Source organism: Virgibacillus salexigens (genome assembly GCF_014905415.1).
In the GTDB taxonomy this organism is placed as follows: Bacteria; Bacillota; Bacilli; order Bacillales; family Amphibacillaceae; genus Virgibacillus; species Virgibacillus salexigens.
On record NZ_BNEO01000002.1, the window covers coordinates 57,672 to 115,342 of the forward strand.

At 36.6% G+C, this 57,671-nt stretch carries 59 protein-coding genes, 1 pseudogene and 2 riboswitches (2 of these 62 cut by a window edge); of the genes and pseudogenes, 35 read left to right on the forward strand and 25 right to left on the reverse strand.

Translation table 11 applies throughout. The features are described from left to right. A protein-coding gene (gene ectB, locus JKP73_RS07805) for a diaminobutyrate--2-oxoglutarate transaminase (RefSeq protein WP_101953569.1) crosses the window boundary here: on the forward strand, positions 1–447 show its end. 798 nt of this gene lie to the left of the window's left edge; only the last 447 of its 1,245 coding nucleotides appear in the window; its start codon lies beyond the left edge, outside the window; it ends in the stop codon at positions 445–447. Between the two features lie 36 nt (positions 448–483). Next, positions 484–870, forward strand: a complete 387-nt coding sequence (locus tag JKP73_RS07810) for an ectoine synthase (RefSeq protein ID WP_021291908.1) — start codon at positions 484–486, stop codon at positions 868–870. Positions 871–980: 110 nt separating this feature from the next. Here JKP73_RS07810 and JKP73_RS07815 read toward each other — a convergent pair whose 3' ends face one another. Genes JKP73_RS07815 through JKP73_RS07825 form a run of 3 tightly spaced genes read right to left on the reverse strand, consistent with a single transcriptional unit; the run spans position 981 to position 2,331 of the window. Next, on the reverse strand, positions 981–1,328 hold the full coding sequence (locus tag JKP73_RS07815) for a DMT family transporter (RefSeq protein WP_021291907.1): 348 nt from the start codon (positions 1,326–1,328) through the stop codon (positions 981–983). A gap of 22 nt (positions 1,329–1,350) precedes the next feature. Further along, positions 1,351–1,674: a DMT family transporter gene (locus tag JKP73_RS07820; protein ID WP_031335669.1), complete on the reverse strand. Its 324-nt coding sequence runs from the start codon at positions 1,672–1,674 to the stop codon at positions 1,351–1,353. A gap of 15 nt (positions 1,675–1,689) precedes the next feature. Next, positions 1,690–2,331 carry a TetR/AcrR family transcriptional regulator gene (locus JKP73_RS07825; protein ID WP_306465033.1) on the reverse strand — a complete coding sequence of 214 codons (642 nt, stop codon included), beginning with the start codon at positions 2,329–2,331 and terminating at the stop codon, positions 1,690–1,692. A gap of 75 nt (positions 2,332–2,406) precedes the next feature. On the opposite strand from JKP73_RS07825, the gene JKP73_RS07830 reads away from it, so the two are divergent. From JKP73_RS07830 to splB, 5 genes are all read left to right on the forward strand, one after another. Next, complete coding sequence (locus tag JKP73_RS07830) at positions 2,407–3,243, forward strand: metallophosphoesterase (RefSeq protein WP_038245503.1); 837 nt, start codon at positions 2,407–2,409, stop codon at positions 3,241–3,243. A 194-nt stretch (positions 3,244–3,437) separates the two neighbouring features. After that, the gene (locus JKP73_RS07835; RefSeq protein ID WP_038245498.1) at positions 3,438–4,253 is read left to right on the forward strand and encodes a lipid II flippase Amj family protein; all 816 of its coding nucleotides are present in this window, start codon (positions 3,438–3,440) and stop codon (positions 4,251–4,253) included. A gap of 76 nt (positions 4,254–4,329) precedes the next feature. Continuing rightward, a complete protein-coding gene (locus JKP73_RS07840) occupies positions 4,330–5,541 on the forward strand; it encodes a DUF819 family protein (protein ID WP_021291902.1) in 1,212 nt (403 codons plus the stop codon). Positions 5,542–5,655: 114 nt separating this feature from the next. Continuing rightward, on the forward strand, positions 5,656–5,913 hold the full coding sequence (locus JKP73_RS07845) for a transcriptional regulator SplA domain-containing protein (protein WP_021291901.1): 258 nt from the start codon (positions 5,656–5,658) through the stop codon (positions 5,911–5,913). After that, entirely contained in the window at positions 5,906–6,934 is a 1,029-nt protein-coding gene (splB, locus tag JKP73_RS07850; RefSeq protein WP_188944134.1) for a spore photoproduct lyase, read from the forward strand. The genes JKP73_RS07845 and splB overlap by 8 nt, the downstream gene beginning before the upstream one ends. Before the next feature lie 37 nt (positions 6,935–6,971). Here the strand turns inward: splB and JKP73_RS07855 are convergent, their stop codons facing one another. After that, positions 6,972–7,367: a TIGR02328 family protein gene (locus JKP73_RS07855; RefSeq protein WP_021291900.1), complete on the reverse strand. Its 396-nt coding sequence runs from the start codon at positions 7,365–7,367 to the stop codon at positions 6,972–6,974. 86 nt (positions 7,368–7,453) lie between these two features. Between JKP73_RS07855 and JKP73_RS07860 the strand changes: the two genes are divergently transcribed. The 10 genes from JKP73_RS07860 (at position 7,454) to JKP73_RS07905 (ending at position 13,060) form a co-directional block, all read left to right on the forward strand. Then, positions 7,454–8,080: a DUF1361 domain-containing protein gene (locus JKP73_RS07860; RefSeq protein ID WP_021291899.1), complete on the forward strand. Its 627-nt coding sequence runs from the start codon at positions 7,454–7,456 to the stop codon at positions 8,078–8,080. Further along, positions 8,070–8,372 (forward strand): hypothetical protein, encoded by a 303-nt coding sequence (locus JKP73_RS07865; RefSeq protein WP_021291898.1) that lies wholly within the window; start codon positions 8,070–8,072, stop codon positions 8,370–8,372. Before JKP73_RS07860 ends, JKP73_RS07865 begins: the two co-directional genes overlap by 11 nt. Positions 8,373–8,455: 83 nt before the next feature. Continuing rightward, positions 8,456–8,788, forward strand: coding sequence for a hypothetical protein (locus JKP73_RS07870; protein ID WP_021291897.1), 333 nt, complete (start codon positions 8,456–8,458; stop codon positions 8,786–8,788). Positions 8,789–8,804: 16 nt separating this feature from the next. After that, a complete protein-coding gene (locus tag JKP73_RS07875) occupies positions 8,805–9,065 on the forward strand; it encodes a metal-sensitive transcriptional regulator (RefSeq protein ID WP_038245492.1) in 261 nt (86 codons plus the stop codon). 100 nt (positions 9,066–9,165) lie between these two features. Then, positions 9,166–9,645 (forward strand): DsrE/DsrF/DrsH-like family protein, encoded by a 480-nt coding sequence (locus tag JKP73_RS07880; RefSeq protein ID WP_021291896.1) that lies wholly within the window; start codon positions 9,166–9,168, stop codon positions 9,643–9,645. A gap of 60 nt (positions 9,646–9,705) precedes the next feature. Further along, the gene (locus tag JKP73_RS07885) at positions 9,706–10,005 is read left to right on the forward strand and encodes a rhodanese-like domain-containing protein (RefSeq protein ID WP_021291895.1); all 300 of its coding nucleotides are present in this window, start codon (positions 9,706–9,708) and stop codon (positions 10,003–10,005) included. 10 nt (positions 10,006–10,015) lie between these two features. Continuing rightward, entirely contained in the window at positions 10,016–10,588 is a 573-nt protein-coding gene (locus tag JKP73_RS07890; protein WP_021291894.1) for a sulfurtransferase TusA family protein, read from the forward strand. A gap of 154 nt (positions 10,589–10,742) precedes the next feature. Further along, positions 10,743–11,873, forward strand: coding sequence for an MBL fold metallo-hydrolase (locus JKP73_RS07895; RefSeq protein ID WP_021291892.1), 1,131 nt, complete (start codon positions 10,743–10,745; stop codon positions 11,871–11,873). 124 nt (positions 11,874–11,997) lie between these two features. After that, entirely contained in the window at positions 11,998–12,225 is a 228-nt protein-coding gene (locus JKP73_RS07900; protein ID WP_038245489.1) for a sulfurtransferase TusA family protein, read from the forward strand. A 49-nt stretch (positions 12,226–12,274) separates the two neighbouring features. Further along, positions 12,275–13,060 (forward strand): sulfite exporter TauE/SafE family protein, encoded by a 786-nt coding sequence (locus tag JKP73_RS07905; RefSeq protein WP_021291890.1) that lies wholly within the window; start codon positions 12,275–12,277, stop codon positions 13,058–13,060. A 33-nt stretch (positions 13,061–13,093) separates the two neighbouring features. Here the strand turns inward: JKP73_RS07905 and JKP73_RS07910 are convergent, their stop codons facing one another. After that, positions 13,094–14,674 (reverse strand): catalase, encoded by a 1,581-nt coding sequence (locus tag JKP73_RS07910; protein WP_021291889.1) that lies wholly within the window; start codon positions 14,672–14,674, stop codon positions 13,094–13,096. 245 nt (positions 14,675–14,919) lie between these two features. Between JKP73_RS07910 and JKP73_RS07915 the strand changes: the two genes are divergently transcribed. Then, positions 14,920–15,738: a ZIP family metal transporter gene (locus JKP73_RS07915; protein ID WP_021291888.1), complete on the forward strand. Its 819-nt coding sequence runs from the start codon at positions 14,920–14,922 to the stop codon at positions 15,736–15,738. Positions 15,739–16,006: 268 nt separating this feature from the next. On the opposite strand, the gene pabB is transcribed toward JKP73_RS07915, so the two are convergent. From pabB to JKP73_RS07930, 3 genes are read right to left on the reverse strand one after another with little or no spacing between them, the layout of a single operon-like run. Further along, on the reverse strand, positions 16,007–17,758 hold the full coding sequence (pabB, locus tag JKP73_RS07920; protein WP_021291887.1) for an aminodeoxychorismate synthase component I: 1,752 nt from the start codon (positions 17,756–17,758) through the stop codon (positions 16,007–16,009). Between the two features lie 35 nt (positions 17,759–17,793). Beyond that, positions 17,794–18,414 (reverse strand): anthranilate synthase component II, encoded by a 621-nt coding sequence (locus JKP73_RS07925; protein ID WP_188944138.1) that lies wholly within the window; start codon positions 18,412–18,414, stop codon positions 17,794–17,796. A gap of 56 nt (positions 18,415–18,470) precedes the next feature. After that, complete coding sequence (locus JKP73_RS07930) at positions 18,471–19,583, reverse strand: methionine biosynthesis PLP-dependent protein (RefSeq protein ID WP_021291885.1); 1,113 nt, start codon at positions 19,581–19,583, stop codon at positions 18,471–18,473. A gap of 86 nt (positions 19,584–19,669) precedes the next feature. Further along, a riboswitch (SAM riboswitch) is annotated at positions 19,670–19,769 on the reverse strand. 141 nt (positions 19,770–19,910) lie between these two features. On the opposite strand from JKP73_RS07930, the gene JKP73_RS07935 reads away from it, so the two are divergent. Continuing rightward, positions 19,911–20,633, forward strand: coding sequence for a copper homeostasis protein CutC (locus tag JKP73_RS07935; protein WP_234447080.1), 723 nt, complete (start codon positions 19,911–19,913; stop codon positions 20,631–20,633). Between the two features lie 200 nt (positions 20,634–20,833). On the opposite strand, the gene JKP73_RS07940 is transcribed toward JKP73_RS07935, so the two are convergent. The 3 genes from JKP73_RS07940 to JKP73_RS07950 all read right to left on the reverse strand — a co-directional run bounded on the left by JKP73_RS07940 (position 20,834) and on the right by JKP73_RS07950 (position 22,858). Then, entirely contained in the window at positions 20,834–21,361 is a 528-nt protein-coding gene (locus tag JKP73_RS07940) for a hypothetical protein (protein WP_021291883.1), read from the reverse strand. A gap of 82 nt (positions 21,362–21,443) precedes the next feature. Then, on the reverse strand, positions 21,444–22,493 hold the full coding sequence (locus JKP73_RS07945) for a C45 family autoproteolytic acyltransferase/hydrolase (RefSeq protein ID WP_038245474.1): 1,050 nt from the start codon (positions 22,491–22,493) through the stop codon (positions 21,444–21,446). A 221-nt stretch (positions 22,494–22,714) separates the two neighbouring features. After that, the gene (locus JKP73_RS07950) at positions 22,715–22,858 is read right to left on the reverse strand and encodes a hypothetical protein (RefSeq protein ID WP_200411104.1); all 144 of its coding nucleotides are present in this window, start codon (positions 22,856–22,858) and stop codon (positions 22,715–22,717) included. 154 nt (positions 22,859–23,012) lie between these two features. Between JKP73_RS07950 and JKP73_RS07955 the strand changes: the two genes are divergently transcribed. The 3 genes from JKP73_RS07955 (at position 23,013) to JKP73_RS07965 (ending at position 26,608) form a co-directional block, all read left to right on the forward strand. Further along, a complete protein-coding gene (locus JKP73_RS07955) occupies positions 23,013–24,266 on the forward strand; it encodes a YeeE/YedE family protein (RefSeq protein ID WP_038245471.1) in 1,254 nt (417 codons plus the stop codon). A 248-nt stretch (positions 24,267–24,514) separates the two neighbouring features. After that, positions 24,515–25,849, forward strand: coding sequence for an alkaline phosphatase (locus tag JKP73_RS07960; protein ID WP_051170075.1), 1,335 nt, complete (start codon positions 24,515–24,517; stop codon positions 25,847–25,849). 72 nt (positions 25,850–25,921) lie between these two features. After that, positions 25,922–26,608, forward strand: coding sequence for a hypothetical protein (locus JKP73_RS07965; RefSeq protein WP_021291878.1), 687 nt, complete (start codon positions 25,922–25,924; stop codon positions 26,606–26,608). A 19-nt stretch (positions 26,609–26,627) separates the two neighbouring features. Here the strand turns inward: JKP73_RS07965 and JKP73_RS07970 are convergent, their stop codons facing one another. Continuing rightward, on the reverse strand, positions 26,628–28,139 hold the full coding sequence (locus JKP73_RS07970) for a multicopper oxidase family protein (protein WP_200411105.1): 1,512 nt from the start codon (positions 28,137–28,139) through the stop codon (positions 26,628–26,630). A 158-nt stretch (positions 28,140–28,297) separates the two neighbouring features. Further along, positions 28,298–28,401: riboswitch (SAM riboswitch) on the forward strand. 81 nt (positions 28,402–28,482) lie between these two features. On the opposite strand from JKP73_RS07970, the gene ssuE reads away from it, so the two are divergent. Together ssuE and JKP73_RS07980 are read left to right on the forward strand one after the other, a co-directional pair. Beyond that, complete coding sequence (gene ssuE, locus JKP73_RS07975; protein WP_021291876.1) at positions 28,483–29,034, forward strand: NADPH-dependent FMN reductase; 552 nt, start codon at positions 28,483–28,485, stop codon at positions 29,032–29,034. Between the two features lie 105 nt (positions 29,035–29,139). Next, positions 29,140–29,916, forward strand: coding sequence for a class I SAM-dependent methyltransferase (locus JKP73_RS07980; RefSeq protein WP_021291875.1), 777 nt, complete (start codon positions 29,140–29,142; stop codon positions 29,914–29,916). A gap of 15 nt (positions 29,917–29,931) precedes the next feature. On the opposite strand, the gene JKP73_RS07985 is transcribed toward JKP73_RS07980, so the two are convergent. From JKP73_RS07985 to JKP73_RS08000, 4 genes are all read right to left on the reverse strand, one after another. Beyond that, positions 29,932–30,999, reverse strand: coding sequence for a glycosyltransferase family 2 protein (locus JKP73_RS07985; protein WP_200411106.1), 1,068 nt, complete (start codon positions 30,997–30,999; stop codon positions 29,932–29,934). Between the two features lie 94 nt (positions 31,000–31,093). Then, positions 31,094–31,621, reverse strand: coding sequence for an NTTRR-F1 domain (locus JKP73_RS07990; protein ID WP_200411107.1), 528 nt, complete (start codon positions 31,619–31,621; stop codon positions 31,094–31,096). A 107-nt stretch (positions 31,622–31,728) separates the two neighbouring features. Next, positions 31,729–32,721: a glycosyltransferase family protein gene (locus JKP73_RS07995; RefSeq protein ID WP_200411108.1), complete on the reverse strand. Its 993-nt coding sequence runs from the start codon at positions 32,719–32,721 to the stop codon at positions 31,729–31,731. 28 nt (positions 32,722–32,749) lie between these two features. Beyond that, a complete protein-coding gene (locus tag JKP73_RS08000) occupies positions 32,750–34,411 on the reverse strand; it encodes a nucleotide sugar dehydrogenase (RefSeq protein WP_234447081.1) in 1,662 nt (553 codons plus the stop codon). A gap of 255 nt (positions 34,412–34,666) precedes the next feature. Here JKP73_RS08000 and JKP73_RS08005 point away from each other — a divergent pair, with 255 nt between their 5' ends. Both JKP73_RS08005 and JKP73_RS08010 read left to right on the forward strand, forming a co-directional pair. Continuing rightward, positions 34,667–35,779 (forward strand): DegT/DnrJ/EryC1/StrS family aminotransferase, encoded by a 1,113-nt coding sequence (locus tag JKP73_RS08005; protein ID WP_200411109.1) that lies wholly within the window; start codon positions 34,667–34,669, stop codon positions 35,777–35,779. Beyond that, on the forward strand, positions 35,773–36,837 hold the full coding sequence (locus tag JKP73_RS08010) for a Gfo/Idh/MocA family protein (protein ID WP_021291869.1): 1,065 nt from the start codon (positions 35,773–35,775) through the stop codon (positions 36,835–36,837). Before JKP73_RS08005 ends, JKP73_RS08010 begins: the two co-directional genes overlap by 7 nt. A 159-nt stretch (positions 36,838–36,996) precedes the next feature. Here the strand turns inward: JKP73_RS08010 and JKP73_RS08015 are convergent, their stop codons facing one another. Continuing rightward, complete coding sequence (locus JKP73_RS08015) at positions 36,997–37,545, reverse strand: GNAT family N-acetyltransferase (RefSeq protein WP_200411110.1); 549 nt, start codon at positions 37,543–37,545, stop codon at positions 36,997–36,999. 102 nt (positions 37,546–37,647) lie between these two features. Here JKP73_RS08015 and JKP73_RS08020 point away from each other — a divergent pair, with 102 nt between their 5' ends. After that, positions 37,648–38,427 carry an aminoglycoside adenylyltransferase domain-containing protein gene (locus tag JKP73_RS08020; RefSeq protein WP_200411111.1) on the forward strand — a complete coding sequence of 260 codons (780 nt, stop codon included), beginning with the start codon at positions 37,648–37,650 and terminating at the stop codon, positions 38,425–38,427. Between the two features lie 25 nt (positions 38,428–38,452). On the opposite strand, the gene JKP73_RS08025 is transcribed toward JKP73_RS08020, so the two are convergent. From JKP73_RS08025 to JKP73_RS08040, 4 genes and pseudogenes are all read right to left on the reverse strand, one after another. Continuing rightward, complete coding sequence (locus tag JKP73_RS08025) at positions 38,453–39,586, reverse strand: Ger(x)C family spore germination protein (protein ID WP_160807263.1); 1,134 nt, start codon at positions 39,584–39,586, stop codon at positions 38,453–38,455. Then, positions 39,587–41,044, reverse strand: coding sequence for a spore germination protein (locus JKP73_RS08030; protein WP_021291865.1), 1,458 nt, complete (start codon positions 41,042–41,044; stop codon positions 39,587–39,589). Next, on the reverse strand, positions 41,031–42,128 hold the full coding sequence (locus JKP73_RS08035) for an endospore germination permease (protein WP_021291864.1): 1,098 nt from the start codon (positions 42,126–42,128) through the stop codon (positions 41,031–41,033). The genes JKP73_RS08030 and JKP73_RS08035 overlap by 14 nt, the downstream gene beginning before the upstream one ends. Before the next feature lie 153 nt (positions 42,129–42,281). Continuing rightward, positions 42,282–43,149 (reverse strand): annotated as a pseudogene (locus JKP73_RS08040) (SDR family oxidoreductase). Positions 43,150–43,330: 181 nt separating this feature from the next. On the opposite strand from JKP73_RS08040, the gene JKP73_RS08045 reads away from it, so the two are divergent. Next, positions 43,331–44,758: a polysaccharide deacetylase family protein gene (locus tag JKP73_RS08045; protein WP_200411112.1), complete on the forward strand. Its 1,428-nt coding sequence runs from the start codon at positions 43,331–43,333 to the stop codon at positions 44,756–44,758. A gap of 32 nt (positions 44,759–44,790) precedes the next feature. Here JKP73_RS08045 and JKP73_RS08050 read toward each other — a convergent pair whose 3' ends face one another. Continuing rightward, positions 44,791–45,597, reverse strand: a complete 807-nt coding sequence (locus tag JKP73_RS08050) for a cytochrome c oxidase assembly protein (RefSeq protein WP_021291861.1) — start codon at positions 45,595–45,597, stop codon at positions 44,791–44,793. A 205-nt stretch (positions 45,598–45,802) separates the two neighbouring features. Between JKP73_RS08050 and JKP73_RS08055 the strand changes: the two genes are divergently transcribed. Next, positions 45,803–46,384 carry a DeoR family transcriptional regulator gene (locus JKP73_RS08055; protein ID WP_306465034.1) on the forward strand — a complete coding sequence of 194 codons (582 nt, stop codon included), beginning with the start codon at positions 45,803–45,805 and terminating at the stop codon, positions 46,382–46,384. A gap of 10 nt (positions 46,385–46,394) precedes the next feature. After that, positions 46,395–47,162 (forward strand): FixH family protein, encoded by a 768-nt coding sequence (locus tag JKP73_RS08060; RefSeq protein WP_021291859.1) that lies wholly within the window; start codon positions 46,395–46,397, stop codon positions 47,160–47,162. A gap of 684 nt (positions 47,163–47,846) precedes the next feature. Here the strand turns inward: JKP73_RS08060 and spoIIP are convergent. Next, positions 47,847–48,977, reverse strand: a complete 1,131-nt coding sequence (spoIIP, locus tag JKP73_RS08065) for a stage II sporulation protein P (protein WP_038245454.1) — start codon at positions 48,975–48,977, stop codon at positions 47,847–47,849. Positions 48,978–49,310: 333 nt separating this feature from the next. Here spoIIP and JKP73_RS08070 point away from each other — a divergent pair, with 333 nt between their 5' ends. After that, complete coding sequence (locus JKP73_RS08070) at positions 49,311–52,043, forward strand: UPF0182 family membrane protein (RefSeq protein ID WP_234447082.1); 2,733 nt, start codon at positions 49,311–49,313, stop codon at positions 52,041–52,043. A 142-nt stretch (positions 52,044–52,185) separates the two neighbouring features. On the opposite strand, the gene JKP73_RS08075 is transcribed toward JKP73_RS08070, so the two are convergent. Both JKP73_RS08075 and JKP73_RS08080 read right to left on the reverse strand, forming a co-directional pair. After that, the gene (locus JKP73_RS08075) at positions 52,186–52,326 is read right to left on the reverse strand and encodes a YjcZ family sporulation protein (protein ID WP_021291856.1); all 141 of its coding nucleotides are present in this window, start codon (positions 52,324–52,326) and stop codon (positions 52,186–52,188) included. Positions 52,327–52,361: 35 nt separating this feature from the next. Beyond that, positions 52,362–52,454, reverse strand: coding sequence for a YjcZ family sporulation protein (locus tag JKP73_RS08080; protein WP_074436684.1), 93 nt, complete (start codon positions 52,452–52,454; stop codon positions 52,362–52,364). A gap of 189 nt (positions 52,455–52,643) precedes the next feature. Between JKP73_RS08080 and JKP73_RS08085 the strand changes: the two genes are divergently transcribed. The 4 genes from JKP73_RS08085 to essA all read left to right on the forward strand — a co-directional run. Beyond that, a complete protein-coding gene (locus JKP73_RS08085) occupies positions 52,644–52,901 on the forward strand; it encodes a hypothetical protein (RefSeq protein ID WP_021291855.1) in 258 nt (85 codons plus the stop codon). 289 nt (positions 52,902–53,190) lie between these two features. Beyond that, positions 53,191–53,487: a WXG100 family type VII secretion target gene (locus JKP73_RS08090; protein WP_021291854.1), complete on the forward strand. Its 297-nt coding sequence runs from the start codon at positions 53,191–53,193 to the stop codon at positions 53,485–53,487. Between the two features lie 275 nt (positions 53,488–53,762). Beyond that, positions 53,763–57,260 carry a type VII secretion protein EsaA gene (esaA, locus tag JKP73_RS08095; RefSeq protein ID WP_200411113.1) on the forward strand — a complete coding sequence of 1,166 codons (3,498 nt, stop codon included), beginning with the start codon at positions 53,763–53,765 and terminating at the stop codon, positions 57,258–57,260. After that, a protein-coding gene (gene essA / locus JKP73_RS08100) for a type VII secretion protein EssA (protein ID WP_081856149.1) crosses the window boundary here: on the forward strand, positions 57,232–57,671 show its 5' portion. Its footprint extends 55 nt past the window's final position; only the first 440 of its 495 coding nucleotides appear in the window; its start codon is at positions 57,232–57,234; the stop codon falls past the right edge of the window. Before esaA ends, essA begins: the two co-directional genes overlap by 29 nt.

Genomic DNA, 57,671 nt, shown 5'->3' on the forward strand with positions numbered 1-57,671 from the left:
GGTATTGGATTACCGATGGCGATTACTTTAATTAAACCTGAATATGATCAATGGGGACCAGGTGAACATAACGGTACATTTCGCGGTAACAATTTAGCCTTTATTGCAGCTACCGAGGCTCTATCTAATTGGGAAGATAGTACATTTAGTGAAGCTATTCAACAAAAAGCCAGTCTTATTCAAGAACGAATTGAATCAATTATTACTAAATTCCCATCCTTAGCAGGCGAAGCAAGGGGAAGAGGATTAATGCAAGGAATTGCTATTCAAGAAGATGATCTTTCCAATCAAATATGTGCAGAAGCTTTTAGCCGCGGACTAATTGTTGAAACTTCTGGGCCAAATGATGAAGTTGTTAAATTCCTTCCACCATTAGTCATTGATGAAGAAGGGATAAATAACGGTTTTGATATCCTTGAAGATGCAATTAAACAAGCAATAAAATAAGCACAATATAAACAGACAGAAAAGAGGAGAATATGCATGATTGTAAAATCACTTGAAGATATTATTGGAACAGAAGACGAAACATCTGGCGAAAATTGGTCAAGCCGTCGTTTTATCTACAAAAAAGACGGAGTAGGTTTTAGTATGAATGATACCGTTATAAAAGCTGGCACGAATAATTTCTTTTGGTACAAAAACCATATTGAACTCGTCTATTGTATCGAAGGAGAAGGCGAAATTGAAAAATTAGAAACTGGAGATGTTTATCAACTAAAACCAGGAACGATGTACCTTCTAGATGAACATGATAAACATGAGCTTCGTGCTCGTACGCAGATGCGTATGGTATGTGTATTCAACCCACCATTGGTTGGTAGTGAAACACATACAAAAGAAGGATATTATCCTTTATTAACAGAATAGAAGTAAAAAGGAACGGCCATTTTAATATGGCCGTTCCTTTTTAAATGATTGATTGGATAGGGGCAAAAATCATATGCTTATTATGCGCAATAGTAAAAATTCATCATACATTAGCTTGATGGATGAATCACTTTTTCTCTTTTATTAGAGGTATTAAGGAGAATAACTCCACCGATAATAAGGAGTAACCCAATTGCTGTTAAGGAGCTGAATGGTTCACCCCAAAAGAGTATTCCAATAAGGGCAGTGATTGCGGTACCAGTACCTGCCCATACAGCATAGGCTAAACTCAATGGAACGGTTCTTAAACATAGGGAAAGAAAGTAAAATGCCATAGCAAATCCAACTACAACCCCGATCGTTGGTAGAGGATTAGAGAAACCGTCAGACAATTTAAGCATCGTTGTACCAAATACTTCACTAATAATCGAAATTGCTAATAATAGATATCCTTTCATAGGAAAATCCTCCAATCATCCATTAGGCTCCACTGGATAGTTTTAATGAAACAACTCCTGCAATAATGCAAACCAATCCAATGAATTTTTTAAGATTAAATGTTTCTTTGTAAATCAAAATGCCGATAATCGCAGTCAATGCAGTCCCAGTTCCAGACCATAGAGCATATGTTGTACTTAATGGAAGGGCAGTTAGCGTAAGCGATAGACCATAAAAAGCTATCCCCATCCCAAAGATAACGCCTAAAGAAGGGAATAGCTTTCTGAAGCCATTGGATTGCTTCAACATCGAACTACCAAAAACTTCACCTAGCACAGCAATAATTAAGATAACAAATGGATTAATCAAAGGGATCGCCTCCTATTCAGTCATACGAAATAACTTTTCAATGACCTGTTCACGTAAATTTATATTTAAAGGCGCCATATCTAAAAGTTCCGAATAATAAAGTCCATCGATAGCAAGGCGTATAATACTTGCATCTACTGGATCTATCTTATCTTGTTCCACCTGATTTTGCATATATTGATAACCTTTAGATACACCTTCAGAAATATCAGGGTTAAGCATGGAAGTGGCCATAATCCCAACATTTAGCTTTGCATTATTATCTAAATCCCATTTGGAAACTTTGATCAATGCACGAGTCCATTTTCCCTTTTCAATTGGGTCCTCAGCTGCATACTGATTAAATAATATTGTAAATTGCTTAAAGATATAATCGGAAAGACCCTTTAATAAAGCGTCTTTATTTGGAAAATGATACAGTAATCCACCTTTACTAATCCCGGCATGATTGGCCACTGCATCTAGTGTCAGAGAATTAAAGTCGTTCTCAAGAATAAAGTCTGTTCCAGATTGTAAAATATGCTCTCGTTTTTTATCTGCTTTTGATTCCATTAGCACCTCTCCATTAACAGTGATATCTTTAAAAAGACCAACCAGACGGCTTGATTTAATTATACCGTCCAGACGGTTTTTTGTCAATAGTGATTTAAACATGTATGACTTCATCCATATATTACAAGTTACTATTCGTCATCTAGCCTTTATAATAGAACTAGGAGGGATAAGTAAATGTATATAAGTTTAGGAATCATCACATTACTAAGCTATTTCTGTTATAAAGGCTATCGTAATACAAAATCAGTGGTTGTCAATCAGATTCAAGTAACGGAAGATAGACAGACGAAGAAAACAAATCCTCTAAGCATATTACAAATTTCTGATATGCATATTGAAAATATTTCTATAACCCCAGAACATTTGCAACAGCAACTCACCTCGCACGCTATTGATATCATTGCATTAACTGGCGATTTTCTAGATCGTAAGCGCAGTATACCCAAGCTTATTCCGTATTTAAAAACGCTAAGTGAGCTAAATCCTAAATATGGTGTATATGCTGTTTTTGGTAATCATGATTATGTATTAGATGAACACAATTTTGTCCAATTAAAGAAGTTATTAAATCAATATGGCATAAAAACACTTCAAAATGAGAATGAACGAATTGATATAGAAGGACAAACAATCAATATTATTGGCATTGATAATTTTAGTACGAATCATAGTAATATTAAGAAGGCTTATGAAGGTGTGAAGGAAGGTTGCAATTTAGTATTAACGCATGATCCAAATGTGGTACTGAAAATGGATGCCTACCCTTTCGATTATTTGCTTTCTGGACATTTCCATGGCGGACAAATTCATTGGCCGAAACCGTATCATCTTCGTAAAATGGGTGAATTAGTAAAAATGAATATGGTTAAAGGGCTTCACAAACTACATGGGCGCCCATTTTATATAAGTGAGGGGTTAGGCCAGACTGGTGTCAATCTCCGTGTCGGCAGTCGACCAGAGATTACGATACATCATATGTGTGTAGATAATCAAATAAAAGAAGTCATCTAAATAAAATGCCATCAGCAACATGTAAGCTGATGGCATTTTACCCTTTCATTACTTGACACTTCCACCGTAGCAATGATCTTTCAGCAAAAATTTAAATAGAAATATTGATAGATTAGTTATACAATTACACATAGAATTCATGCGATGTTTTGCGATAAATTCAATTCATGTTGTAATTTGGGGGAGGAGTTGAAATGGGATTTATTACTGGAAATCTAATGCTTATCTTCTTGTTTATATTTATTATACATAGTATTGAAACATTAGCATATGCTGTAAGACTTTCCGGAGCGAGGGTGCGGATGATTGCCTCGGCATTAGCATTGTTTAATGTGATGGTGATCGTTTCTAGACTAGCAAATATGATGCAGCAGCCGTTTACAGGTAGCTTAATAGATACGGCGCCACATCAACATACATTGCAATTTGTTGAATACCAATATCGGATGCTGATTGGTGCATCAACCGCTGGAACAGTCGCAGGTATTCTTCTATTTCCTACGTTTATAGCCTTGTTTTCTCGGGCTATCATACATTTATCAAACGAAAAAGGGTCAATACCAGCATTAATTCGAAAAGGCATATCGGTTGAATTTTTCTTTCGCGGGATAAGGCATATGCGTTTTCCTAGAATTTCTGATATGAAAAATGTTCATCTGAAGAACATTCCCATAAAATTATTTTTTATAAATATGCTCATCACGGCCATTTATACAATCGGAGTTTTGTCAGCGTTGTATGCATCCTTGATTATTCCAGAACGAGCTACTACCGCAGTGATGGCATCTGGACTTATCAATGGCGTGGCAACCATTCTGCTTGTTATATTTGTCGATCCGAAAATATCTGTTTTAGCAGATGATGTAGTTAATCAAAAAGGCAGTTACCATACATTAAAAGGAGTATCATTAATGATGATTACTTCTAGACTATTGGGAACCTTATTTGCGCAATTCCTATTTATACCAGGAGCAAAATACGTTGCTTGGTTTACGCAGTTTATTGTGTAAATCAAGCATTAAGAAAAAGCCATTTCTAATATTATTTGAATTTTAGTACAATTAATACAGAAAAGGGGGAAAATAAATGATTACTTCTATTATTAGTTCAGAGGATACATGGTTATTATGGGCATTTATGGCAGGATGGGCTGCCGTAAGTATTTACTTAGAGCAAACCTATCAATGGGCGTCTAAGATAACAGGAGCTATTATTGCTCTTGTTGGTGCGATGATTTTAGTTAATCTTAACGTAATCCCTAGCCAAGCTCCAGCATATGATACGGTTTGGAATTATGTCATTCCGCTCGCAATTCCGTTATTACTTTTTCAAGCAAATTTAAAAAAGATTTGGAACGAAAGTGGGAAGTTACTCATGCTATTCTTAATTAGTTCCATTGGCACAGTGATAGGTGGTTTTATAGCTTATTTTTCGATGCATCAATGGATACCTGAGGCAGCAAAAGTTACTGGTATGGAAACAGGCTCCTATACAGGTGGTGGTGTTAATTTTGCAGCGCTATCGGCAAAATTGAATGTTCCGGGAGAATTGGCTTCATCTGCAATTGTGGCGGATAATATATTAATGGCACTTTATTTTTTTGTTTTGATTTTAATGCCTACGTTAGCTTTTTTTCGGAGAAACTATCCAACACCATATATTGATGAGATGGAACAGAAAACAAAACAAACAAAGGGGAATGTTGGGGAGTATTGGAAAAGAAAGGATATATCACTTAAAGATATTGCCTTTGCAATTGGCTCGGCTTTTGCTCTCGTTGCAATTTCATTTAAACTTGCAGAAGTAATAGATGGATTGATTCCTGCTGGAGAAGAAGTTCATTTCTTGTTTAATTTGTTAAACGGCTTATTTGGAGATGGCTATTTGTTGTTAACGACAATTACTGTAATTGTTGTAACCGTTTTTAATCGTTTCTTCGAGCGAATACATGGAGCACAAGAACTTGGTACCTACTTCATTTATATTTTCTTTGTTGTCATTGGGGTACCAGCATCTCTGCCATTGTTAATCAGCAATGCACCATTGTTACTATTGTTTTTAGCTATTATGGTTTTGTTTAACATGTTGGTTACATTTACGATAGGTAAGCTTTTCAAATTTAGCTTAGAAGAAATGATCGTTGCAAGCAATGCAAACATAGGTGGACCAACCACAGCAGCTGCTTTTGCTATCGCTAAAGGCTGGACGAAGTTAATTGTACCAATTATGTTAGTTGGAACATTAGGGTATGTAATTGGAAATTATTTAGGAAGTATGGTGTATTACTTCTTACAATAGTTGGAATGACAAACTGGTCTAGTTAAGCATTGATGGTATGTTTCTTATTTTAAGTTATAAAGTAGTCATACTTGAGCATAATGAGGGTAAACAATCAGGAAGTAAGGTGATTTTATGGATATCAATGATACGTTTCAACCAGGTGAGGTTGTTTACGTTATTATTCGAAACCCACATGCACAAGGTGTAGCGCAGGTCCAACAAGCAGCTGTAGTCGAAAATCCTGAACAACCACAAGATTTAGCGTTATTTTTATATGAAACATATTACCCGCTAACGGATGAAGTGGCTGTCTATAAAACTGCTGATGAAGCTGAAGAGGCATATCAAGCCGCATTTGGATTGCCGGAGCAAGAGGATTATCATGGTTAAGCCTTTTGTGCCGCAACTCGTATATGTAGAACCAAAAGCTTTAGATTATCCGCTCGGAAAAAAATTAATTACTAAATTTGAAGACATGGGGATCGAAATTAGAGAAACGACTTCGCATAATCAAGTTCGGAATTTGCCTGGAGATAATCATTTTCAAAAATACCGGGTTGCTAAGTCAACATTGGTTCTTGGGCTTCGAAAAACATTAAAGTTCGATACTTCAAAGCCATCTGCTGAATATGCTATTCCATTTGCTACTGGTTGTATGGGCCATTGCCACTACTGTTATCTGCAAACAACAATGGGAAGCAAACCATATATTCGTTCTTATGTTAATGTGGATGAGATATTTGATGCTGCAGAACAATATATGAGTGAACGAGCTCCGGAAATTACACGTTTTGAGGCTTCGTGTACATCAGATATTGTTGGTGTAGATCATTTAACGCATACATTAAAACATGCTATTGAATACTTTGGAAAATCAGAACACGGACGCTTACGATTTGTAACGAAGTTTACTCATGTTGATCATTTATTAGATGCAGAGCATAATGGTCGAACACGTTTCCGTTTTAGTATTAATGATGACTATATTATTAAATATTTTGAGCCTGGTACATCAAGGTTGAATGAGCGAATTGAGGCAGCTGTTAAGGTGGCTGAGGCAGGTTACCCGCTAGGGTTTATTGTAGCACCAATTTATTTACATGAAGGTTGGAAACAAGGATATCATGAGATGTTTGAAAAGCTAGAAGCTGCTTTGTCAGAAAAGACAAAGAAAGATCTTACGTTTGAAATGATTCAACATCGCTTTACGAAGCCAGCTAAGCGAGTTATTCAAGAGAATTACCCAATGACCAAATTGGAATTAGATGAATCAAAGCGGAAGTGGAAATGGGGCAGGTACGGAATTGGGAAATACATATATAAAGATAATGAACAGGAAGATATAAAAGATACACTTGGTGGATATATTAATCGGTATTTTCCCAATTCCAAAATTGAATATTTTACGTAATAAAATTGCCCGATACATCTTAGAGTATCGGGCAATTTCACTCGTTACTATCAACTACAATTCCCTTCTCATGCAAGTTTTCCAAACAGGTTTGTAAATAAGCTTCATTATGTTCTGGATAAAAAGGAAATTCATGAATTGAATACCTATGATCATGCATATAAAGTGTTTCGCTTGAATGCGGTTCACTAATTTTTCCGCGATAATAGGGATCTTCCCAAAGTGAATCTACATGATAACCTCGTTCTTTCATTTCATCCATAATATGCTGATGATAGAGGTAAAGTCGATACGGAGAATAATTGAATACATAATTTACAATAGAATGTTTCTTTCCCCAGCCATTTCCTCGTAGTGCACAACACTCACGATGCTGGCCTAATAATTGTTGTCTTGGTAATACAGGTATTAATTTTTCGTGCCAAAGTCGCATGGTCATCCTTCCTTTTTTGCGATTTATTTCTTTACATTGTAATATAGGTGAATATAGAAATGCTACGATTAGTAAGGAGTATTTATATGAATGAACGAACGAAAGCGCGTATAAGTTTCTTTATATATATTGGTTTATTAATAGTGTTTGATACATCTTACTCGTTTATGATCTTGAATTTGTTCTTAGCTTTTGCTGCACTTGAGTTATCCTTTTTATTGAGGCTATTTCACGTACAAAACAAACGGGAAATTCCAATGAGTGTTTTGTTTTTTATTGTGTTTCTTTTGCTCTCACCAAATGCCATTTATGTCGTAACCGATTTGATTCATTTAAATGTGTTTGCATTCGATTTTAAGGAGGGACTACAATTAAATGAGTGGTGGAACTTCACGATTTTGGTTTCGGGGGTAATTTTAGCGATATATTATTATGTAAATATGATAAAACAAGTTTACTTTTACAGTAATGATATCACAAGTGCAAAATGGTTATTCTTCGTATTTATACTTTTATCAAGCATAGGTGTCTTTATTGGCAGATTCTTACGCTTCCATTCTATTCATCTCTTTACCGAACCAGTAACTCTAATCGTACGTTTCATAGAAGCGATTGATTTTTCAGCTGTACTTTTTATTAGTTGGATGAGTATATTGCAATTCCTAATTTGTTGGCTTTTTTTGGATGGAACAGGTGAAGCACATGATAAATGATCTACAATTATATCTTACTACAGGATTTATTCTTTTATTTGTATCACAATGTTATATTACCTATATACTTTACCAACAACAACATTCGAAGTTATGGTTTTTCATTGGAATGATGCTTCCCCTTGGCATGAATCTTTATATCTACCAGATTTGTTACATTGAAAAACAGGTAGATAATGATTTTGGTCAATTAACAGGAAAAGAAAGGAAGCAATTACGAAAAGCCTATCTCTTCGTTTTGGCTCAATATTTAGTGCTTTTTGCTTTATTTGGTGGATATGTTACTCCATAATAGAAAAAGTGAGTTATTAACAGTTGACAATATACCTATAGGGGTATAATATATGGTTGTAGTTACTATTCAAGGAGGGCAATATGTACGTAGCTCTAATTATTATTGTTAGTCTGTTCATTTTCTTTTTGTATAGAAGATATATACCTGTATTTGGCATTCAGAAAATAAACCTTCATCCGTTATCGAATAGCGTTTCATATACAATTGTTGATACAAGGGATTATCAAATTTCATCACAAGATAAGATCGATGATGCTTGCTGTCTCCCAATTCCATACTTGCATCGACATTATAATGATTTGCCCAATTGCAATTTAATTATTGTTGCCAAAGATCATGTAGATAAAAATTTGAGTTCTCGGATTCTACGGAAGAAAGGCAAGCATATTATTGGTTATCATTTAAAAAAATAGACAAGGAGAGTGGCTTATGAAATATGATGATCATCTTAAAAACAGATTGAAACGAATGCAAGGGCAAGTTAATGGTTTGATTAAAATGATGGAAGATGAGAAAGACTGTCGGGAGATTGTAACGCAGATGTCAGCGGTCAGAAGTGCGATTGATCGAACAGCTGCGCTGGTTGTCAGTAAAAATCTCGAACAATGTATAAGAGATGAAAAAGAGAGTGGAGAAAGTTCGGAGGCGCTTATTCAAGAAGCAGTTGAACTTCTTGTCAAAAGCAGATAATAAATGAACTACAATAGGATGAAAATGGGTTGTATAACCCTATTTTTAAAACAAATTATAATACCCATAGGGGTAACTGTATAATGGAGGAGGATTCAAAATGACAGAAACCAAGAAAACGACAATTGTATTATTTAGCGGCGATTATGACAAAGCTATGGCAGCTTATATTATTGCAAATGGTGCTGCTGCTTACGATCACGAGGTGACAATTTTTCATACTTTTTGGGGGCTTAATGCGCTGCGGAAAGAAAATCAAGCACCAGTTAAAAAAGGTTTTTTAGAAAGCATGTTTGGAAAAATGATGCCCAAAGGAACTGATAAAATGGGATTGTCAAAAATGAACTATTTGGGAATGGGACCAAAAATGATTAAAAGCGTCATGAAGAAGCACCATGCCATGCCACTCCCTCAGCTTGTTGAAATGGCTCAGGAGCAAAACGTAAAATTAATAGCTTGTACAATGACGATGGATTTACTTGGACTCCAAAAGGAAGAATTACTTGACGACATAACGTATGGAGGGGTTGCTGCCTATATTGGGGATGCAGAAGATGGTAATGTAAATCTTTTTATATAATTTTTTGTTTTATATTATACCTATACGGGTATATGTTGATGGAAGTTAGGAGGAAATATGATGAATGAAATTACAACCGATGAATTAGCTAAAAAGCTAAATAGTGGAGAAAAGCTAAGCATTATTGATGTTCGTGAAAATGAAGAGGTAGCCGAAGGGAAGATTCCTGGTGCAACACACATTAAATTAGGGGAAATACCTGATCGGCTAAATGAACTAGATTTAGCAGAGCATCAGTATATGGTCTGTCGCTCCGGTGGTAGAAGTGCGAAAGCTGCTGCATTTTTAGCAGAAAAGGGTTATAAGGTGACAAATGTTGCTGGTGGCATGTTGGATTGGAAAGAAGAAGTAGAAAAATAGGAGGCCCAAAATGAGTATACAAGCAAATAAAGTACTAGATGCTAAAGGACTGGCTTGCCCCATGCCAATTGTGAAAACAAAAAAAGCAATTAAGGATTTGGAACCCGGTCATGTAATTGAAGTTCAAGCAACAGACAAAGGCTCGACAGCTGATATTGAAGCTTGGGCAGAAAGTACAGGTCATCACTATTTAGGTACGGTCGAAGAAGAAGATGGTTTAAAACATTACTTGCGTAAAGCGAGCGACGTTGAGTCTCGAGGAGAAAATAACCATCAGAAGGTAGTCAATCTTGATCATTTACAGCAAAAATTAGATGGGCATGCATCCGTGGTTATTCTTGATGTTCGAGAACCCGCTGAATTTGCATTCGGTCATATCCCAGATGCTATTAATATTCCTTTGGGTGAACTATCTGATCGGATGGATGAATTAAATAAGAATGAACAGATATATGTCATATGTCGTACAGGGAATCGAAGTGATTTAGCTGCTAAAAAATTAAGCGAAGAGGGATATGACCATGTAACGAATGTCGTACCTGGGATGAACGCTTGGGAGGGTACTGTTGAAGAACAAAAATAGGAAGCGTAAATGATGTCAATCACAGCAATAATAGCAGCAAATGGAAGTCCTGTTTGATGCTTATAAAGTATTTAAATGGCACTGCAGCATCAATTATTGATTATGCCAAAGCTGCCAATATCTCATTATCATTTGAAGTAGGAGGGAGATAAACATGGCACAAACCATGTCAACAACAGAGTTAGCTGAAAAAATCATTAATTATGAAGAAACGACGATTTTAGATGTTCGGAATACAGAGGAGTTTGATGATTGGAAAATTGAAGGTGGCAATGTTGAAATCATTAACGAACCTTATTTTAATTTATTAGATGGTGTTGAATCCATCGGTGATAAATTAGATAAAGACAAGGAAATTATTGTTGTCTGTGCGAAGGGGGGTTCATCAGAAATGATTGCTGATCTTTTAGAAGAAGCAGGATTTACGAATGTGTATAGTTTAGAAGGTGGTATGAAAGCCTGGAGTGAACACTTAGAGCCAGTTAAAATTGCCGATCTAAAGGATGGCGGAGAATTATATCAATTTGTACGTCTCGGTAAAGGCTGCCTTTCTTATTTTGTAGAATCGAATGGAGAAGCAGCAGTAATTGACCCTGCTAGAATGATCGATGTATATATAAGATTTGCTGAAGAAAAAGGGGTACAAATTAAACACGTACTTGATACCCATTTGCATGCGGATCATATATCAGGAGGAAGAAAGTTAGCTGAAGAGACAGCAGGATCTTATTATCTACCTCCAAAAGACGCAACGGAGGTTACATTTAATTATCAACCTCTTCAAGAAGGCAATGATATTATGGTTGGCAATACCCAAGTAAGTGTTCAGCCTGTATATTCACCGGGTCATACAATAGGAAGTACCTCATTTATTATCGATGATGCTTACCTATTAACTGGAGATATTTTATTCGTGAAATCAATTGGTCGGCCGGATCTCGCAGGATTCGCAGAAGACTGGGTTGGGGATTTACGTGAAACACTTTACTCAAGATATAAAGACCTATCAAAAGAATTAATTGCATTACCCGCCCATTATACTTTTGCAGAAGAATTAGGGAAAGGTGGACAAGTAAGTGCCCGTCTAGGAGATCTTTATGAAAAGAATACCGGTTTACAAGTGGAGAATGAAAATGACTTCCGTAAAATGGTTACAGAAAATCTACCGCCACAGCCGAATGATTATCAGGCTATTCGAGAAACAAACATGGGGAAAATCAATCCCGAGCATGAAAAACAGAAAGAAATGGAGACAGGTCCTAACCGTTGTGCGGTAGAAGGCTAAAATGAAAATTTTTACCACTGTCGAGGTATATACAAACTAAGCGAAGCTCCTTCATATACTCAAATAATTGAAGTGAAGGTCTTACAATAGTGCTATGATAGATAATTTAAAGGAGGAAATAAAGATGGAGTCAACTAAAATATTAGATGCAAAAGGTTTGGCATGCCCAATGCCAATTGTTCGAACAAAGAAAGCAATGCAAGAATTGAATGTTGGTGATGTATTAGAGGTTCATGCAACAGATCAAGGTGCAAAAAGTGATTTAACTGCTTGGGCAAAAGCAGGTGGTCATGAATTATTACAAGACACAGAAGAAGATGCGGTATTAAAATTTTGGATAAAAAAAGGATAAGGGCGGCTCACTTAGGTGAGCCCCTTATATGTTAAGGGGGGAGAAAAGAATGGAATATAGTCTATTATTTATGATAACTATTTTTCTCATTGGCTTTATCGGTTCATTTATTTCGGGAATGGTTGGTATTGGAGGCTCAATCATTAAATATCCGATGCTTTTATATATCCCTGGATTCGTAGGACTAACGGCATTTACGGCACATGAAGTAGCCGGAATCAGTGCGGTACAAGTATTATTTGCTACGATAGGTGGTGTATGGGCATATCGTAAAGGTGGGTATTTAAATGTATCACTGATTCTTTATATGGGGATAAGCATTTTAATTGGCAGCTTTATAGGTGGATACGGATCACAATTTTTGCCTGATAGTGGGGTTAATTTAATTTATGGTGTGCTTGCGACACTTGCAGCTATCATGATGTTTGTACCGAAGAAAGGGATCGATGACATTCCGATGGACCAAGTTATATTTAACAAATGGCTGGCAGCATTGCTTGCTTTGTTTGTTGGAATAGGAGCGGGGATTGTTGGTGCTGCTGGCGCCTTTATTTTGGTTCCAATTATGCTCCTTGTGCTTAAAATACCAACTCGGATGACAATAGCAACTTCACTAGCTGTCACATTCATTTCATCGATAGGAGCAACAACAGGAAAACTATTAACCGGTCAGGTTTTATTTATACCAGCGATTATTATGATTGTTGCAAGTTTAATTGCTTCCCCATTAGGAGCTAATCTTGGGAAAAAAGTAAATACAAAATTATTGCAATGGTTCCTTGCATTGCTGATTTTAGGAACAGCAATTAAGATTTGGTTGGATATTTTACTGTGAAACTATCAACCTATTTATTATTGGAAAGACCCTTTATTCTTCAAAGGGCCTTTTTGATTGCATGTGTATTTGTCTATTCACTCGATTTTCTAATTCAGGAGAAGCTTTAGATAGATAGTTCAAAACAATTCTTCTAGTAGAAAAAGATATACCAGCAAGATCAGCAGCCAAATTGTTTACTAAATGCTCTTGCTGTATTGCAGAAAGCGATTGATAATAATCACCAGCTTGAGAAAAATCATCTTGCTTCAGAATATCCGACCTTACGAGTTTCCCCTCTACATATCTTCCCTTGCCACTTGTAATAAGATTGCCTGGCCACCAATCCTTCTGATGATTGACCGGTACATCTCGGAAGTTAGGTCCAATTCGTCTACGTTGCGAGTCCCAATAGATATTAGCGCGTCCTTGTAACATTTTATCATCCGATAATTCTGCTCCTTCTAGGAGATTGGAAGGAGAAAAAGAAATTTTTTCCACTTGTTCCATATAATTATCTGGATTACGATTTAAGACCATTTTTCCAATAGGTAGTAATGGGTATTCTTGTTCATTCCAAACCTTGGTATCATCTAGTGGATCAAAGCTGAGGTTAGCAGTGTCATCAGGATCCATAAGTTGAACGTATAATCCATATTGAACGGTCTTCCCGGCAGCGAGCGTATTGTACAAATCTTCTCCAGCAATATCTGGTTTTTCTCCAGCTAATTTTGTTGCTTCCTGGCTATTTATATACTCTACTCCCTCAAAAGGAATCCAATGGTATTTCAAGAAACGACGAACTCCCTGGGCATTTCTCCATACGTACGTATTTACGCTATGACCAGGTATATGACGAAAGCTTTTCACTGTTCCTGCATCAGAATAGATTCGTACAACAAAATGTATGGATTCAGGAGCTCTCGCGACGAAACTCCAGAATCTTTCAGGATCGATGAGATTATTTTTAGGGGAGGGTAAGAAAGCCTTGATGGATTCTGGGAAACGGATAGCATCTCGTACAGAGAATACAGGAATGTGATTACAGATTAAATCAAATATACCTTCATCTGTATAAAACTTTGTGGAAAATCCGCGTACATTACGGGATGTATCTGGTGTACCTTTTGTGCTTACAGCAAGCGAAAATCGAACAGCAACTGGAACTTTTATCCCTGATTTTTGTAAGAATGGCAGCTTGGTATACGCAGACATAGGATGCATCGTTTCAAAATAACCAAATGCTCCAAATCCTTTAACATGTACTGGTCTTTCGATAATTTTTTCGTGCACAAATGATTCCAATGTTTCATGTAAAATATTATCTTGTTCTAAGACAGGTCCCTGTTTACCGACGGTTTGTGAATGTAATTCGGCAGGTATATCTTCTGCCCACTTTAAGTGATCCCGATTATCTGCTGATTCATTTTTCTTGGTTTGCTTCAGTAGTGGTTGTTGAGGAGTTGTTTTACGGTTTTCTGTTTTTTTATTGCCAGGTATTTTTTGTCCGCTTGATTTTTCTTCAGCGTGAGCTGAAGCTGTTTCATTGATCCAGATTTTTGCGTTAGGCGATGTATGATTCGAGTTATTTCTCTCAGCTTGTGTTTGAGGTGTTTCTTCATGATGTTCATGCATACCGTTACCTCCATGTATCTGTTTGAACTTCGTGCCATACGGTATTATTTATGTAGATCTCAATTTAATTATGTATGGACAAACAATAGGAAGGTAACAGTTAGCATATCATGAATCAAGTTTCTAGAAATTGCGTTCATCCACTTGAAAATTACTTGTTACTAGGAGTAAGCTATGTTTGTAACCGAAAAGGGTTAAATGGTAATAATTAATAGCATATAATGGGTATTGAAAAAGGAGCGTAGATGATAGTGGAATATTTCTTATCTTTGCATCCAGTGGCACAGGCAGCTGTTGCAACGCTATTCACTTGGGGAATGACTGCACTTGGTGCTGCTTTGGTTTTTACAACAAAAAATTTTAATCAACGATTATTAGATAGTATGCTTGGATTCGCTGGCGGTGTCATGATAGCAGCAAGTTTTTGGTCACTGCTTTCTCCAGCATTGGATATGGCAGAAGAGAGCGGGACAGTACCGTGGATCCCAGCTGCTGTTGGGTTTATGCTTGGTGGCATATTTCTGTGGGGAATTGATAAGATACTGCCGCATCTGCATCCGACATCTCCAATGAAAGAAGCGGAAGGAATACATGCAACAAGGAAGAAACGTAGTACTTTGTTAGTTTTAGCAATAACATTACATAATATCCCAGAAGGATTAGCGGTAGGTGTTGCCTTTGGTGCAATTGCACAAGATTTGTCTACTTCTACCATGGCGGGAGCAATCGCATTAGCTATTGGTATTGGGATACAAAACTTTCCTGAAGGGCTTGCGGTATCAATGCCACTGCGGAGAGAAGGAATGTCTCGACGAAAAAGTTTTATGTACGGGCAGTTTTCCGGTATGGTAGAACCAATAGCCGGTATTATTGGAGCTGTTGCAGTTACATTTATTCAGCCATTATTACCATATGCATTAAGCTTTGCTGCGGGTGCGATGATATTTGTTGTTGCGGAAGAAGTTATTCCAGGATCACAAGAAGAAGGTAATAAAGATCTTGCATCTATGAGTTTAATGGTCGGGTTTACCATCATGATGATACTAGATGTCGCACTTGGATAGGGACATAAAAGAGAGACAACACAGTAATTTAGCTAAATAATAATCCAAACGATTATCTGCATATACATAGTTATATTCGGATAGTAGTTTGGATTATTATTGTTTTTTTATGGTGGTGATTACCTCAAGGAAAGGGAAGCATTGGCCATGAAGCATAGTACATGAACTGCTGCTGCGGAAACAAAAAGCGTTAATTACTACTACTACCTAGCCCATAGAAAGCATGCCGTATTATTTAACAGGTTAGAGCTATTCTTTCCAGACATTTTTATATCATCTGAACTGGAACCCATTGCCTGACACTATTAATCATCCATATGTTGCTTATTTGTGACAGTTCCTCCAAGTGAAGCACTTTCTCTTTTATTACTCCTTCATCCAATAGCTTCTGTCGAAACGTCCCCGCTAATAATCCACACTCAATAGGAGGGGTATAAAACATACCTTTCATTTCAACTACTAAGTTTCCAATTGTAAATTCAGTTAATTCTCTCTGATCATTCCATAATAAAACGTCAGATACCTGAGGTTGTTTGGATAAAAAGTCATGGTACATCGAACGATTCGTCGTTTTATGATAATAGAAAATATCCTGATTATTAATAGGAGAATCTGCTAAAGTTGCATATGTTATTAGATTCGAATGGTCTTGTGAAAATATTTGGTTTTCAATTAGGATGGCTCCGTTTTTTGATACGCGCACGCGTATTTTATAGCTTCCATTTAGATGTGTCTGAGCAATATTTTGTAATTGTTGGGTTAATTCATTGATATCAAGTGTAAAGTTAAAATAGGCAGCGGAGGATTGAATCCGAGCTAAATGATAATCTAATAAAAAGAACGTTCCATTCGATAATTTTATCGTCTCAAGTAATTCAAACGTAGATTCTTGTTTTTGCAAGAAAAGAGCTTTTGTAAGTGTTTCTTCATATTCATCTTCTGAATTAGAATCCCAAGTAATTCCACCACCGACACCATATGTAGCATCCCCAGTTGAATTATCTATTAGCACAGTACGAATTGGTACATTAAATACAGCTTCTTTCTCCGGGGTAATATAACCAATCGTGCCACAATAAACATCTCGTGAAGAGGATTCTACGTCATGAATTATTTTAGTTGTATTAATCTTTGGAGCTCCGGTAATGGATCCACATGGAAATAACGCTTGGAAAATAGGAACAATATCAATATCATCTTCTACCATAGCAGTAACAGTTGAGGTCATTTGCAGAACAGTTGGGTACCGTTCAATGGTAAATAACTGTGGTACCTGTACACTTCCAGGTTTAGCAATGGCACCTAGATCATTACGCAGTAAGTCTACGATCATTACATTTTCTGCACGATTTTTCTCAGAATGATGAAGCCAATTTGCTAGTTCAGCATCTTCTTTCTGCGATCTCCCTCTTCTGATCGTTCCCTTCATTGGTTTTGTTGTGATTTTTCCATCCTTTAAATGAAAGAATAGTTCTGGTGAAGAAGATAAAATGGAATGCGAACCAATGTTTAAATATGCGGAGTAATTGGCAGATTGTGCTTGTTTCAACTGCTGATAGTAGCCAAGTGAATCACCATAGAAGTTACTCTTTAAGCGGATGGTATAGTTTACTTGATATGTTCCCCCATCTTCAATATGGTTTTTAATTTTGGTTATGTTAGTTTGGTATTCCTCAACGGATGTAGTCGGTTGCCATTCGTCGATAAAGTAATTTCCTGTCTCTATTACAGGTTGCTCTACAGGTTTATTAAATATTCCAAACCATAACAATGGCATGTTATACGTTTGATGCACATGAAATGCTGATTCAAATGCAGGTGCTGCTTCATAGGAAAGATAACCAGCTGCATAATATCCAGCGTCTACATATGCTTGGACAGATTGTAAAGCAGACATAACCTCTGTATCTGTAGAAGTTTCAATAATGGCTATTGGGTCTTTGAATAGTAAAGGATGTTTCTTACTGGAATCGGTTAAAAAATCAAATAATAGGAACGGTTGGGTTTTATTTGGTTGCATGTAGTATCTTCCTTTTTATACAATCTATGTTTATATCAGGGTTGCAAGGTATTAGCAAAAATTTTTTCTGACAGATATGTGGATGTTTGCGAATGCGTTACGAAAAAATTTTGCAATAATAATAAGCCTTGATCAGACAGAATAGATTCTGGATGAGCTTGTATGCCTTCAATCGAATATTGTTTATGCCGAATAGCCATGATTTCACCATCCATTGTTGTAGCACTGATATCAAAACAATTAGGGAGGGAGATATCATTGACAATTAATGAATGGTATCTAGTAACCCGAAGCGGATTATTTAAATTTGTAAATATCCCTTGATTATCATGATAAAGCTCTGATACCTTTCCGTGCATCGGTTGCTGCGCTTTTTGAATCGCTGCTCCAAAAGCTTGCGCAATAATTTGATGACCTAAGCAAATCCCGATAATCGGGATCTCTTGATGTAAAAAATGTACAAGGTCTAAACAAATCCCTGCATTATCTGGTGTTCCTGGTCCAGGTGAAAGGAGAATTGCTGAAGGCTGTAATTGTCTAATCTCTTCTATTGTAATGGCATCATTTCGTATAACTTTTACTTGATGATCAAGTTGTTTTACATATTGAACAAGGTTAAATGTAAATGAGTCATAATTATCGATGACGAGAATCATAGTTGTTCCTACTCTCTTATTTACTACTTTAAAGGTATTATAGCAGATTTAGCTAATTACGCATAAGCTTGTACAGCATAAAGTGCTTGCTGCAAATCTTCAATAAGTTCGTCTGCTTGTTCAATACCAACAGAAAAACGCAATAGGCGATCGTCAATACCTCGTTTTATCCGTTCTTCTTTTGGAATATCTGCATGGGTTTGGGTCGCAGGGTATGTAATAAAGCTTTCTACTCCTCCTAAACTTTCCGCGAATATAATTAATTGAAGCTGTTGCAAGAAGTGATCAACCCACGCACTATTGTGAAGCCGGAAGGATAACATACCACCTTTTCCAGGGTATAAGACATCATTAATCATTGGATGTTCTTCTAAAAAGGAAACCATTGCTTTGGCATTTGATTCCTGTTTTTCAATACGTAAAGCTAATGTTTTTAACCCCCTTATCAGTAACCAAGAATCGAAAGGGGATAGTACTGCCCCTGAGGCATTATGGAAATTAGCGAGTTTTTCACATAGGTCTTTCCCTTTTGCGATCACTAAACCAGCTAACACATCGTTATGCCCTCCAATATACTTGGTTGCACTATGAATAACAATATCCGCTCCTAGCTCAAGAGGACGTTGTAATAATGGCGTATAAAAAGTATTATCAACAATGAATAATAAGTTGAATTGTTGTGCAACTTTTGCAATATGCGCGATGTCCATTTCTTGCATTAGAGGGTTAGTGGGTGTTTCGATAAAAATTGCTTTCGTCTTTTGTGAAATCCGTTGTTTAGTTTCCGTATCATCTTTTAAATTTGTATACGTTGTTTTAATATCGTAAGCTTCTGCATAATGCTGTAACAACCGATAAGTTCCGCCGTAAACATCATCCAATACTAGTAATTCATCACCAGCACGAAACAATGAAAATACTAATTGAATTGCAGCCATACCAGAACTACAGGCGTAACCATGATCACCTGATTCTAAGTTTGCTATGCCTTCTTCCAGTAAGGATCGAGTAGGGTTTTTTGTTCTTGTATAATCATAACCTGTTGATTGACCTAGACCTTGATGCTGGTATGCTGTAGATAGGTAAAGCGGAGGATTTACTGCTCCTGTTTTTTCGTCGCTTTTGTTCCCCAATTGTACTAACTCCGTTTCTATACTTCTTTTTTTCATGTATAATCATCCCTTCATTTCAACAAATAAAAACCCTCTTCTCACGGATTAAGAAGAGGGTTTTTGTAGTACAATAGATTTAACTCTTCTTATCTTTATGCTATGCTGCATCTGGAATTGGCACAGTACTAAAAGTCTGCTGCCGAGGCTTCAAAGGGCCAGTCCCTCCACCTCTCTGGATAAGAATACAGTATATAATTGTTGAAAATAGATTACATGGGTTTAATGCAATTGTCAAGGTTGCTTGTAGCATTTATTAGGAATAAGAATCATGATAAGATAACAGAGGAAAAGGGATTGCTATTTTTCAAATATACTTAGAAAAGGTTGGAGAGATTGATGTTAGAAGTGATTGTTCAAAACGGTGAGGAAGCAATACATGCTGAAAATTTTGGTGCTAATCGATTAGAACTCGTAACAGCTATAAGTGAAGGTGGTTTGACACCCAGTTATGGTACAATCAAACACGTACTAAAGAACGTATCTATTCCAGTTCAAATTATGATCCGCCCGCATAGCTATCATTTTAATTATACCTCTTCTGATTTAGAGATTATCATCGAAGATATAAGACAGCTTGCTAAACTAGGGGGATTAAGAATCGTGTTTGGGGCTGTAACAGCTGATTATAAAATCAATACTGCAATTCTAGATCAAATAATACAAGCAGCACCGAATATAGATATTACCTTTCATCGTGCATTTGATGAAGTCGAAGATCAAGTGAACGCCTATTACACATTAACCCAATATAAACAACATGTAAAAAGAATTTTAACATCTGGTGGAAAGGAAAATTGCCAAGCCGGTCAAAATAATTTGGAATCATTAGTTAACCTTGCAAACCAATTACAAGGTCCTGAAATCATGCCAGGGGGAGGCTTGACACCTTCTAATCTGGAACCTATTCATAAGCAAGTACAAGCAGGTCAATATCATTTTGGCAGGTCTTTAAGAATAAAGGGAGATTTCAAGCATTCATTTGATCCGTTAAACTTTAAAAAAGTTGTTAATGTATTAAATAGTTCATATAAACAAGAGAGGAACTAAAATTAATTATTAAAGCGGAATAAACATTCTATTCTATATATCGGAAATAGGCCATGTACTTCGTGGAACATCTGCTGCTAAGGTGAAGGATCCTCGGGTTCTTGGTGTTCATAGGAGTCATGCCTATTTTATTTGCTTTGATTTTACGAACAAGGTACAGTCGATTTTTTAGCTAGATGCTTTTTCTCTCCCGTTTACTTCTAAAATAATTGTAGGAAGTAGTTATAGGATTTGAGCTGTTCTTCAAACGAAGCTACTGGGAAGAACGACCACCCCATCTGTCTCATGTATTCTTCATAGTTATCCTGAATGGTAAGTTGCTGTAGCGCCATCTGGACATGTATATGTCGCACATTATCATTTTTCATCATTAATGCAGACAAATAATTTGTATTTGACATGTTTTTAGCAGAAGTATGTGATTCCATAGCGATCCATTGATTCGTTTCATTCAAAGCTGTGGGCGACATAGCATGTAATTTTTGAGAAATAACATCGGCTTCACTTGGTAAAGGGGGCAGTTCCACTAGTTGCGTTTGGTAAGGGTTAATTAAAGCTAACATAACTAGCACATGATTGTATAACACAGAGGATTGCATTACAAGTATATCTTTTAATATTTGATCTGTTGCCAAGTTATTATAGTCTTGTAACTTATGTAACGCACCTTTATGAGCAGTCAAGTGTTCAGTCATTAATCCAAGGTCGATTACGGGTAACTGATTCATATAGAATCACCTCTCCTTATTAGATAGGTATCTTTATACATTATGTTGTTTAGAACAATATATTCGACCTTGATAGGAGGATTTATAAGTAATCCATATTGACAAATGCGTGTGTAGTTTCTAATTGACCTTTCAATTGCTTCGCATGTATATCAGCTCCTTGCACCCAATTTTCTAAATTAAAAATGAGTGGTTTGCGATCTCCACCTAAAGCAAACCATGCTTTTCTTACCTCTGGAAAGTACATAGCGGTATGCAATGTTCCCGCCCAAGCACCATACTTTTTGGAAAAAACTCCTTTATCGGTATCGTTTAACATTCGGAAAGCATGATAAGGTTTTATTGCATCAGCTTGAAGCGTTTGTATTGCTTGATACCTTTGGAAAGAATCATCCATACGATATCGGTTTTCATCCGTTAGTTGTTCAAAATGGTTGGTACATATATTGGATTTTTGCAGAGCGATTGACCGAGGTGATGCTTCAATAATAATTGATTGCCTGTTGCGGTCAATGACACAATAACTAAATGAATGGCGATGGGGAATTTCTTTTAGTAACGAGATCGCATCTCCGATCGTTGCGCAATTTTCTAATACGATTCTACCAATCATATTACATAGGAAACCATCTTGTGATTTTTTACGGTTTATAAAGTTATACCCCATTGCAAGTCCTTTCTCATTCATTCCATCTGTTCTTCCTGTAATTTGCATTGTCGGCCCAATTGTAGCAAAGCCATGATCTGTAGGCTGGTAGATAGCGTATCGTCCTTCATAAGAAGAAGGGTCGTTATCATAATTTCGAACCAGATAATGAGAACCCGTGTATATGGAGCAGCCACTCCTGCCGTATTCTAAATAATAGCCTCCAAAATCTTGGATCGCATCTTCCATTTTCATTGATAAAGCATCTGCTAGACCTTTTAATTCCTCCCAAATACCAGGGGCGAAATGATGTAACATTTGTTTAACCGTATTTATATCAACAATAAAATGCCGAAATTTTTGGGATTCCCATTGGATTTTACGATTGTGCAAAATGGGAGATTGCTTAAGCAATTTCCCTTGGTAAACACCGTAATCATAGTGTGATCCGCGAAATTGAATAACATCACTATATACTTGTTTCATTACAGTCTCCTCTAAAAAGATAGTATGGTTAATTGAATGAAACACCTTGAGTTTACTTTATTATAAAGAATAAGGATATGAATATGCTTATTGAATGACAAAAGGTGAGCTTTGCTTATCATGGAGTTGCTTGTTTGTCTATAGAATACAAAAAAGTTGCCGAGCCTATTAAACTGTACTCGACAACTTGTTCAACTTACATAGAAAACAGGTGATAAATATTAATCTTTACGCTTTTGTTCATTCGCCTTATTATTAAATTCATTCTCACTTGCAAATTCAACATCACCACGTTGTTTATTATGCTTATTTCGATTATTTTGTTTACCTTTATCTTTGTTTCGATTCTTATTTTCCTCAGACATACCAAAACCTCCTAAAGTTAAGAATAGGTATAGCATGTCCGAATAAAAAAAAGCTATGCAAATACGGCTTGAATTCTTTTGTTGACACAAAACGTAACACCAGTTATGATAGAAAAATAAATCTGACTAATTTTATCAGAAAAGGATGTTTTGGATGACAACAAAGGTTCAACCGATCAATGAAGTAAAAGATCCAATCCCTAAAGACAATACGGGGTTAAATAAATCACAGACGCCATTAATTATTGGCGGATTAGTTGTAGCAGCACTTCTGTTAATCTATTTACTAGCTACACAGCAAGTTGCTCAACCTTTGCTCTTAGTAATTGGGCTCTTGCTTGGATATACACTGTTCCATGCGCGTTTTGGTTTTACTTCTGCTTTTAGGAGATTTATGTCGGTAGGAAATGGGCAAGCACTTCGTTCCCATATGCTTATGTTGGCAGTAGCGGTAACATTATTTGCGCCTATATTAGCGTTTGGATATTCCTTCTTCGGAGGAGAAGTAGCTGGATACGTATCACCAGTTGGTGTAAGTCTCTTAGTAGGAGCATTTATGTTTGGAATTGGTATGCAGCTTGGAGGAGGCTGTGCCTCAGGTACGCTGTATGCTGTAGGTGGTGGACGTTCCGTTATGTTTGTAACCTTATTGTTCTTTATTGTTGGCTCGACAATTGGGGCAAAGCATTTAACATTTTGGACAGAAGACTTACCATCATTCGAACCAATTTCTCTAGCAACCTCAACTGGACTTGGATATGGGGGAGCATGGATTGTATCCATTGCATTATTTGGTTTAATCGCGTGGATTACATTAGTTGTAGAACGAAAACGAAAAGCCCCTAAAATGGCACCAGTACCTTCAACGAAAGGGTGGAAACGCATCTTCCGCGGATCTTGGCCACTCTTTGCTGCGGCAATTGTATTAGCAGTTTTAAATGCATTAACATTAATGACTCGTGGTGCCCCGTGGGGGATTACCTCAGCATTTGCACTTTGGGGTTCAAAAGTAGCTCAATTCTTTGGAGTTGACGTTACCAGTTGGGGGTATTGGCAAGGTGCCAATGCTCAAGTACTAGAATCATCTATCTTTGCAGATTCGACAACAGTGCTTAATTTAGGTGTTATCCTCGGTGCTTTTCTAGCTTCTGCAGCGGGTGGATTATTTAAATTTACGAAATTAAATCTAAAAAATATAGCTGCATCGATTATTGGTGGTCTTTTAATGGGATATGGTGCAAGATTAGCATTTGGATGTAATATTGGTGCATATTTTGGTGGCATAGCATCCTTTAGCTTACATGGGTATGTATGGGGAATACTCGCCTTAGCTGGGACATTTATTGCGCTATATCTTCGACCATTATTTGGACTATCCGTTCCAAAATCTAAGGACTCCTTTTGTTAAAAGTAGAATTGAACTATCGCAAAATTATTTTGCGGTAGTTTTTTTCTTTCATACCACTATGTTAGCGCTTTCTTCGAGATGGATAATTTGATCCAGGAAGAAATTCCCTTTAATTTTTACGTTATTTTTATATACTTTTAATCATAGATTAATAGATTCTCAGTAAGATATGGGTGGACAAAATTAGTAAAGGAGGAAGTATCTTGATTAGTAAAGGGTCTAGAAAAAAAATACTATCTGTTGCTGTTATGACAACTTTAGTATTCGGAAGCTTTGCTACAAGTAGTTTAGAAGTTGAAGCTAAGTCGTATAAGTCGAATCAAGGCAAGGTGAAAAATGTTATTTTTTTGATCGGTGATGGAATGGGTCCTGCCTACACGACAGCATATCGATCGTTCAAAGACAATAAAGACCCATATGTTGAAGAGACAGCATTTGATAAACATTTAGTAGGGATGCAGCAAACGTATTCTTGGGATCCAGAAGAAAGTATTACTGATTCTTCAGCAGCAGCCACTTCCCTATCTTCTGGAATCAAAACCTATAATGGTGCAGTTGCTGTTGATATGGAAAAGAATGAAGTGAAAACCGTATTAGAAGAAGCTAAAGATCGAGGAAAAAGTACTGGTCTTGTATCTACATCTCAGGTAAATCACGCAACCCCTGCATCTTTTGGTGCACATGATGAATCACGTAATAATTATAATGATATCGCAGATGATTATTTCGATGAGAAAATTGATGGCCAGCATAAAGTTGATGTTATTTTAGGCGGTGGAACATCTTACTTTGAAAGGGAAGATCGAAATCTAGCAGAGGAATTTGAAGATGCTGGATTTAGTTATGTTCATACCAAAGAAGAGATGCTAGAAGATGATAATGAGCAAATTCTTGGACTTTTCGCCCCTGTTGGCCTTGATAAAGCGATCGATCGTCCAGAAGAACAGCCAACATTGGAAGAAATGACGGATACGGCATTAAGCAAATTGAGTGAAAATAAAGATGGCTTTTTTCTGATGGTAGAGGGAAGCCAAATTGACTGGGCAGGACATGATAATGATATTGTTGGTGCAATGAGTGAAATGGAAGACTTTGAGAAAGCTTATCAACGGGCAATTGAATTTGCTAAAAAGGACAAGCATACATTAGTTATTACAACTGCAGATCATTCTACAGGTGGATTGACTATGGGAATCGATGGGGAATATAAATGGGATCCAACGCCATTGAAAGCAGCGAAGCGTACTCCGGATTACATGGCAGCTGAAATTAGTGAAGGTGAAGATGTTGAAGATGTCTTAGAAGAATATATTGATTTAGATTTAACCGAAGAAGAAATTGATTCAGTAGAAGATGCGGCTGAAGAGGAGGATACAACAGAAATTGACAATGCAATTGAACGCATTTTTGATCTTCGCTCTGGTACAGGTTGGACTACTGGTGGACATGATGGTGTAGACGTCAATGTTTATGCTTATGGCCCTCAATCAGATCAATTTATCGGTTTACATGATAACCACCAGGTCGGTTTAAAAGTTATTGATATACTGAAAAACGTTCGGAGCGTAAAACCGCATAAATAAAGGTAGTTCTAGACCCCATTATGCACAATATGGGGTCTTTTCTATCTAACGGATGAGGAGGTTTAACTATCTATGTTAAAAGGGTTATATGCTGTTCTTGCATTTATTTTGATCCTATCCGGATGTGCCAAGCAGGAGGAAAATGCAGAGGCTGAAAATAAGCAAAATCAAACGGAATCAATCGACATGGAAGAGGAAGAAAGAACAATTCAAGAGGTCAATGATGATCGTGATTATGTTGATAATCCACAAGCTCCTGATACACGCTCACTCAATGAGATTGGTGACCAATTTGAAGACGAAGATGGGAATATTACGCTTGAAGCAATCACAGATTATCAAAAGATGCATAGCATAGGGCCTATTCAAATGAGTATTCGTGATGTAAAGGTCGTGAATTTTTCCCCAGCAATGCATTTAGTTGATTACTTTCATGGTTTTACACATAACGAGGAAAATTTTAACTATATTAAAATGTACGTAACAATTGAAAATACGTCTGATCAAATGGTTAATTTTGCACCTGTATCGATATTGGAAACAGAAGCAGGAGAGAAAAAAGATTTTGAAGATGATTTTTACTTACAAAATCTTTATGGAGATCTCTCCGCTGGTCAGAAAAAAACAGGAGAACTCGCTTTTATTTTAGAAGAGACAAATATAGAACAAATTGGAACTATATCCTTAATCACCAGCGATGTCTTTGATAAGGAAAATCAATCCATTGAACAAGGAAAAGAAATTACAATTGAATTTTAGTAACGCGGTCACCTACTAGTTAGTCTCGCTTTTGTATTAAAAAAGGACGCATCATATCGTAATCTTCATGTTCCAAGATATGACAATGCCAAACGAACTTTCCAGCATAGGGGGAAAAAGTTGCGATTAGTCTTGTAATCTGTGCCGAAGGGGCAGCTATTGTGTCTTTCCAACCTCTTTCATTAGGTTTTGGTTTGACGGCTGATCCGGTATACACGATGCTTCCATCTTGATTGAATTTCTCCAGGTTAAAGGGGGTACGATCTAGAACCTGGAATTGAACAAGATGTAAGTGAATCGGGTGTGTAAAGCCTGTCACATTAATGATAGACCAAATTTCAGTAGAGCCAAGTTTCGGTGTTTCTGAGATCGGATCATCCCAGTATTTATTGTCCAATAATAATAAAGGCCTACCAAAATCATCACTCGCACCTACCAGTTTTAAATTTCGTATGGCTGATATAGGCTTATCTTTAAGGGAGGGGATAGATGATAAGTGCTTTGGAATGATTGTCGAATCTTTTCCCTTTAGAGGCAAGCGAACATTAAACTGCATAATATCCCCTGTCTCATCTTCGGGAGTGTTGATAGAACCGAGGTCATTTCTTAAAATTAATGATTTTCCTTGGTATTTCCTAAAATCAATAATTACGTCAATTCGTTCTGCTGGTTCCATTGTGATGCTTCTTGCTACAACGGTTTTTGAGAGGAGCCCGCCATCTGAACCAATTTGATACATTGGGTCTCCAGATTCAAGAGATATCGTATAGGTGCGTGTGTTGGAGGCATTAAGGATTCGGAACCGATATTTTCTTGGTTCTACATTCAGATATGGCCAAATTTTTCCATTCACTAGAATCTTGTCACCAGTAAATGCTGGTAAGATGGAAGGAATCGGTAAGTTAGCAGGTGGATTTTCCGGTCCCACCGGATAAAATAGCGATCCATCATTATTAATGGTCTTATCCATTAAAATAAGCGGGATTTCATATTCATCTTTAGGGATATTTAATCTTTTTTCTTGCTTGCCTCGGATAATATACATGCCGGCAAGACCAGCATAGACATTCAGCCTCGTTATCCCCATGGCGTGGTCATGATACCAAAGAGTGGCAGCACGTTGTTTGTTGGGATAGGAATATACTTGATGGAGAAATTCTGGACCAACCTTCTTGAAATTTCTGGAAAACCAAGCTTCTGGATATCCATCATTCTCCGGTTTTGTCACACTCCCATGTACATGCGTAACTGTTCGAACTTCAGGATGGTTAGCGATATGGTGAATTGATTTGTCCACTGGAAGTAAATGATTATCGGGCAAATGGTTTTCCCATTTTATATGGAGTTCTTCTCCTTCATTTACTTCAATAGTAGGACCAGGAAATTGGTTATTGTATCCCCAAAGCCGTGTTGGTTTTAAGTCCCTGTGTAGCTTTTGTCTAAACTCCTCCATACGCATTTCTAAATAGGAACCTTGTTTTTTTATCGTTTGCATTATTGGTAGCTCATCTATAAATTTTTTCAATTTCATTTCATTACCTCCTCAAAACTAGGTAGTAATACAGTAGATGAAACTTATCTCTATAAGGGTTGGGCGATTATCCTAAAATAATGAAAGGGCGAGAAGAAGTTACATTTCCCTCTTGATTTATCAGATTAATTGGAATACAATATAGTAACAAATGAATCATCTTATCAAGAGAAGCTGAGGGAACTGGCCCGAAGAAGCTTCAGCAACCTCTGTTTACTCAGAAAGGTGCTAAATCCAGCGAGTGTATCTTGGTAGATAAGAGCGGAACGAATATAATTGTAAGAGCCCTCTTTTTCCTATCAGAATGAGAGGGCTATTTCATTATCATAAAGGAGAGATCAACATGAATGAAATTGCTATCTTGTCGGGAAGTCCTTCCAGTCCTTCTCGTTCAGATCAAGTATTAAATTATCTTGGGAGTATATTGAATCAGAATGGTTTTTCGATTACTTCTATCTCTGTAAAAGATGTTCCTTATGAAGATTTATTTACTGGGAATTTTAATAGTCAAGCCATTACCTCCATAGCTCAAACCCTTGAATCCGCAAAAGGAGTCATTGTAGGTTCTCCGGTTTATAAAGGAGCATATTCAGGAGTGTTGAAAGCTTTACTGGATGTTCTTCCGCAAGATGTTCTTAAACATACGCCTGTTTTACCTGTTATGACTGGAGGAAGTATGTCGCATTTGCTAGCTATTGAATATGCTTTAAAACCAGTATTAGCGACATTAAAAGGTCATAATTTAAAAGGGCTGTATTTTTTAGATAGCCAAATCGATAAATTTGCGGACGTTCCTATTATCGAAGAAGCTTCATTGGAAAGAGCTTCAAAACAAGTGCACTATTTTATAGAACTTATTCAAAACCATCAAGGTGTAGTTCATTCATCTTCATAAGTGGTGAAATGATGATTTGATTTATTTATCCCTTTCCATTATTAATCGCTATTATATTTATTTTAATTAATAAGCTATACTTTATGGAAAAGGGAGGTAGTCGAAATGTCGATGAATTTTCATGATGATAACATGAAAATGACATACGCCAGCAGAGAAGCAGATCCGTCTTGGCTTCAAATTGTGAAGGACATTATAACTCCAACAAGTGTCATTTATGCTGCAGATATTGGATGTGGTGGTGGTATTTATACGAAGGCTTTATATGAATTAGGAATTAACAACGTTATTGGGATTGATTATTCAGAAGCGATGCTGGCAGGTGCTAAAGAGAATTGCAAGCAGTATCCGATGATTCATTTAAGAAAAGGGCATGCATATCAAACGCATTTACCAGATAAAAGTGTCGATTTCGTACTCGAACGGGCACTTATCCATCATTTAGATGATCTATTTGCTTGCTTTACAGAAGCTTCTCGTATCTTAATGGATGATGGCGTCTTGCTTGTACAAGATCGTACATTAGATGATTGCCTGAAAAAGGGAACGCATCAGCATATAAGAGGCTGGATTTTTGAGATGTTTCCTCAGCTAAAGAAAGTGGAAGAGAGACGTCGTATTTCTAGCGTGGATGTGAAAAAGGCATTATTTGATGCAGGCTTTAACCATATTACTGAAACAAAATTGATGGAAACACGGAAGATGTATTCATCAAAACAGGAACTGTTAACAGACATTCAGCAAAAGAATGGTCGCTCAATTTTACATTATTTAAATAATCATGAAATGGATCGCTTGCTTCTGTCTTTAGACAAAAAAATTGTAAGTATGAGGCCAATAATCGAAAAAGATTATTGGACCATTTGGAAAGCACAAAAGTAATCGGCTATGTTTGTTTTATTTTCCCTTTAGCAAAGTCTGGTGAAAGCGTAATAGTTCATCGTTTGGCCGGTATTCCATAGCCTTATTATTATGATGGGCAGCAAGGTCGAATGCTTGTAGATTATAATAACAAATACACAGTTGTTGATGTGGGTACCAAGTGGAATATGCCGGGTAAGAAAAACCCCAAGAACTTTTAGGTTGTACCACACGTAATGCTAGTTCATACCAAAAGATAGCTAACAGAAATTCTCGTTTCTTCTGAAATAAAAGGCCAATTCGACTGCAGGCTTCTGATCGAGCTGTTTTTGAAAAACCAAAAGATTGAAATAAAGATTCTAGTGCAAGCTCAGCTTCATTTAAATAATAAAAACAGTCCGCACGAAAAATACAGGCAAATATTTTTTCTTCAATCCAGCCATATTTCATATTTATTCCATTTGTATACGCTTCTATCGCTTGTTGATAAAAACCATTTTCACGTAATTCATTGCCATAATAAAAGTAGTCTCGTTCCGTAAAGCTTCTGCTCTTACAAATCATTGCTTCATAGATATGGAGGTTCCGACCATAGGCATGTGCATTCTTTTTATGTGAAACTGCAATATCCGAATGAAAAATTTTTCCTCGTACTTGAAGATAATTATGGCAATCGCCAAACCATTGGTATTGCTTCCTCCGTTTTACTAACCGATTTCTTCGATATTGTAACGTAACGTTTTCGTATTCATCTATTCCAGCTAGATATATCATCGATACGGCATCAAATTCCGGATTTAAATGCTTCTTTAAATGAAATAATTTTTCTTGTTCCATTTTGTCTATAACGTCATCTGCATCTAGATAAAAGATATAATCTTTCGTAGCATACGAAAATGATTGATTCCTTGCTTCACTGAAATTATCGGTCCACTCAAAATGGAAGACGCGATCCGTGTATTTTTTCGCAATTGCAACCGTATGATCATTAGATCCTGTATCTACAATATTAATTTCATCAACAAGATGGGAGATCGAATCAAGACAGCGTTCAAGCACGTGCTCTTCATTCTTTACAATCATACAAAGACTGATGGTAACCATTATCTTCTTCCTTTCATATGGTGTAGCAAGAAGTTTGTTATAAAAAAGAAGATACTCTGTAGGGGGAGCATCTTCTTTGATTGTAACGATGGAATTAATATCCGGTTGTACCTTCTGGGCCAGTTGGACCTGGAATATCCGGGTTGCTATCAAAATCTAATAATGCCACATCATCAACCAATATGCTAGAAGATAAAAAGTTACCTGATTGTTTGCTTATTTGAACAATTGCTTGTGTTGCTGTTTCGGGTACGATATCTGTTGTGTGATAAATTTCTGTCCAATTACTAGATACAGCATTTGGCAAATCGCCTTGGCTGATTTCTACGAATAATCCATTCGTAATAACAGCATTATTTTCATCTAGAAAATCAACAACTAACGTGACGCGAGGATTACTTAAAAAACGGGTACTAGACAACGATGCAAGCAGTTGGAAGTTTTGTCCCGGAGCAACTGGAACGGTTTGGCTAATGCTTGCTGGAGAAGTACCTCCACCCAATTTAGCAGATGCATTTCCGGTGTGAGAATAGAACTGAGTAATTGTACTATTCATTATTTCCCAGGACTGAAAATCACCGGTTTCAAATCCCCCATTAAGCAATAAATTATTAACAGTCAATCGTGTTCCTCCTCTGATAGATTAAATTTTTATTCCCTATACGTTATGCAAATAATTAAACCTTGTTCAGGCACTAGCGCCAGATAACAAGTACATTTTATAGAATTTTAATAGGTTATAATCTCTTGTATCGCTTTTAAAAATTGCTTTGCACGCTCTTCGTTTGTGTGATGTGAATGAATAAACGTATAGCCATTCTCAGTAATTCGCTGTCTCTCTTGGTCATTTTCTAGATAGTACGCTGTTTTTTCTTCGATATTTTCAACGGTACATGCTACAAAGTTTTCACCATCTTTAAATCCTAAATCAATAATATCTTTGTTGGACTCAGCTAGTAATAGACTTTTACATGCTGGTGCTTCAAAGAACTTCAGGACGGCAACACCACCAGTCTCGTTCCTACTACCGCATGTGAAAAAGATTTTCGAACGATTCAGTTCTTTGGCGTATTTTTCATTGACAATCAGTTGATCAGATTGTTTTACGCGATGCCCTGGATGGGGGTGGAGCACAAAACTAGGTTTATCACGCATTTTTTGAAATACAGCATCTCGAAAGGCATAGCGTCCTTCTGGAGGGATTTTCTTAGGGAGCGTATAGTTGCCTTTGTTGGACTCATCCATGTAAACTAATCCCATTAATAATGCGTCAATATCCTTTTTTAGCCCCCAATCTTTCATAATTTCTGGATTTATCGCCCATGGCAGCCATCTGAATTTACCTCGGTAGTGTGGGAATACGTTGAGAAAGGGATGCTTCGTGGCAGAGAATATGAGATCGATTTCGGCCGCTTCGAAGTATTTCATCCGTTCCTCAGGTTTCCAATGTAAGTCAATGATAAAACAGCCTTTCGGAATCGTGGTCTGGTCTAATCCTTCAATATTTGGGGCTAAACCATAGTTCCATGCAATATCATAATGAAAAATAAAGTCAGGCGTAACGTCTAACTTTGACATAATATCATTGATATGGCCATCCGTATGCCAATAGTATACATCTGCAAACTGTTCCAGTGCCTTCACTGTGTCGATCTTTGGCTTATGCTTTGCATAAACCCAAAACGGTTTAATTAACACAAGTATTTTTAATTTTTGATTCATTTGAAAGACTCCTTTCCTGTTATTTTGATTAAAGCTTCCAATAGATCCCTTGATTAGCAACCGATGCAGGGAGGACACCTTTGATATCCATCATAATACTTCCCTTATTTGTAAGTTTGCTAAAGTCTAGTGTGTGAAATACGGCGTGGGGTACACTGAAGATAATTACATCGGCTGGAGTTAATTGGTTTAATGGAAGGAGGTCCATATCATAATTATTTTTGAATACAACTGGATCAGCTAATGGGTCACATACTTGCATATGAAATTCAAGTGCTAGTAATTGATCAAGGATAGCTAGTGATTTGGAATTTCTCGTATCAGTAATGTTTTCTTTAAAAGTGATACCTAATAGAATGACGTTCAAATCCTTCAAATTAAATTTATGTTTCACTACTATCTGAAGCAGCGATTGAACGATATAATCAGGCATTCCCTCATTCACTGTACGGGCATTTGATAGAAACGTGGGATGATAGCCATGTTGCTTTGATTGATAAATAAGATAGTATGGATCAATACCAATACAGTGACCACCAACTAAACCAGGAGTATAAGGATTAAAATTCCATTTTGTTTTAGCTGCTTTAATTACTTCACTTGTTTCAATTCCAAGTTTTCCAAAGATAATAGATAATTCATTCATATAGGCAATATTGATATCACGTTGCGTGTTTTCAACAATTTTAGCTGCTTCAGCAACTTTGATACTAGAAGCTTTATAAACAGAAGCATCTAAAATACTGGCATACAAATCATATATTCGATTACACACGTGTTTCGTCTGACCAGCGACTACTTTATTGTTTGTTTCAAACGTGTGCTTATCATCACCTGGATTTATTCGTTCGGGGGAATAGCCTACAAAAAAATCTATTCCTGACCGCAGACCTGATTCTTTCTCTAGTATAGGAACACAGATATCTTCAGTTGTGCCTGGATAGACGGTAGATTCATAGATAATCGTTGTATCCTTCGCTAAATGTTTACCGATTAACCTCGAGGCACTCTCAATAAAAGTCAGATCTGGTTCATCGTTCCATGTGATGGGTGTTGGTACAGCAACAATGATATAACGACATGTTTGAAGTGCTGTTCCTTTATCTGTATAACAGATATGAGCAGCAGCTAATTGATCACTGGAAAATTGTCCACTGGGATCATGATTACACTGTAAAAGCGCAAGTTTTTCCAGATCTACATCAATACCGGTAACGTTGTATTTCTTTGCAAAACCGAGTGCTACCGGAAGTCCAACATACCCAAGACCTACGACAGCTATTTGATCTGAACACTGCAAGTAAGGTGTAATGTTTTCTTTGACATAGACTTCTTTAGGAGGATGCTCGACATAATGGTCGATCATTCGTTTTAAAGCTTGAAGAATTTCAGCTTGAGATTCATCGATTTCCTTATTCCTATTTAATAGATCAAACCAATGATCAGCTAGATAGATGTCGATCATTGACTGATCAGCGTAGTTTGTATTCGGTTGAATATCGTAGCTGGACAGAGAAGAACGAATAATAAATAGCTGGTTCGATACTGGATGAGTGATAATCACTAATTGCTGCTTCCTATTTCGATCATTAGTAGGAAGAAGTGTGGAGACAGTTCTTTCTACTTCCGTATCACATTCAATTAATTCAAGGTTTTTCTGACGAAAGAAATAGATGATTTTTCTCTTCATCGGACTATTAGTGCCGATGATATAGTGTTTGTTTTTTTTGTCGAACATAATCCTTATCCTTTCAGTTGGAATGTATTAATGGTATATGCGTTGCTCTAAAGGGTTGTTCTAGGTTAATAGAAAAAAGGCTTCCTTCTATCATGAAGTTGTCTCATCGACAAAAGCATATTTCATCTTGGTTATGGTAGAAGCCGTGTTTGTGGTAAAGAAGGAGCATAATCTACTAGGAGCAAAATAAAGAAAAGGAAGATGAAGATGATTCCGATTAGCAACCCTAGAGGACAGTTAGAGCAAATACAAACCGAAATTGAACAGACAATAAGAACAGTGATCGAGAGTGGATCCTATGTTATGGGTCCACACGTGGAACGCTTAGAACAAGAATTTGCAAAGAAGATAGGTGTTACAGAGGCAATTGCTGTTGCCAACGGTACCGATGCGCTTGTACTTACTTTGCAATCTTACGGAATTGGCAGTGGTGACGAAGTTATCACAACACCGTTTAGCTTCTTCGCCACGGCAGAAAGTATATCTAGAGTTGGTGCAACTCCAGTTTTTGTAGATGTTGATCCAAAAACCTATACTATTAATCCACAGAAGATAGAAGATAAACTAACTCCTGCAACGAAAGCAATTATGCCAGTTCACTTATTTGGTCAGCCAGCAGCAATGGATACGATTAATCAAATTGCTAATTACTATGGTTTAATCGTTGTTGAAGATGCCTGTCAAGCATTTGGAGCAACTAGAGGTGGTCAAATGGTAGGGAGCTTAGGAGATGCTGCCTGTTTTTCGTTTTTTCCTACAAAAAACCTTTCTACCATAGGGGACGGAGGCATCATTACAACTTCAGATAACAAGATCGCTAAGCGAATTCGTTCCTTACGAATGCATGGAAGTAGCCAGAAATATTTTCATGATGAAATTGGTTTTAATAGCAGACTAGATGAGATTCATGCAGCTGTTATTCTAGTATGTTTGAAATATATTGATGGATGGAATAACCGTCGCATCGAATTGGCGAAGAAGTATTATCAAACATTAGCACCTCTTACTTGTATGAAACTTCCATATGCAGATAAGAAAGGGGAACATACCTATCATCTATTTTGTATAGCTTCTTATCAACGAGATAAGTTGAAAGGTTTTCTAGATAAGCAAGGCATCCAAACCGGGGTCTATTATCCATGCTGTATTCACTTACAACGAGCTTACCGAGAGCATGGGTATCAAGATGGGGATTACCCAATCGCTGAGGCTTTAGCAAACACCTTGCTAGCAATTCCATTGTTTCCTTCCATGACAGAACTTGAGCAAGATAGCGTAGTTCATGCCTTAGAAGAATTTGAGGTGGCGCAGTCATGGTAGGTGTGGGTATCATCGGCTGTGGTTATATTGCCAAAAAACATGTTGCATCCATTGCAAACTGCAAAGAGTTAACATTAGCAGCTGTAAGTGATTTGCAAGTCGATCGGATGGAGGAAGTTGCTAAAAGTTATCGACAAAAGCAGTCGAATGAAGTGGCTCCTATAACAATCTATGAAGATTATCATAACCTTCTTCAAGATTCACGGGTAGAAGTAGTTATTGTTTCGACTATTTCAAGCCTGCATGCCCAGATTGCTATACAAGCACTGCAGCATAAGAAGCATGTAATTATCGAAAAACCGATTGCACTGTCATTGCAAGAAGTAGAGGAAATGATTAGGTTAGCTGAACAAAAAGACCGAAGAATCTTCGTTTGTCATCAACTACGTTATCGTCCTTTCATGCGTAAGTTGAAATCCTTCATCGAGAAGGGGTACTTTGGTGATATCTATTTAGGAGTAGCTACATTACGACTTCATCGTTCCCAAGCATATTATGCGTCATCACCTTGGAAGGGCACATGGGATAAAGATGGTGGAATGTTACTAAATCAAGGAATTCATATGGTAGATTTATTACTTTGGCTTTTAGGTGATGCTACATCTGTTTATGGGGAGATGATGAATACCAATAAGAATAAAGAAACAGAAGATATTGCAACAGGAATTCTATCTTTTGAAGGACAATCCAAAGGATTAATTGAAGCGAATACCATTACTAAACCAAGTAACCAAGGTTACTATTTGTCATTATTTGGAGAAGAAGGATCTATTATTGTTGGTGGGGAGCATTTCAATGAAATTATTCACTGTTATAGCCAAACCCATCCAGAAGCTATACAAGCGTTAGGGAATACAACGAATGATAGGAACGAGCATATGTATATGTATCAAGACTTTATTCGAGCGATAAAAAAACAGGAAGATCATTTAATGACTGCCTCTGAAGGAAAGAAAGCATTGGAAGTTATTTTTGGAATGTACCAGTCAGCGAAAGAAGGTAAACCAGTTCGCTTCCCTTTAAATGATTTTCGCACAGAATGGATGCATGATTGGTAACATAAGTGATATGGATAAATTAGTAGAGAAGCGAGTTGCTAGTGTATGATTAATAGATTGGAAACGAATTTGATCAAACAAGAATTTCTACCATTTCAACAAGCATCGTATGAATAGGAATCGTCGATGCTTGTCCTGTTTCTCGTAAGAGGAAATGAACTAAATCGTCCTTTGTAAATCTGCTTTTACTAATCCAAAAACATCATGGTCTACATAACGGTTATAAAGCCATTCCGCTTTTCGTAATCGGCCTTCTTTCTGAAAACCAAGCCGCTCCGGAATAGCAGCACTTTTTTTATTCTCTGTTGCTACACGAATTTCTATACGATTCAATTGTAGATGTTGAAAGCAGTAGCTAATAATAGCTTGACAGGATTGGGTAATCAAGCCATTTCCCTGATATTGCTCTCCTAACCAATAACCGATGGATGTGGAGCGATTTTCCCAATTAATGGTGTGTAAGCCGATGATTCCAGCCAATTCCCCTTTGTACCAGATACCAGCTTGAAATCCATTATTTGCACTAAATTGTTTAAGGGCAGCATCGATAAAAGATAATGTATGTTGTACTGTTTGGGTATAATCAATCCAGGGTAACCATTTCCGTAAGTGATATCTGGATCTATCTGTCAATATAAATAACGCTTCTGCGTGACGGTGCTCCAATAGTCGTAATTCCGTATCTGGATTCAGTCGGTGATAAAACAATAGATACCCTCCTTTTTGGCTATGATATACTTTATAAAATAACAATCTTTATAATATTATTATAATTGAATGATTAATCGTTTCAATGCCAAGATAAATGAGGTGTCCAAACTGAATCATGCTACCGAAGCTTTGCAGCAATTCAAGTGCTTATGTAAAAACAAGCTCGGGAATAATCTGATTGGTGTATATTTACACGGATCATTAGCAATGGATTGCTATAATCGAACGTATAGTGATATTGACTTATTAGTTATCATCCATCATAACTTGACATCACATGATAAAAGGCAATTCATCAGCGAAATAATTAACATAGAGAACAATCTAGATGTGCGTATCGAAATGAGTATTCTTCTACAGGAATCTTTATTTCCTTTGCAATACCCGATCGCATTTGAATTGCATTATTCCAAAGATCATAGAGCTCGTTATCACAGAGACGCTAGCTATTTATGTGAGAATGGCAAAGATGATGATTTAGCTGCACATATTGTCGTAACACATGAGCGTGGTAAGGCGCTATATGGTGAAGCGATTACCTCAGTTTTCCCTGATATAGATAGAAAAATGTATCTTGCGTCGATTAGGAATGATGTGGCCGATGCTCCCAATAATATTATTTATTTCCCTGTCTATTATTGCTTAAATTTATGCAGAGTGGATTATTTTATGAAAGAAAATAAAGTATCATCTAAAAAAGAAGCAGGTGAATGGGCATTAAAACATCTTCCTGCTCGGCTTCACCATTGTATTGAATTAGCTCTAGATGTATATATTAGTGAAATAGAATTGGAAACCAAATGGGATCAAAAGCAATTAACCGCATTTGCTAATACTATGTTAGAAGCAATTAATCGTAATATACGTGAAAAAAAATAAGCGGCTGTTTATTGGATTCAGCAGCTTACTCATATACCCCTTCTGTCTCTAAATGAAAATCAACCGTTATCCTGTTTAACTTCTCTTTAGTTAATGAGTAATTTTGTAATTGGTCAGGTTTTACCCGATCATGAAATAATTTATTTTTTATGTTGTAGAGGTCGACTCCTTTTTCAACGCCTATTTCATACGTCTCTCGAATTTCTTTCTTCATTTGTTGTCGTACTAAGTTCTCAATTTCTTTCATCGGCAGTTGTTCTTCCAAATCGGTAACGGAGCCAGAAGCTTTAAGCTGAATATTAAATTGAAAATTTTTGTTACCCCGTTTGATTATAAATTTTACAGTAGGTTCTAATATACGTACCGACCCTTTCTTGACATTATCCTCTGTTAGAATATCGATTGTCGTGTTATTTGTATCTTCTTGTGTCCATCGCAGTCCAGGAACTTCCTTAAAGGATAACCATTCTTTACTTTTACCGTCGTTTACAGGAAATACACCATTTATTTCTAAGGTTTGCTTAGGTTTTATGTCTTCTTTTGATTCTTTCCAACTCTTATCGTTAATTGAAATTGAAGGAAGAATCGCTGTTCCGCCAGGTTCCTTGTAAATGGAAACAAATTTATGCATTCGAAGCGGCGCGATATATGAGTATTCGTTAAACATATCTAATGGCTTATATAAAATCGTGTATACGGGTGGTAATTGATAAAATCCAGATAACGACATTATTTCTTCAACTGATTCTTTCGTACCGAACATCCAAGGAGTGTAGCGAAATTGACCATTTTTTCGCAATGATTGTTCTGCATCCGTCACTCCTTTTTCTAATATGGCGTCAGAGTAGATAATGGCACCTATATGTGCCCAATTAACAACCTGTTGTGAGGTTCGATATAAATTATTGACAGCATCATTAATTGTTTTACCCGTAGCTTTTCCAATATACAAAGGGGTACGCTCAGATGTTTTCCCTGACTCTTGTTTTGCTACATTAGAAAAGTCTAACATTTGTACATAAATAATATAGTTATCTTCTTGGTAATCAATTCCTAATGTCGTAATATAGTTAACTTCGCTAATTTGTCTTTCATCCCAACACCCCGTTAAGATAATAAGCAGAACAATAAGCAATATACATGTTTTCACAAGTCTCATTTACTTTTCACCTTGCCTATCGTTATCGATTGGATGTAGAATGGCTGCACGTTCATTTTGGTCGACAACTGGTTTTTTAAGGATAGATTTTAAAACATCTCTTCTAATGAATGGGGAAATCGGACTCAAATAGGGAACCCCGAACGATTCTAATTTGGCTAAATAGCCGAGTGTCAAAAATACACTGATAAAGAAACCAAACATACCAAAAATAGATGCAAACAGGATAGAGGCAATTCTAAAAATCGAGACTGTTCCAAATAACGCCTGATTTCCTAAAGTGAAAGTAGCGACAGCAGTAATTGCTGAGATAACCAACATCGTAGGAGAGGTAAGGCCTGCACGTATGGCAGCGTCTCCAACAATTAATCCTCCTACAACAGCAACAGTTTGTCCTACTGCTTTAGGTAAACGAACACCAGCTTCTCTGAATAACTCAAATAGTGCGAGCATTAGTAATAATTCGATTGTTGGACTAAAAGGTATACCTAATCGTGAAGCGGCTATCGTTGCTAGCAAGGGGAAAGGGATTTGATCCATATTATAAGCGGATAAGGCAACCCAAAATGCGGGTAAAAAGATAGCAAGCATAAACCCTACAAAGCGCAGTGCCAGTTCAAATGTGGCATAATAATAGGGGGTATATGCATCCTCTGAAGAATTAAAGAAATAACCTAGATTTGCAGGCCCAACAACTACATTCGGTACGTTATCAATAAAAATAGCAAATCTTCCTCTTGCCAAGCTTCCTGCTACACCATCCGGCCTTGAAACAGATTCCATTAATGGAAAGAGAGAATAGTGTGAACCGCCAATGATCGGTAATAATTGATTATCACTAGATAAAAAATCAATATCTATCTGATTCAATCTCTCTCTCGCTTTACGAATCATTGGTTTATCTTGGATATCTGTGAAGTATACGAGCTGTACTTTTGTCTTACTTCGTTTTCCGATGGTAAACTCTTCAGCAACAAGTGAATTGGATTTTACGCGTTTTCTTACCAACGCAAGATTCAACGAAATATCTTCAACAAACGCATCCCTTGGACCACGAAGCGACACTTCCGAATTGGATTCTTCAGGAGTACGTTTGGGTACATCTATCGTATTGAAGAAGTAAATCACTTCTGCAATTATAATTGCAGTATATCCATTAAATATTTTTTCCAAAAGAATAGATTCAAGTGCATCTATGTTGGATGTCCATGGCTTTTTTACTGTACAGTTGATATTTTCTAATCCTTTTAAGCCAGTATGATAAAAGGTAGACTGAATATCCGGAAAGATGCTATTAATTAATATATGATGATCGATAAGTCCATTACAATAAACAACGAGCATTGCCTCTTTCTTTTTTGTATTAAATAAGTGATGTTCTTCTACACTGACATCGGAAGTATGGCGAAATAATTCCTTGATAATCGATTGTTTTGCTGGTTGGTTATTTTTTTGCATGAGCTTTGTTCCTCCTTCCATTTGCAATTGCGATTAAGACAGTAAGAATAAAGATAATACATATTCCTAAGATACCGCCACCAATATAATAATAATTAGCTAAGAAAGAAAAAAATGCCTCGTCCGTTATAGGAGCAATTGTAAATAAGATATAGAAAAAACAAATAAATAATTGAACAAATATCCGTTTTGCTCTCGAGTGTATTTGAAGAATTTGAGTAAGGATATATAAAGTTGCTGCTAATCGAATGAAGTTACCCGACAGCCATTGATAAATCGATAAAAAATCCAAGTGATTAAAGTAATTACCTAAACCTAGAATTCGCCATTGGAAAAATGCTGGAAACCGCATTCTTTCAGCTTCTTCTACACCAAATGCGGCAATACTGCCCAACAATGGCCCTGCAGTCAAAATACAAAGGAATAAAATTAGAATAAGCATATGTTTAAATTGAATTCGCTTGATCACTTGATGCTGTAGTAATAGTAATAAAAGAGCAACTTCAATGACCGAACCAAGTGAAAATAGTGCACCTCTAAATACGTCTTTCCAGGTATTTTCAACCAAAACAGGGGTGACTAGCATGTAATCTTTGTCGGGAATTGTGCCAATTGCTACAAAAATGCCAAATATAATTACCAGTGGAAGCAGTACACCTGCACAGATAGCAATGACGTTTAATCGACCATAGGAAATATAAAAGGATGTACCTAATAAAAATAGCGCAATCACAAGATTCGGTGTTTCAAAGAGATAGGTTTCGTCAGTCCACATGGTTGTTTCTTTCAATGTTATCCAGCCAGCAACTACGAAAAATAATAAGAATAGGAGTCCAATAACCCTGCTTAGGAAACGAGAATAATTTGTGGTTAGCCAGTCAAATACAGATGTAGCATTAATCCCTTTGAGGACATATAGAACAACTGGGGAAAAAATAGTAAATACCATGTAACCAATGATTACACTAAGCCACGCATCACGCCCGGCGGCATTTATTAAAATCGGTATAACCAAGACATGATTACTTAATCCTGTAGCTAATAATAAAATAGCAAAAAACTGCGAAATGGAAATCTTACTCATTCAGGATCCCCCAAGAAATGTAGATAATGGTAGTGTGAGGGAAGTATGAATAAATTATTCATTGCACGAAAAGAAGTGAATAGCCAAGTTACACAAAATATTATAAAAAGAGCTTGTTGAGAATGGTTCTCTACAAGCTTTGATAAAACAATCTTATGTTAGATGTTCGTTATAATAATTTCCCCAATGAGGTCGTCTTCCGTCCGCATCAGTAAAATTGTAGATATCGGATAGCTCCCAGGTACTTAATACTTTTCCGGAAAAACGCTGAAAATTAGGATCTAAGCTAAGATGTTTAATTGCTTCACCAAGATAAAAAGGAGTTTCCGATGCGATAAAATGTGGATCTTGCTTTACTCCATCTTGCCAATTATCTTCGGTAACACCGAATAAATCCAGCATCGCTTCTGATCGAAGAAATCCTGGAGTAACGGCACAGGCAGTAATTCTATCTTTTCGCAGGTCGTGAGCTGCTGCACTCGCCATATGAATATTAGATATTTTAGCCAAACTATAATAAAAATTCCCCCGATAGGAATAATCGGTTCCATCGGTAATTTCGATAAGTAATGCTTGATTAGATTTGCGAAGCAATGGTACTGCATAATGAGTTGTTATGATATGAGAAGTAACGGCCTGTTGTAAGAGCTGTAATCCATTTCGTAGATTGTGATCTCCAACAGCAGCCATCCAATCTGTTAATGGATCCCCTCCCCAGACATCGTTAACGGCAATATCTAATCTGCCTTCATTTTGTTGTATTTCTTCAACTAATGCTTGCACTTGTCCTTCGTACGTATGATCAATTTGTAGAGGGACCCCTTTTCCTCCTGCTTTTGTAACCAATTCTGCTGTTTCTTCAATGGTTTCTTTGCGCTTCATCGGTTGACGTATGCTTTCTGGTTGTTCTGCCAGTTACATATACAGTAGCCCCTGTTTCTCCTAGTTTTATCGCAATGGCTCGGCCAGCACCACGAGTAGCACCAGCTACAAGTGCGATTTTTCCGTCTGCCTGCTGCAATTTCATCATTCCTTTCCATAAGATCTATCATTAATGTAGCATGTTTAACTTGACACCCTATGTCATATTCATAAAATAAAATCCACAGCGTTATTGTTAGCCACTGTATTTTTTTGTAAACTTGTAGCAAAGGTGATCCTTTTAGATAAGAAAAATACATCAAAGAAAGGGACATATAGCAATGCATAAGATTATACGTTTGAAATGGCCGGCGTGGGCAATACTTTTTATTGTCGTCATCGGGTCGATTATTACTTTTACATATTGGACAAAACATTCACAAGCAGTAACCGAAGTACAACAGAAAGCATTAAGTAATTATCCTGGTCTTCATTTAGAAATATTAATAAAAGAAACGGATACGTACACCCTAGCAATTAGCAAACCGATTGCTGAAAGTGAAGCAATCAATAAGCCGATCGAAACATGGATCAATCAGCAAGAGAAAAAGTTTCTTACAAATGTGGAGGAGAATAAACAACTGCTGGACAAGGATCGTCGTGCTCATTTAAATATACATGTGGAAACAGAAAAGCTAGCAGATTCCCTTTATAGCCTTGTTTTTACAGCTTATCAAATAACTGGAGGAGCAAATGGTCAGGAAACCATTAAGACATTTAATGTGGACGTGAAAGGGAATAAGATGCTGGACTTAAAGGATATTTTGAAGGGAAAAGACGAAGCTTATGATACCATTCGCACAAGTGTAAGGGAACAAATTGATCAAAACGAAGACTTGAAACCTTATGTCTTCCAAGATGCTATGGAAGATGCGCTTCGTAACCCAGTGAATTGGAAATGGTCATTAAATGAAAAAGCTTTACATCTCTATTTTGATGAATACGAGATAGCTGCGGGCGCTGCAGGAACGATTGAAATAAACATACCAATTGCACAATTACGTGCTTATTTGCAAGATGATGTAGCTGAACAATTACAAGTTACTGTGGTAGAACCTAATACAGAAGGGCAGTCCTCTGTTAAAGAGAAGGCATTAGATCCGAATGGTAAGTATATTGCCTTAACGTTTGATGATGGACCTCATCCAAAAGTAACTCCACGGGTTTTACAGACACTCCATGACTATCAAGCAAAAGCGACCTTTTATATGCTTGGGTCACAAGTGGAATATTACCCATCCATTGTTAGAGATGTGTTTGCTCAGGGTCATGAGGTAGGAAATCATACGGAAAAACATACGGACTTAACCCAATTGGACCAAGCAATGATTGAACAAGAAATAAAAGAAACCAAACAGAAAATCTATCAAGCTAGTGGCTACTATCCAACAAGTATACGGCCGCCATATGGTGCCTATAATGAATCTGTAAAACAAGTAACTAACAAGCTAGATACACCTATGGTACTATGGTCTGTAGATTCATTAGATTGGAAGACTCGTGACCCTGACGCAATTAATCAAGTGGTTTCTGAACAAGTAGCATCTGGCTCGATTGTGCTCATGCATGATATCCATCCAACGACAGCAGACGCATTGCCACAATTATTATCAACATTAAAAGAGGAAGGGTACGAATTTGTCACCGTTTCTGAATTACTTTCCTTACAAAAGGCAAAGGGTAACGGACCTTTCTATGGAAAATCATAAGAACAAGCGCATGATAAAAGCTCCCAATTCAGCTACAGACTGATACTTCTAGGGGAGCTTTTTGATTTGTTTACTTTCTCATCCATTCTCGAACTAACATGAAGACTCATCTTATGTATTCCTAACATAGACAGCCCAGCGAGCCACTGATCTAACTTTGTGTTGATTGAAAATGGAAGTAAACTATTCTGTTGAGTTGTTGATGCTGGTATACACCATTGAGTTGCTGCTTGACTTGCTAGTGGATTACTAGCTCCATCGAAAAGTGCATATATAATAAACAATAAACAAGCAGGCATGATGATCATACTACTAATGAAAGTATAACGCTGTTTTTGTTGTTTGTTAAAATATTCTCTCGCTTCTGAAGCGATGATTGGCCACCACATTACGACTGCAAGTAAAAATAAAAGGAATTGATAAGAACGTCTCACTGTAGGAGTGACTGCTAAATATTGGAGGGTAATCGGAAGATGATAAAGAAAGAACATAACAGCAAATAAAATGAGTGCAAGCATTGTCATAATTCTTATAGGTTTGGCAGTGAATTGCTTCGTTGAGGAAGAGCGTTTAGGGAAGCTTCGGACCAAAAGAGGTGGGATGATAAAGTATACGATGCTCATTTGAATCATATGTGTACTAAAACTAATATGTCCCAATGCAGACAATGGACTGCCTATGGTAATGTATAGGATAAGCATGGAACTAAAGAATAGTACCGATTTAAAGAAATTCCCCTTTTTCCAACTAAGTATGACATATACGATGGAGCAACAAATAAGGATGAGCAGTAATTGCATGTTCCACTCTTGAAGAAATAGAAAAGTTTCTACATTCATTTTATCTCCCCTTTGCTAGTTAACGTAAAATATGCGATAAAATGAAAAGGTTCTGGTTATTTATGTACACTAATAAATGATTATATGAATCGTAGACAAAGAATATTCACAAATAATTCATAGAAATAATATTGATGAATTCGATTACACATGATATATTTCGTTATAGATTGTTAAGAATTGTTATAAGTTAGAAGGAGAGACAATGATGCTGCCATTGGAGCGACAAAATCGGATAAAAGAACTTATTTATCAAAAAAAGAATCTTAAGATCGCTGACTTAAGTAAGACATTCGGTGTATCGGAAATGACGATTCATCGGGATGTTAAAACACTTGAAAAAGAAGGAATTATTACAAAAACCTTTGGTGGAATTTCTTTGATACATCATCAACCTTCTACAAATGAGGATTGTGTACTATGTAATCGTAAAATGAATGAACGATTAGCATATCGGCTGATCCTAGAGAATAATACAATTGAAATGACTTGCTGTGCCCATTGCGGCTTACTACGTCATCGTCAATTAGGGGACCAGGTGATGCAAGCGATTTGTCATGATTTCTTCAAACAAACTACAATCGGCGCACAGATTGCATGGTACGTTATGGACACTTCGCTGCATATGGGATGTTGTCAACCTCAATTGTTAACGTTTGAGTGGAAAGAGCATGCGGATAAGTTTGTGAAAGGTTTTGGCGGTCGGGTCTACACATTTCAAGATGCAAGTGATGCATTGTTTCGAAAGATGGATGGCGCACATCATTGTAAGAAAGAAAAGGGGTAGGAGGGGTATAATGGTTAAGAAGGTCTCGATGTTTTTATTTTTCTGCTCGTTACTTGTTCTTGCAGCATGTGGGGAAACCAATGAAGATGGGCCCCAAGCTGCTGAGGACGAAGAGGTAAAATCACTGGATGTTGCATTTGACGTTCCCGAAACTGCTGATGTCGGAGAAAGTGTGACATTGGAGGCGACAGTGTTGTATGGGGACGAACCAGTTAAAGATGCAGAAGAGGTTATCTTTGAAGTATGGGAGAAAGGGAATAAAGAAGATAGTAGTAAAGATTTAAAATCTACAAACAACCAAGATGGTACATATACAGTGGAGACTACATTTGACCAAGATGGAGTGTATGAAATGTATGCTCATACAACAGCAAAAGATCTTCATACCATGCCAAAAAAATCGATAACCATTGGCGAAGTTAACAAGCAGGAAGCAGCAGATGAACATCATTCAGCAGAGCATGAACACGGCGCACATACGGAAGGTTTTCACATGCACTTTAATCAGCCAAAAGATGTGATGGTTGACCAAGAAACAGCAATGACAGTACATTTGCAGATGAATGATAAGCCTTTAGAACAAGCTACTGTCCGCTATGAAGTTTGGAAAGAAGGGGAAGAAAAGCATCATTGGGTAGATACGGAAGAAACTAATGCTGGTGAATATACCGGAAAACATTCGTTTAGTGAAAAAGGAACCAATTATGTCATTGTACATGTTGAAAACGATGATGGGTTACATGAACATGAAGAACATGTGGTTGAAGTGACCGAATAATCGCGTAAAAAAAGATTGTTTCCATGGAAACAATCTTTTTTTGAATGCTATGTCAAGCTTATAAGCAATTCATTTATAGATCATTTGCTAGAAAACCACGAAAACTCGGTATTTTATTTACATCCTTTTACAAAATTTTCAGAGCTTAAAAAAGAAAGCGAAGACAGGGTAAAGAGCAAAATCGATTTGGATAAATCGATTTTTTTAAGATGTTATAGGATATTCTGCTCACAAATTTGATTAAATGATAAACGAACGTATTCTATTCATCTATAATAACATTCTTTATCGAATGTTATTTCCTGGGCAATGAGACGTTTACTCGTGGTGGATAATTAAATTTTTATCAATTGAATTATTGTCATTGATGATCGGATTTGTCGAATTATACAAACGTTTGATTAAAACTTGTGTTTTTTAGTGGAATTTGTAAAATAGCAGCGTTTATTATGACTGCATCTAAATTTCTCATTAGAGTATCGAAGAGGTGCGAACTTATCTTGGATTTTTAACTGCTATGTAATCGGACATCATTTGGTGGGTTACTTGCTCTTCATTATTCATATTGTCATCCAGAGCAAACGAAAGGATTCATTTTTTTCTAATGCTACATTTGATATGGTGGACTCCTTTACATATCCGATTAATAAGGTTCAAGGAAGCCATGTTGGCTCCCTTCAAAAATTATTGATTCGTATCTACTTTTTCGGCATTAAAATGGTAGTCAGCGATGACTTCTGCCAAAGCCTCTGAAGTATTATTGAGCTCTTCCTTATTATTATCCACTCCTCCGATTTCAATAAGAATTGAGTTGGCTGATAAATCCTGATTATATACGCCATTTCCTTCTGATTTGTCTTTCAGAAAGATGCCACGACTGACTCCTGGGTATTTCTGTTCTAGACTATTATTCAGCTTCTCAACAAATTCTAGATTTTGCTTGTAATTTTCATGCTCAATTCCAACAATAAAATAAAGCTTTGCGTAAGGTTTATCGTTTATCGTTGTAGTTGTAATATCTTTACGTTGTGCATCACGGTGAATATCAATAAAGTACTGTGCCTTATCGTTTGTAGCCATCGCCTCTTGAACGGTCTCCCTTGAGAATTTATAGGAATCATAATAATCCCATCCTTGCTCATGTAGTCCAGCTGTAACATTCGTGGTATCATGGAATGTAGTCATTCCTTGCTTTTCTAACTGCTCGGTTAATAAAGACCCTACCATAACAATATTCTTGTCATTATCAGTACTTGAAGCATCGCTTGGTTTGGTCTTCTCTTCTCCTAAGAGTGGCAAGAATGCTTCCCAACTATGACTATGATAGACAAATACATCTGCTTCTTGTTGATCGGTTTCGTTCTCCTTTTTTGGGGGTTCTTTTTCTTCTTCATTCGTATCTTCTTTCAGTAAATCTTCAAAATCTGGAGGAGGAGATTCAATTGGTGTATTTGTACTATCAGCATTGTTGCCAGCAAACTGTATCTGATTCGAACTCGTGTTGAGTCCTGGCAATTCTAAATCAAGTAAGCTGCTAAAATTATTTAGAGTTATACCAGAAGCTGCTTCAAATAAAACGGTTGATAATTTAGGTGTCTCTATTCCATTTTCTTCTAATGTACCTTCGAGTTGAGGGACTTCTGAACTCATCATAAATAATAAAGCATCTGAAAAGATAGTTGATTCGGTCAGTTTACTAATTAGCGGTACATGAAAGAAATCCGTTTGTAGTTTGGGTAAGGTAATGAATGAAATAGCTGCGAAAATAACAACAATACTAATGATTGCTGAAAATAGAGTTTGTTTAAGGTTCATATAAGACAACCTTTCCTAGTCTTTCTATAGTTTATGCTTATATGTTTTTTTCATAGAACTATTTCATATTACAAACTAATTAAAATATTTACCCTGTAAGTTAAATATATGGATGAACATGATGGAACAAAGAGCGCTTTTCGCCCGAGAAAGTATTTCATGCTTGGGTGATCCTAATACCCAAAATATTAAATTTGTAACACGAAGACATTCTGGCTCGTGCTCTTTTTTGCTGAAAATTAATGAAACTATTTTAATGTGTCATTCGTATTCTATATGGAGGAAGATGAAGGTTTGGTACAATGAAAGAAATTGTTTTTAGGAGGGTGAGGTTTGGAGGGAAACGGAGAGAAGAATAACGTTCATTCACGGAAATGGAAGCGACTTGGCAATGGATTTGCCGTTATTCTGGGTATTATTATTCTATTATTAATGGTTGGATTAATGAGCTTTCAATGGATAACGGATTACATATGGATGGAATCATTACAATTTGAAAGTGTTTTTACAACGATTATCGGAAGTAAAATTATTCTAGGCATCATTGGGTTTATCTTGTTTTCCATCTTAACTTATATTAACTTAAGATGGATAAGGAATACGTATCTTAGCCATTTTCATAATAATCAAGTGCCAACGTGGATAGCTAATAAAAAACAAAGTCGATGGCTAATCATATCTATCTCCATTTTATTAGGTGCAATTGGTAGTTTAATTGTACAAGGAATAGGCTGGGAACCATTTCTCAAGGTAGTAAACCGGTCATCATTTGGAATAAATGATCCTTATTTTAATTTAGATGTATCGTTTTATATGTTTGTTTTGCCATTTATAAAAATGGTTTTATATATCCTACTAGGGCTTAGTATCTTTTACTTCGTTGTGGAAATTAGTTTTTATTCCTTCTTTCATATATATCGAATGAGTCAATCTGCTCAACTACACATGGGTTTAACATTAGGAATTATTGGACTCTTACTAGCGAGTTTTCATGTGTTACAGCCATATCATTCCTTATTAACAAATCAAGTGAATTTGTTCCAAAAAAGTGTAGTACACGGTATGAGTTATACGGATAAGCTGATAAATATTCCTGCCGCTTATGTCTTAGCTGGCGCAGCCGTAGTTGGTACAATATGGATGATTATTGCATTATATCGCCAAAAGTATTACCGAATGATCATTCCAATTGCTGGTTATCTTGTGTTAGTAATCGTAGCACAATTGACTTCTGTCGGTGTTCAGCAATTTATTGTATCACCAAACGAATTCTCAAAAGAATCACCTTATTTGCAGGAAAATTTGGATTATACAAGAGCTGCTTATCAGTTAGAAGAAATTGATGAACGCGAACACCCAGCCAACGAATCCTTAGATGAAGCAATGATTGAACGTAATGCATTGACATTAGATAATGTACGAATGAATGATTCTAGACCATTGCTCGAGATTTATAATCAACTACAGACATTTAGAACATACTATCAATTTAATAATATCGATATTGATCGCTATGAAATTGATGGGGAGTATCAGCAGGTGTTTATCGGTGCGAGAGAACTGAGTACAGTAGATTTGCCTTCCCAGGCCAAAACATGGGTCAATCAAAAACTCCGCTATACGCATGGATATGGTGTGGCCATGAGTCAAGTAAATCAAGTCACAGAGCAAGGACAACCGGAATATATGGTGAAAAATCTTCCTCCAGAAGGAGATTTAGATATTACCAGACCGCAGATTTATTTTGGTGAACAAAATTATGACAATGTAATCGTCAATAGTAAGAAGGATGAATTCGATTATCCTTCTGGAGATGAAAATATTTCGACGAGATTTGACGCAGATAGCGGTATTCAGCTTAATGGAATTAATCGGCTGTTATTCGCTTTAAATGAAGGGTCTTTCCGAATGTTTGTATCTGATCAAATTACAGGAGAGAGTCAGTTTTTAGAAACACGAAATATTATGGATCGAGTGCAACGGATTGCTCCGTTTTTCGAATATGATGAAGATCCGTATATTTTTGTACGGGAAGATGGAAGCCTTGCCTGGATGATGGATGCTTATTTAACTGCGGAAAACTATCCTTATGCAGAAGCACATCAGGGAGACGAAAATTATATTCGAAATTCGGTCAAGGTGGTTATTGATGCGTATACTGGTGACGTTAATTTCTACATTGTAGATAAGGACGATCCATTGCTTCAAACATATGCAAAGATGTTTCCAGAGTTATTTACAGAAGAAGTACCAACAGATATTCGTTCCCATTTTAGGTATCCTGAGAAGTTATTTAAGGTCCAGGCTAAAATGTATGGAACCTATCATATGACTAATTTAGAAGTTTTCTATAATCGAGAAGACTTTTGGCAGTTTCCTACAGAGAAATACTATAATGAAGATATCGAAATGGAACCTTATTATATGACAATGAAGCTACCAGAATACGATGAAGAGGAATTTATGCTAATGATGCCTTACACCCCAAGGAATCGGCAAAATATGATTGCTTGGATGGGCGTTCGAAATGACGGCGAAAATTATGGGGAAATGATTGTATATCGATTCCCGAAACAGAAAAATGTTTATGGGCCACAACAGATTGAAAATCGAATAAACCAAGATAGCACAATCTCTCAACAATTGAATTTATGGTCACAAGGTGGATCCGAAGTCATCCGCGGTAACTTACTTGCGATTCCAATTGAAGACACGATGATGTATGTCGAACCAATATACATTGAATCTTCAAACGCTACATCCTTACCAGAGGTCAAGCAAATTGTAATGGCATACGGTAATCATATTGTAATGGAAGCTACTTTTGATGAAGCATTAGATAAAATGCTTCAACACCTTGATCCGAATCGTGAAGTAGAAGAGGAACCAATAGAAAATCCAGAACAAGATCAAGAAACAGAAGAACCCATTTCAAATTCAGAACAAACGTTGCGAGAAATATCGGATATGTTTGATGCGTATCAGGCTGCATTATCTTCTGGCAATTGGGAAGAAGCAGCAAAGATCATGACAGATATAGAAACACGTTTGCAAGAAATTAAATAAGCATAAAATCATGAAAGAAGCAGGCCATTTCAATAAATGACCTGCTTCTTCTAGTTTTCGAAAAATCTCATTTTCGTTCAACTTATGCTTCCCGTCGTATAGCGACAAGCTAAGTTTTTCTATAAGTTAAAGAAAGGAATACTTACAGCCAAGCAGCACCGACAATGATTAGAAGTATGAATAGAACTACAATTAAAGCAAATCCTCCTACACCATAACCGTATCCGCCGCTTGGTGCTCCATATCCATATCCTCCACAACCACAATTATATCCGTAACCCATATGAAACCCCTCCTAACAAATTGATTTGTAATGGATTAGCAAACGTAAGAAGTACCTACAATTATCAAAAGAATGAATAACACGACGATTAAAGCGAAGCCACCGCCGTATCCGTAACTTTCACCCATGTTGCTAACACCTCCAGTCTGTTTACATTAATAATGTATGAGTCTTTCTAAGTTTTGATCTAGGTGTTCACCCATATCGCCCTCATTTGGGCACATAATTTCCGCACTTACCCTGATGTATCTGTCTTTTACACCCTCATTACCTAAACATATAATATTCTATCTGTACTACATTTAGGGGGTGAAGATATGTCAGGGTCACATTACTATTCCCTTTGCCAGCGACATAGAGGTAAAGCAGTAGAGATTAAAACGCATGATGGGAGAGTTCATCGAGGAATCATTGATAGAGTAAGTTCTAATCGGGTTTATATGCGTCCATTAGGCCGACAAGGCGGTCTAGGTGGATTTGGTATAGGTTGGTATGGTTATGGTTCAGGATTTGGATGGGGTGTTGCTTTCGGAGCAATTGCTACCTTAGCAGTACTGCCATTTTTCTTCTGGTAAATGAGGCTAAAGGCAGACGTTTATAATCGTCTGCCTTTTTGATTTAGTTAACACATGTTTGTTAACCAACAAAGAAAAAAGTCATAAAAAAACACATAAGCATTTATTACTATACAGGTTGAAAAAATGTCCGTGTGCAAAATAATAATAGGACTTTTTATTCAATTAATGGAAAATTTTGCATCATTAGTTGACATTTAAAATATGGTTCATTAGGCTTAAGTCAGAAGGAAAACAATTTAAATTGTTTTCCTAATGAGACTATATAATCAAAGGGAGATGAAGTAATATGGCAGGTCAAATTCGCATGACACCAGATCAATTACAGGCAAAGGCAAAAAGGTATGGTCAAAGCTCGCAGCAAATTGACCAAATTCTCAGAGATTTATCTAACTTACAAGAAGAGCTTCGTGGGGAGTGGGAAGGACGTGCGTTTGAACGCTTTGATGATCAATTTCGTGAGTTAAAGCCAAGAGTACAAGACTTTTCTCAATTGATGCAAGAAATTGAAATGCAATTAACGAAAACTGCTGAAGCAGTTGCGCAACAGGACGAAGCTTTATCACAAAATTTTGGACTTAGATAAATTTAAATCATTCGTTTGAAGCACAAGAAGTTTTCGTGTCCATTAGTACTTATGAGCTACACGACGAATTGTTGTGTAGCTCAAAGTATGTTATGCACGGTTTGTAATTACATATGAAGTATTTTGTATGCTGTTGTATGCCATGACGACGTTATTGCCCCATATATACTTACACTAACTTTGTTAACCTCATTGTGTGAAAAATGGATAGTCTAGCTACAAAACAGGAGACGTGAGTACCTATAATTATAAGATGTGGCAGGAGTTGAATGATCTTGAAATCGATAGATAAGCGTTGGATATTATTCTTAACTTTAATCATCCTTTTAGCTTCTGGATTAACATTTCTTGCTTTGAACCAAGAAGCAAGCTCTAAGAAAGAAGAAAATAGAGATCCCAAAATGGCAGTTGCCTTAGTTAATGAAGATGAGGGGGCTGTTTTTAATGGAGAAGATTTAGCATTCGGAGATGCGTTTGTAAAAAGCATGGATAAAAATAACAACCATGATTGGTACATCGTTAGTCGTGGAGTAGCAGAAAGCGGCTTAACGAATAATACATATGACATGATGATCGTCATTCCGAATAATTTTTCTCAAAAAGCTTTGTCTATTGAGTCAGAAAATCCAGAACAAGTTGTTCTAGATTATAAGATAAATGCGACGGACAATGAAAAAATCAAAGCAGAAGCTGAAAAAACAGCAAGCAATATTTTAAATGAATTTAATCAACGGATTATTGATGTATTCTTTGCTAGTATCCTTAATAATTTACAAGGTGCACAAACGAATATTGGTGACATTATTGACAAGCAATCACAATTAACCAATACATATAATAATCAAATCTATGGTCGGCTTAACAATTATACCGACCAATTTGGCATGATAAAAGACAACACAGAAATTTCCAAGGATAGTTTTAGTGGATTTGAAGATAAATTGGAAAACTATGAAAATGAATTAGCCGAAGATGCAGAACGAAATCAAAACTATTTATCTAGTCTTGAAGAAGTTTTCCAAATGCAAGAGACGAATACAACAACTTGGCAGAATTTCTATGAAGCTTTTAATCAATTCGATACTACGCTAAACGCAAGTGAGGTTGAAGGTCAGCTACAGGAGTTACAGGCTGCAAATCTAGCAATTAATAAACAGTTCCAAACCAGAGAAGAACAACCTAAAACCCCTTCTGTGAATACGGTCATGTTCCGTCAATCGAGTAATAATGTAGCGAATATTGCTTCAGGAACAGCAGCGTTGAAGAAGCATTTGGATGAGTCTTTAACGAAAGTAGAACAAACAAATGCAGATATTGATGAAACATTAAATTCACTTGATGCAGATGTGAAGAAAAAGTTGGAGGGACTTCTTGGTGATGAAGGAGATCAAACATTAAGCAAGTTACTTAATACGCATCACACGTATTTAACAGACAAAATACAAAGCCAGGTTTCACTTTTGCCATCGTTAGAGATTGGCGATTTTGAAAAGATGGATTTATCTACTGATACACTTCGGGAAATTGAAAATGTAATAAAAGTAACAAAATTAACTCCATTTGAAATACCATCTAATGAAACAAGTGATTTTAAACATGAAATTATAGCTGATCATATTAAGGAAGTTACTGAACACTGGAAAAATAATGGTGTTACAATCACGGACACGGTGAATATAGAAGAAGTTGAAAATAAAGAAAATGGTCAAACATTTACACTCAACAACATCCCTAAAAACTTCACATTGCAAACTCTGGAATTAAAGCTTCCTGGTGAAGATCGCTTCGAAGAATATGAAGGACCAACAGTGAATTTTGATAAACCAATTCACGGAGACTTTAGTGTTAGAATAACTTTGACTTTCAATGGTGGAGATATCGATATTTATCAACCTATACGCTGGGGATGGGTACTTGAGCAAGAAAATATTAATAATGCTGATATGCCGAAAACTACTATGACGAAAAAGCAAGAAGCTCCTCTGGTAGCAAGTATGAAGGTTGAAAACTCTATAGATAAGCAGGGAAAAGAAGAAAATGTAGATAATGAAGACACAAATGCGAAGGGAAAAGCTACAGAAGAAGAGCAAAAACAAGATAAATTACCTGAAGACGAGTCCGAAAGTAATAAAAATAAAGAAGATCAGGATATTAATAAAGAAGAGAAAAGAGGTAGCACCGATGATGATTCTGAATTAGATCAAGGCGATCAACAAGGTAGATCTTCCAGTAAAGATGATTCAGTCAAGGAAGAAGATAGTAATTTTGAGACAGAAATTGAGACAATTGAAGTGGAGAATAAAATTATTAATCGAACAGTTATTTCATCTACGGATAAAATGGATGACACTACGAAAACTCTAATTAATGGTGCATTGAATTATATTTCACCTTATCAAAAATTATACTCTTCCTACGAGTCTTATTATGGAATTGAAATGGATGGTCCACTAATCGATAATTTAGATCCGAATTCGGAGCTTAAGGATATAGCAACTGAAGACTCACTTTATTACCTATTTAATGAAGAGAATATTAATGGTTTAATAGTCGATCAAATTGCTGATGGTATCACCCAAGAAATTCAAAAACCATTACAAACATTAAAGTCTCAAATTGACGATCATCAACAGCGGGTGCAACAAGCGTATCAAAATGCTGATCAGCTGGTAAAGAAAGTAGAAGCAACGTCAAAAAAAGCGAAAGATCTTAACACCAATCTTGCCAGTACCTTAGAAGATGTTAGTAAGTGGCGTGAGAGAAGTCAGACATTAATTGAACAGCAAACAGAAATTCAGGCAAATGAAGATGGGGAAAATACTGCAATTATGTCCTTGGGGAATGAGTTTGAACCCCTTCTAACAGCTAGTCAATCACTTGCTGAGCAGTCGCAGGGTAACCTGAATGCAGCTGAGAATGTTTATGACACATTTGATACGATTGACAATCATGCAGAAACGATACAGGAAAGTGGCGTAAATCTAGTTGATCAAGCAGAAGAGCTGTCAGTTAATATGACAAATAAACTGGTGGAGGATCAGGAATTCGCCAATAACTTCACAAATGTCCTTGCTAATAGTCAAATTGGTGAACGGGAGAATGAGAATTTATATGAGTTTTTATCTAATCCGGTGCAGGTCAGTAATAATGGAACGATTACATCACCTACCGGAAACACATTTAACCCTTATTATCTTGTGTTAATTTGCTTTATAGTTGTATTGTTTACCGCTTATGTAATTTCAACCATTAACCAAAAACGGGTGGAGCAAGATCAATTTACAGAAGAGAAATCGTTAATGGCAGCAAACACACCAATCACGATGATCACTGCTGGAATTGGAGTTTTAGAGGGGATAATTATCGGGGTACTTTCTAGTTATTTCTTAGAAATTAGTAATGTAAATATGCTGCTCTGGATAACAGTGGTAACAACGGTAACAGTAGCAATGCTGTTAATTGCAACCTATTTGCTTCGCCAGTTAAAAATGATTGGGATGTTCCTATTACTAGCGATTTTTAGTATTTATCTATTCCTAACCAATACATTAGGAAGTGGTTCAGAAGCGATCCAAATGATTCGGGAATTCTCGCCGTTAAAATTAGTAGAATCGGTATTAAGAAATAAGGTACAAGGTGACATGAATTACTCGGTAACATTAGCCATAATTATTGGGCTCATTGTATTAGGGGCAGTAGGAAATTTATTCGTCACTTATCAATTAAGAAATAAAGGGGATATAGATGATGAAAGTTCAGAAGAAGCTAGCTAAACTAATACTTTTATTTTCTATAAGTCTACTGATGCTTCAAACATCAGTAGACGCCAGCCCTGCGAATAATGGACAATTACAATTAGAAATTGATCGTATTATCGAAAGTGAGAAAGAACAAACACAAACAGATAAAACCGAACTTGAAAAGCGATTTCCTACATTATTTTCAGAGCAGACGCAATCTACGATAAATACAGAAGAAAAGCAGAATAAGGCATCTATGGAGAGGTTGCAACAAACACTGTTTCGTACAGAAACAGAGACGAACAAGACGATTCGTAATGTAAGGGAAGGATTATTTGAGGAAGATTATAGCGCTGCATCTGTTCAGTCCCAGATGGATAAAACAGACGATAAAGAATCGACCAACGCAATGAATAGCATCATGCTGATCGTGTTTACGGGATT

What these genes read in the sequence shown, in the direction of transcription:
- JKP73_RS07810 (WP_021291908.1), top strand. Translation starts at nt 484, where the DNA reads ATGATTGTAAAATCACTTGAAGATATTATTGGAACAGAAGACGAAACA.
- JKP73_RS07815 (WP_021291907.1), bottom strand. Translation starts at nt 1,328, where the DNA reads ATGAAAGGATATCTATTATTAGCAATTTCGATTATTAGTGAAGTATTT.
- JKP73_RS07825 (WP_306465033.1), bottom strand. Translation starts at nt 2,331, where the DNA reads ATGTTTAAATCACTATTGACAAAAAACCGTCTGGACGGTATAATTAAA.
- JKP73_RS07830 (WP_038245503.1), top strand. Translation starts at nt 2,407, where the DNA reads ATGTATATAAGTTTAGGAATCATCACATTACTAAGCTATTTCTGTTAT.
- JKP73_RS07835 (WP_038245498.1), top strand. Translation starts at nt 3,438, where the DNA reads ATGGGATTTATTACTGGAAATCTAATGCTTATCTTCTTGTTTATATTT.
- JKP73_RS07840 (WP_021291902.1), top strand. Translation starts at nt 4,330, where the DNA reads ATGATTACTTCTATTATTAGTTCAGAGGATACATGGTTATTATGGGCA.
- JKP73_RS07845 (WP_021291901.1), top strand. Translation starts at nt 5,656, where the DNA reads ATGGATATCAATGATACGTTTCAACCAGGTGAGGTTGTTTACGTTATT.
- splB (WP_188944134.1), top strand. Translation starts at nt 5,906, where the DNA reads ATGGTTAAGCCTTTTGTGCCGCAACTCGTATATGTAGAACCAAAAGCT.
- JKP73_RS07855 (WP_021291900.1), bottom strand. Translation starts at nt 7,367, where the DNA reads ATGCGACTTTGGCACGAAAAATTAATACCTGTATTACCAAGACAACAA.
- JKP73_RS07860 (WP_021291899.1), top strand. Translation starts at nt 7,454, where the DNA reads ATGAATGAACGAACGAAAGCGCGTATAAGTTTCTTTATATATATTGGT.
- JKP73_RS07865 (WP_021291898.1), top strand. Translation starts at nt 8,070, where the DNA reads ATGATAAATGATCTACAATTATATCTTACTACAGGATTTATTCTTTTA.
- JKP73_RS07870 (WP_021291897.1), top strand. Translation starts at nt 8,456, where the DNA reads ATGTACGTAGCTCTAATTATTATTGTTAGTCTGTTCATTTTCTTTTTG.
- JKP73_RS07875 (WP_038245492.1), top strand. Translation starts at nt 8,805, where the DNA reads ATGAAATATGATGATCATCTTAAAAACAGATTGAAACGAATGCAAGGG.
- JKP73_RS07880 (WP_021291896.1), top strand. Translation starts at nt 9,166, where the DNA reads ATGACAGAAACCAAGAAAACGACAATTGTATTATTTAGCGGCGATTAT.
- JKP73_RS07885 (WP_021291895.1), top strand. Translation starts at nt 9,706, where the DNA reads ATGAATGAAATTACAACCGATGAATTAGCTAAAAAGCTAAATAGTGGA.
- JKP73_RS07890 (WP_021291894.1), top strand. Translation starts at nt 10,016, where the DNA reads ATGAGTATACAAGCAAATAAAGTACTAGATGCTAAAGGACTGGCTTGC.
- JKP73_RS07895 (WP_021291892.1), top strand. Translation starts at nt 10,743, where the DNA reads ATGGCACAAACCATGTCAACAACAGAGTTAGCTGAAAAAATCATTAAT.
- JKP73_RS07900 (WP_038245489.1), top strand. Translation starts at nt 11,998, where the DNA reads ATGGAGTCAACTAAAATATTAGATGCAAAAGGTTTGGCATGCCCAATG.
- JKP73_RS07905 (WP_021291890.1), top strand. Translation starts at nt 12,275, where the DNA reads ATGGAATATAGTCTATTATTTATGATAACTATTTTTCTCATTGGCTTT.
- JKP73_RS07910 (WP_021291889.1), bottom strand. Translation starts at nt 14,674, where the DNA reads ATGCATGAACATCATGAAGAAACACCTCAAACACAAGCTGAGAGAAAT.
- JKP73_RS07915 (WP_021291888.1), top strand. Translation starts at nt 14,920, where the DNA reads ATGATAGTGGAATATTTCTTATCTTTGCATCCAGTGGCACAGGCAGCT.
- pabB (WP_021291887.1), bottom strand. Translation starts at nt 17,758, where the DNA reads ATGCAACCAAATAAAACCCAACCGTTCCTATTATTTGATTTTTTAACC.
- JKP73_RS07925 (WP_188944138.1), bottom strand. Translation starts at nt 18,414, where the DNA reads ATGATTCTCGTCATCGATAATTATGACTCATTTACATTTAACCTTGTT.
- JKP73_RS07930 (WP_021291885.1), bottom strand. Translation starts at nt 19,583, where the DNA reads ATGAAAAAAAGAAGTATAGAAACGGAGTTAGTACAATTGGGGAACAAA.
- JKP73_RS07940 (WP_021291883.1), bottom strand. Translation starts at nt 21,361, where the DNA reads ATGAATCAGTTACCCGTAATCGACCTTGGATTAATGACTGAACACTTG.
- JKP73_RS07945 (WP_038245474.1), bottom strand. Translation starts at nt 22,493, where the DNA reads ATGAAACAAGTATATAGTGATGTTATTCAATTTCGCGGATCACACTAT.
- JKP73_RS07950 (WP_200411104.1), bottom strand. Translation starts at nt 22,858, where the DNA reads ATGTCTGAGGAAAATAAGAATCGAAACAAAGATAAAGGTAAACAAAAT.
- JKP73_RS07955 (WP_038245471.1), top strand. Translation starts at nt 23,013, where the DNA reads ATGACAACAAAGGTTCAACCGATCAATGAAGTAAAAGATCCAATCCCT.
- JKP73_RS07960 (WP_051170075.1), top strand. Translation starts at nt 24,515, where the DNA reads ATGACAACTTTAGTATTCGGAAGCTTTGCTACAAGTAGTTTAGAAGTT.
- JKP73_RS07965 (WP_021291878.1), top strand. Translation starts at nt 25,922, where the DNA reads ATGTTAAAAGGGTTATATGCTGTTCTTGCATTTATTTTGATCCTATCC.
- JKP73_RS07970 (WP_200411105.1), bottom strand. Translation starts at nt 28,139, where the DNA reads ATGAAATTGAAAAAATTTATAGATGAGCTACCAATAATGCAAACGATA.
- ssuE (WP_021291876.1), top strand. Translation starts at nt 28,483, where the DNA reads ATGAATGAAATTGCTATCTTGTCGGGAAGTCCTTCCAGTCCTTCTCGT.
- JKP73_RS07980 (WP_021291875.1), top strand. Translation starts at nt 29,140, where the DNA reads ATGTCGATGAATTTTCATGATGATAACATGAAAATGACATACGCCAGC.
- JKP73_RS07985 (WP_200411106.1), bottom strand. Translation starts at nt 30,999, where the DNA reads ATGGTTACCATCAGTCTTTGTATGATTGTAAAGAATGAAGAGCACGTG.
- JKP73_RS07995 (WP_200411108.1), bottom strand. Translation starts at nt 32,721, where the DNA reads ATGAATCAAAAATTAAAAATACTTGTGTTAATTAAACCGTTTTGGGTT.
- JKP73_RS08000 (WP_234447081.1), bottom strand. Translation starts at nt 34,411, where the DNA reads ATGAAGAGAAAAATCATCTATTTCTTTCGTCAGAAAAACCTTGAATTA.
- JKP73_RS08005 (WP_200411109.1), top strand. Translation starts at nt 34,667, where the DNA reads ATGATTCCGATTAGCAACCCTAGAGGACAGTTAGAGCAAATACAAACC.
- JKP73_RS08010 (WP_021291869.1), top strand. Translation starts at nt 35,773, where the DNA reads ATGGTAGGTGTGGGTATCATCGGCTGTGGTTATATTGCCAAAAAACAT.
- JKP73_RS08025 (WP_160807263.1), bottom strand. Translation starts at nt 39,586, where the DNA reads ATGAGACTTGTGAAAACATGTATATTGCTTATTGTTCTGCTTATTATC.
- JKP73_RS08030 (WP_021291865.1), bottom strand. Translation starts at nt 41,044, where the DNA reads ATGCAAAAAAATAACCAACCAGCAAAACAATCGATTATCAAGGAATTA.
- JKP73_RS08035 (WP_021291864.1), bottom strand. Translation starts at nt 42,128, where the DNA reads ATGAGTAAGATTTCCATTTCGCAGTTTTTTGCTATTTTATTATTAGCT.
- JKP73_RS08045 (WP_200411112.1), top strand. Translation starts at nt 43,331, where the DNA reads ATGCATAAGATTATACGTTTGAAATGGCCGGCGTGGGCAATACTTTTT.
- JKP73_RS08050 (WP_021291861.1), bottom strand. Translation starts at nt 45,597, where the DNA reads ATGAATGTAGAAACTTTTCTATTTCTTCAAGAGTGGAACATGCAATTA.
- JKP73_RS08055 (WP_306465034.1), top strand. Translation starts at nt 45,803, where the DNA reads ATGATGCTGCCATTGGAGCGACAAAATCGGATAAAAGAACTTATTTAT.
- JKP73_RS08060 (WP_021291859.1), top strand. Translation starts at nt 46,395, where the DNA reads ATGGTTAAGAAGGTCTCGATGTTTTTATTTTTCTGCTCGTTACTTGTT.
- spoIIP (WP_038245454.1), bottom strand. Translation starts at nt 48,977, where the DNA reads ATGAACCTTAAACAAACTCTATTTTCAGCAATCATTAGTATTGTTGTT.
- JKP73_RS08075 (WP_021291856.1), bottom strand. Translation starts at nt 52,326, where the DNA reads ATGGGTTACGGATATAATTGTGGTTGTGGAGGATATGGATATGGAGCA.
- JKP73_RS08080 (WP_074436684.1), bottom strand. Translation starts at nt 52,454, where the DNA reads ATGGGTGAAAGTTACGGATACGGCGGTGGCTTCGCTTTAATCGTCGTG.
- JKP73_RS08085 (WP_021291855.1), top strand. Translation starts at nt 52,644, where the DNA reads ATGTCAGGGTCACATTACTATTCCCTTTGCCAGCGACATAGAGGTAAA.
- JKP73_RS08090 (WP_021291854.1), top strand. Translation starts at nt 53,191, where the DNA reads ATGGCAGGTCAAATTCGCATGACACCAGATCAATTACAGGCAAAGGCA.